This is a genomic window from Pseudoalteromonas sp. SCSIO 43101, from assembly GCF_023650775.1.
Taxonomy (GTDB): Bacteria; Pseudomonadota; Gammaproteobacteria; order Enterobacterales; family Alteromonadaceae; genus Pseudoalteromonas; species Pseudoalteromonas apostichopi.
Map to the genome: position 1 here is coordinate 1,175,494 of NZ_CP072673.1, position 57,671 is coordinate 1,233,164.

48 protein-coding genes and 1 tRNA gene (2 of these 49 only partly in view) are annotated in these 57,671 nt (G+C 41.7%); 31 read left to right on the top strand and 18 right to left on the bottom strand.

Annotation, left to right across the window (positions count from 1 at the left end):
- The 3 genes from J8Z25_RS05560 to J8Z25_RS05570 all read right to left on the bottom strand — a co-directional run.
- Window positions 1–647, bottom strand: partial view of a DEAD/DEAH box helicase gene (locus J8Z25_RS05560; RefSeq protein WP_130051987.1) — the 5' end (the start) only. The gene continues 1,174 nt to the left of window position 1, outside the view; 647 of the gene's 1,821 nt are visible here — the first part of the coding sequence; it begins with the start codon at window positions 645–647; its stop codon lies beyond the left edge, outside the window.
- A 147-nt stretch (window positions 648–794) separates the two neighbouring features.
- Window positions 795–1,058: a GrxA family glutaredoxin gene (locus J8Z25_RS05565; protein WP_054553185.1), complete on the bottom strand. Its 264-nt coding sequence runs from the start codon at window positions 1,056–1,058 to the stop codon at window positions 795–797.
- 116 nt (window positions 1,059–1,174) lie between these two features.
- Window positions 1,175–1,633, bottom strand: coding sequence for a TlpA family protein disulfide reductase (locus J8Z25_RS05570; protein WP_250661808.1), 459 nt, complete (start codon window positions 1,631–1,633; stop codon window positions 1,175–1,177).
- A 329-nt stretch (window positions 1,634–1,962) separates the two neighbouring features.
- Here J8Z25_RS05570 and J8Z25_RS05575 point away from each other — a divergent pair, with 329 nt between their 5' ends.
- The gene (locus tag J8Z25_RS05575; RefSeq protein ID WP_130051985.1) at window positions 1,963–2,409 is read left to right on the top strand and encodes an Hsp20 family protein; all 447 of its coding nucleotides are present in this window, start codon (window positions 1,963–1,965) and stop codon (window positions 2,407–2,409) included.
- Window positions 2,410–2,472: 63 nt separating this feature from the next.
- Here J8Z25_RS05575 and J8Z25_RS05580 read toward each other — a convergent pair whose 3' ends face one another.
- Window positions 2,473–4,023 (bottom strand): cryptochrome/photolyase family protein, encoded by a 1,551-nt coding sequence (locus tag J8Z25_RS05580; protein ID WP_250661809.1) that lies wholly within the window; start codon window positions 4,021–4,023, stop codon window positions 2,473–2,475.
- Window positions 4,024–4,154: 131 nt separating this feature from the next.
- Between J8Z25_RS05580 and J8Z25_RS05585 the strand changes: the two genes are divergently transcribed.
- The 23 genes from J8Z25_RS05585 (at window position 4,155) to purF (ending at window position 29,363) form a co-directional block, all read left to right on the top strand.
- Complete coding sequence (locus J8Z25_RS05585; RefSeq protein WP_250661810.1) at window positions 4,155–4,928, top strand: DUF4124 domain-containing protein; 774 nt, start codon at window positions 4,155–4,157, stop codon at window positions 4,926–4,928.
- Between the two features lie 698 nt (window positions 4,929–5,626).
- Window positions 5,627–5,703 (top strand) — tRNA-Met (locus J8Z25_RS05590).
- A 289-nt stretch (window positions 5,704–5,992) separates the two neighbouring features.
- Window positions 5,993–6,448, top strand: a complete 456-nt coding sequence (rimP, locus tag J8Z25_RS05595; RefSeq protein WP_054553177.1) for a ribosome maturation factor RimP — start codon at window positions 5,993–5,995, stop codon at window positions 6,446–6,448.
- Between the two features lie 38 nt (window positions 6,449–6,486).
- Window positions 6,487–7,986 (top strand): transcription termination factor NusA, encoded by a 1,500-nt coding sequence (gene nusA, locus J8Z25_RS05600; protein WP_130051981.1) that lies wholly within the window; start codon window positions 6,487–6,489, stop codon window positions 7,984–7,986.
- A gap of 25 nt (window positions 7,987–8,011) precedes the next feature.
- Window positions 8,012–10,669 (top strand): translation initiation factor IF-2, encoded by a 2,658-nt coding sequence (infB, locus tag J8Z25_RS05605; protein WP_130051980.1) that lies wholly within the window; start codon window positions 8,012–8,014, stop codon window positions 10,667–10,669.
- 110 nt (window positions 10,670–10,779) lie between these two features.
- Entirely contained in the window at window positions 10,780–11,184 is a 405-nt protein-coding gene (rbfA, locus tag J8Z25_RS05610; protein ID WP_130051979.1) for a 30S ribosome-binding factor RbfA, read from the top strand.
- Window positions 11,184–12,128, top strand: coding sequence for a tRNA pseudouridine(55) synthase TruB (truB, locus tag J8Z25_RS05615; RefSeq protein ID WP_130051978.1), 945 nt, complete (start codon window positions 11,184–11,186; stop codon window positions 12,126–12,128). Before rbfA ends, truB begins: the two co-directional genes overlap by 1 nt.
- Before the next feature lie 110 nt (window positions 12,129–12,238).
- A complete protein-coding gene (gene rpsO, locus J8Z25_RS05620) occupies window positions 12,239–12,508 on the top strand; it encodes a 30S ribosomal protein S15 (protein WP_130051977.1) in 270 nt (89 codons plus the stop codon).
- Between the two features lie 243 nt (window positions 12,509–12,751).
- Window positions 12,752–14,881: a polyribonucleotide nucleotidyltransferase gene (gene pnp / locus J8Z25_RS05625; RefSeq protein ID WP_130051976.1), complete on the top strand. Its 2,130-nt coding sequence runs from the start codon at window positions 12,752–12,754 to the stop codon at window positions 14,879–14,881.
- 128 nt (window positions 14,882–15,009) lie between these two features.
- On the top strand, window positions 15,010–15,888 hold the full coding sequence (gene nlpI, locus J8Z25_RS05630) for a lipoprotein NlpI (RefSeq protein ID WP_130051975.1): 879 nt from the start codon (window positions 15,010–15,012) through the stop codon (window positions 15,886–15,888).
- Window positions 15,889–15,901: 13 nt separating this feature from the next.
- Entirely contained in the window at window positions 15,902–17,074 is a 1,173-nt protein-coding gene (locus J8Z25_RS05635) for a hypothetical protein (protein WP_130051974.1), read from the top strand.
- 211 nt (window positions 17,075–17,285) lie between these two features.
- Window positions 17,286–20,078 (top strand): monovalent cation/H+ antiporter subunit A, encoded by a 2,793-nt coding sequence (locus J8Z25_RS05640; protein WP_250661811.1) that lies wholly within the window; start codon window positions 17,286–17,288, stop codon window positions 20,076–20,078.
- The gene (locus tag J8Z25_RS05645; protein ID WP_054553167.1) at window positions 20,078–20,422 is read left to right on the top strand and encodes a Na+/H+ antiporter subunit C; all 345 of its coding nucleotides are present in this window, start codon (window positions 20,078–20,080) and stop codon (window positions 20,420–20,422) included. The genes J8Z25_RS05640 and J8Z25_RS05645 overlap by 1 nt, the downstream gene beginning before the upstream one ends.
- Entirely contained in the window at window positions 20,419–21,936 is a 1,518-nt protein-coding gene (locus tag J8Z25_RS05650) for a monovalent cation/H+ antiporter subunit D (protein ID WP_130051972.1), read from the top strand. The genes J8Z25_RS05645 and J8Z25_RS05650 overlap by 4 nt, the downstream gene beginning before the upstream one ends.
- Window positions 21,936–22,472: a Na+/H+ antiporter subunit E gene (locus J8Z25_RS05655; protein ID WP_130051971.1), complete on the top strand. Its 537-nt coding sequence runs from the start codon at window positions 21,936–21,938 to the stop codon at window positions 22,470–22,472. Before J8Z25_RS05650 ends, J8Z25_RS05655 begins: the two co-directional genes overlap by 1 nt.
- Entirely contained in the window at window positions 22,466–22,735 is a 270-nt protein-coding gene (locus tag J8Z25_RS05660; RefSeq protein WP_130051970.1) for a K+/H+ antiporter subunit F, read from the top strand. The genes J8Z25_RS05655 and J8Z25_RS05660 overlap by 7 nt, the downstream gene beginning before the upstream one ends.
- An 8-nt stretch (window positions 22,736–22,743) precedes the next feature.
- A complete protein-coding gene (locus J8Z25_RS05665; RefSeq protein ID WP_130051969.1) occupies window positions 22,744–23,076 on the top strand; it encodes a Na+/H+ antiporter subunit G in 333 nt (110 codons plus the stop codon).
- 139 nt (window positions 23,077–23,215) lie between these two features.
- Window positions 23,216–24,010 carry a tRNA pseudouridine(38-40) synthase TruA gene (gene truA / locus J8Z25_RS05670; RefSeq protein ID WP_130051968.1) on the top strand — a complete coding sequence of 265 codons (795 nt, stop codon included), beginning with the start codon at window positions 23,216–23,218 and terminating at the stop codon, window positions 24,008–24,010.
- Window positions 24,011–24,168: 158 nt separating this feature from the next.
- Window positions 24,169–25,044 (top strand): acetyl-CoA carboxylase, carboxyltransferase subunit beta, encoded by an 876-nt coding sequence (gene accD / locus J8Z25_RS05675; RefSeq protein ID WP_130051967.1) that lies wholly within the window; start codon window positions 24,169–24,171, stop codon window positions 25,042–25,044.
- Window positions 25,045–25,069: 25 nt separating this feature from the next.
- The gene (gene folC / locus J8Z25_RS05680; protein ID WP_130051966.1) at window positions 25,070–26,335 is read left to right on the top strand and encodes a bifunctional tetrahydrofolate synthase/dihydrofolate synthase; all 1,266 of its coding nucleotides are present in this window, start codon (window positions 25,070–25,072) and stop codon (window positions 26,333–26,335) included.
- Window positions 26,336–26,346: 11 nt separating this feature from the next.
- Window positions 26,347–27,000 carry an SPOR domain-containing protein gene (locus J8Z25_RS05685; protein WP_130051965.1) on the top strand — a complete coding sequence of 218 codons (654 nt, stop codon included), beginning with the start codon at window positions 26,347–26,349 and terminating at the stop codon, window positions 26,998–27,000.
- 323 nt (window positions 27,001–27,323) lie between these two features.
- Entirely contained in the window at window positions 27,324–27,818 is a 495-nt protein-coding gene (locus J8Z25_RS05690; RefSeq protein ID WP_130051964.1) for a CvpA family protein, read from the top strand.
- An 18-nt stretch (window positions 27,819–27,836) separates the two neighbouring features.
- Window positions 27,837–29,363 (top strand): amidophosphoribosyltransferase, encoded by a 1,527-nt coding sequence (gene purF / locus J8Z25_RS05695; protein ID WP_130051963.1) that lies wholly within the window; start codon window positions 27,837–27,839, stop codon window positions 29,361–29,363.
- A gap of 53 nt (window positions 29,364–29,416) precedes the next feature.
- Here purF and J8Z25_RS05700 read toward each other — a convergent pair whose 3' ends face one another.
- A complete protein-coding gene (locus J8Z25_RS05700) occupies window positions 29,417–29,968 on the bottom strand; it encodes an HdeD family acid-resistance protein (RefSeq protein ID WP_130051962.1) in 552 nt (183 codons plus the stop codon).
- 156 nt (window positions 29,969–30,124) lie between these two features.
- Here J8Z25_RS05700 and J8Z25_RS05705 point away from each other — a divergent pair, with 156 nt between their 5' ends.
- From J8Z25_RS05705 to yegD, 6 genes are all read left to right on the top strand, one after another.
- Window positions 30,125–31,819: a mechanosensitive ion channel family protein gene (locus J8Z25_RS05705; RefSeq protein WP_240701322.1), complete on the top strand. Its 1,695-nt coding sequence runs from the start codon at window positions 30,125–30,127 to the stop codon at window positions 31,817–31,819.
- Between the two features lie 368 nt (window positions 31,820–32,187).
- Window positions 32,188–34,449 carry a TonB-dependent receptor gene (locus J8Z25_RS05710; RefSeq protein ID WP_250661812.1) on the top strand — a complete coding sequence of 754 codons (2,262 nt, stop codon included), beginning with the start codon at window positions 32,188–32,190 and terminating at the stop codon, window positions 34,447–34,449.
- A 110-nt stretch (window positions 34,450–34,559) separates the two neighbouring features.
- Window positions 34,560–34,859: a hypothetical protein gene (locus J8Z25_RS05715; RefSeq protein WP_054561952.1), complete on the top strand. Its 300-nt coding sequence runs from the start codon at window positions 34,560–34,562 to the stop codon at window positions 34,857–34,859.
- A 65-nt stretch (window positions 34,860–34,924) separates the two neighbouring features.
- Entirely contained in the window at window positions 34,925–35,581 is a 657-nt protein-coding gene (locus tag J8Z25_RS05720) for an HAD family hydrolase (RefSeq protein WP_130051960.1), read from the top strand.
- Between the two features lie 77 nt (window positions 35,582–35,658).
- Complete coding sequence (locus J8Z25_RS05725) at window positions 35,659–36,498, top strand: DNA ligase (protein WP_250662018.1); 840 nt, start codon at window positions 35,659–35,661, stop codon at window positions 36,496–36,498.
- A 67-nt stretch (window positions 36,499–36,565) separates the two neighbouring features.
- Window positions 36,566–37,933: a molecular chaperone gene (gene yegD, locus J8Z25_RS05730; RefSeq protein ID WP_130051959.1), complete on the top strand. Its 1,368-nt coding sequence runs from the start codon at window positions 36,566–36,568 to the stop codon at window positions 37,931–37,933.
- Between the two features lie 30 nt (window positions 37,934–37,963).
- Here the strand turns inward: yegD and J8Z25_RS05735 are convergent, their stop codons facing one another.
- The 4 genes from J8Z25_RS05735 to J8Z25_RS05750 all read right to left on the bottom strand — a co-directional run bounded on the left by J8Z25_RS05735 (window position 37,964) and on the right by J8Z25_RS05750 (window position 42,402).
- Entirely contained in the window at window positions 37,964–38,428 is a 465-nt protein-coding gene (locus J8Z25_RS05735) for a methylglyoxal synthase (protein WP_130051958.1), read from the bottom strand.
- 8 nt (window positions 38,429–38,436) lie between these two features.
- The gene (locus J8Z25_RS05740; RefSeq protein ID WP_130051957.1) at window positions 38,437–39,069 is read right to left on the bottom strand and encodes a LysE family translocator; all 633 of its coding nucleotides are present in this window, start codon (window positions 39,067–39,069) and stop codon (window positions 38,437–38,439) included.
- Window positions 39,070–39,167: 98 nt separating this feature from the next.
- Window positions 39,168–41,006 carry a S8 family serine peptidase gene (locus tag J8Z25_RS05745; protein ID WP_130051956.1) on the bottom strand — a complete coding sequence of 613 codons (1,839 nt, stop codon included), beginning with the start codon at window positions 41,004–41,006 and terminating at the stop codon, window positions 39,168–39,170.
- A 223-nt stretch (window positions 41,007–41,229) separates the two neighbouring features.
- On the bottom strand, window positions 41,230–42,402 hold the full coding sequence (locus J8Z25_RS05750) for a multidrug effflux MFS transporter (protein ID WP_167658455.1): 1,173 nt from the start codon (window positions 42,400–42,402) through the stop codon (window positions 41,230–41,232).
- Window positions 42,403–42,567: 165 nt separating this feature from the next.
- Between J8Z25_RS05750 and J8Z25_RS05755 the strand changes: the two genes are divergently transcribed.
- Window positions 42,568–43,044 carry a hotdog fold domain-containing protein gene (locus J8Z25_RS05755; protein WP_239977304.1) on the top strand — a complete coding sequence of 159 codons (477 nt, stop codon included), beginning with the start codon at window positions 42,568–42,570 and terminating at the stop codon, window positions 43,042–43,044.
- Here J8Z25_RS05755 and J8Z25_RS05760 read toward each other — a convergent pair.
- From J8Z25_RS05760 to bcsB, 9 genes are all read right to left on the bottom strand, one after another.
- Window positions 43,041–43,523 carry a bactofilin family protein gene (locus J8Z25_RS05760; RefSeq protein WP_178926749.1) on the bottom strand — a complete coding sequence of 161 codons (483 nt, stop codon included), beginning with the start codon at window positions 43,521–43,523 and terminating at the stop codon, window positions 43,041–43,043. The genes J8Z25_RS05755 and J8Z25_RS05760 overlap by 4 nt on opposite strands.
- The gene (locus tag J8Z25_RS05765) at window positions 43,513–44,664 is read right to left on the bottom strand and encodes a M23 family metallopeptidase (RefSeq protein ID WP_250661813.1); all 1,152 of its coding nucleotides are present in this window, start codon (window positions 44,662–44,664) and stop codon (window positions 43,513–43,515) included. Before J8Z25_RS05765 ends, J8Z25_RS05760 begins: the two co-directional genes overlap by 11 nt.
- A 152-nt stretch (window positions 44,665–44,816) precedes the next feature.
- Window positions 44,817–46,130: a fumarylacetoacetase gene (fahA, locus tag J8Z25_RS05770; RefSeq protein ID WP_250661814.1), complete on the bottom strand. Its 1,314-nt coding sequence runs from the start codon at window positions 46,128–46,130 to the stop codon at window positions 44,817–44,819.
- Between the two features lie 155 nt (window positions 46,131–46,285).
- Complete coding sequence (gene hppD / locus J8Z25_RS05775) at window positions 46,286–47,332, bottom strand: 4-hydroxyphenylpyruvate dioxygenase (protein ID WP_130051950.1); 1,047 nt, start codon at window positions 47,330–47,332, stop codon at window positions 46,286–46,288.
- 315 nt (window positions 47,333–47,647) lie between these two features.
- On the bottom strand, window positions 47,648–50,371 hold the full coding sequence (locus J8Z25_RS05780; protein WP_250661815.1) for a metallophosphoesterase: 2,724 nt from the start codon (window positions 50,369–50,371) through the stop codon (window positions 47,648–47,650).
- Between the two features lie 116 nt (window positions 50,372–50,487).
- The gene (locus tag J8Z25_RS05785) at window positions 50,488–51,918 is read right to left on the bottom strand and encodes a peptide MFS transporter (RefSeq protein ID WP_130051948.1); all 1,431 of its coding nucleotides are present in this window, start codon (window positions 51,916–51,918) and stop codon (window positions 50,488–50,490) included.
- A gap of 244 nt (window positions 51,919–52,162) precedes the next feature.
- Window positions 52,163–55,975 carry a cellulose synthase subunit BcsC-related outer membrane protein gene (locus tag J8Z25_RS05790; protein WP_250661816.1) on the bottom strand — a complete coding sequence of 1,271 codons (3,813 nt, stop codon included), beginning with the start codon at window positions 55,973–55,975 and terminating at the stop codon, window positions 52,163–52,165.
- The gene (gene bcsZ, locus J8Z25_RS05795) at window positions 55,966–57,081 is read right to left on the bottom strand and encodes a cellulose synthase complex periplasmic endoglucanase BcsZ (protein ID WP_250661817.1); all 1,116 of its coding nucleotides are present in this window, start codon (window positions 57,079–57,081) and stop codon (window positions 55,966–55,968) included. Before bcsZ ends, J8Z25_RS05790 begins: the two co-directional genes overlap by 10 nt.
- Window positions 57,081–57,671, bottom strand: partial view of a cellulose biosynthesis cyclic di-GMP-binding regulatory protein BcsB gene (bcsB, locus tag J8Z25_RS05800; protein WP_250661818.1) — the final stretch only. Its footprint extends 1,659 nt past the window's final position; the window shows 591 of its 2,250 coding nt (coding positions 1,660–2,250); the start codon falls outside the window, past its right edge — the gene reads right to left on this strand; it ends in the stop codon at window positions 57,081–57,083. The genes bcsZ and bcsB overlap by 1 nt, the downstream gene beginning before the upstream one ends.

Genomic DNA, 57,671 nt, shown 5'->3' on the forward strand with positions numbered 1-57,671 from the left:
ACAGTTGAGTTACGAGCAGAGATATGAACTTGCTCAGGCTCATTCATGTACTTGCTGCTGATATTTTGAATTTGCTTAGGCATGGTCGCAGAGAAAAGACATGTTTGCTTTTCACGTGGCGTTTTCTCCATGATGCTTTCTACATCATCAATGAAGCCCATGCGTAACATTTCGTCTGCTTCATCAAGAACAAGGGCTTGTAAGCTCTCAAACTTGATTGTGCCACGGTTAATGTGGTCAATTAAGCGACCTGGCGTTGCAACAATGATTTGCGCGCCACGACGAAGTGCACTTAGTTGGATGCTGTAGCTTTGGCCACCATAAAGGGCTAAAACTTCAACACCACGAGTATGCTTAGCATATTGTTCGAATGCCTCAGCTACTTGGATCGCAAGTTCACGCGTAGGCGTTAAAACAAGGATCTGTGGCTGCTTCACAGACGGGTCAATATTATTTAGTAACGGCAGTGCAAATGCTGCTGTTTTACCTGTACCCGTTTGCGCTAGTCCCAGTACGTCCTTTCTTTCTAGCAATAACGGTATACATTGAGCTTGGATTTCAGATGGAGTCTTGTAACCCAACTCTTCAACTGCTTTAAGGATTGCAGGAGAAAGATTTAGAGATTCAAACGTGACTGGTTCTGACATTAATACGCCTCAACGAATTTAAAGAGGCGCGCATTGTATAGGAAATACGAGGCAATTGCTTGTATAAATTACAACTAATTTGTATGTGGTTGATGTTGGTCATAATTTAATCAGTTTGAGTTTGCCAAAATCAACCACGTTTACAATTTATTGATATAACCCTAAATTTTCTTTAGCGTATGCTTCGAATTCAGTGAAGCCACCAATGTGAGCTTGGTCAATAAAAATCTGTGGTACAGTTGGGCAAGGTTTGCCAGCAGACTGCTCTAGATCTGCTTTGCTGATGCCTTCTTTGATTATGTCGATATAACGATATTTAAAATCGTCACGCTCATTTGCAAGTTTTTCAGCAACATCTTTTGCACGAACACAGTATGGGCAGCCTTCACGGCCAAAAATTACAGTTAACATATCGCTCTCCTCGATGTGAATGTGTTTATCTAGTTGTTATCTTAACGAATAAAATGAATAAAAACAGCGCATAAAATCGATTGTACTATTCTGTTTTTCTCATCATAGTAATTTAGCTAATCAAGTGTCCGCATCCTAAGACCAAGTTCTGTTGAGTAACCCATAGAGCGAGCAGTAATAGCCAACTGTTCATCAATAACATAATAAGTTGGATAGGCACTTATTTTATAATCTTGACCCGTACTTTTACTGCCAAGTAACACAGGCATGGTCAGTTCCAGTGAATCGGTAAACTGTTTAACTTCAGCAATGTTTTGGTAATCGAGGGCAATTGCTATGGCATTTAACTTACCTTGCTGATGGGACTTTTCTAAATTTGGCATGCTGTAGCGACAAATTGAGCACCAAGGCGCAAAGAAATACACCACTGTTTGCTTTCCTTGTAATTGTGCGATGGTCATCCGCTCTGTCGGGTCATTTAGCGTGGCTAAATTAAAATAGGGGGCAGGAGTTTTATCAGTTGAGAGTAAATTACGTTGCTGAAATGCGGTCACGGCATACACAACGACAGCCATTAACACGACATTTTTTAGCACACTGATAAATTTTTTTAAAAAAGTTGGATTTTTTTTCATTGTTATTTTGTACGTGTTTAGCCCTTTAAAATCAACTTATTCAGACCCGTTTGCGATGGTATAAATTTCATTTAATTTAAAAAAGTTGTAATTTTTTTTGCTAAAAATCTTGAAAAGATTTTGCCCGCCCATAGATAGTTTAGTGAGGACGCCTGATGGGTCCCAAACAAACTAAAGTAATTGAAATATATAATATTAATTTAACTTTGTTAGCGCTGGTTCTATAGAAGAGCACTAACAAAATATCGCTTAAATATGAGGATATAATTATGCGTACAGTAGACTTATCACCACTTTATCGTTCATTCATCGGTTTCGATCACTTAGCATCATTAATGGATGCGGCAGCGCGTACAGACAAGCAGCCAAGTTTTCCTCCATATAACATCGAAGCACTCGATAAAGACAAATATCGTATCACTATGGCTGTAGCAGGTTTTAGTGACAGTGAATTGACCATTGAGTCAGAAAATAACACTTTAAAAGTCAGCGGTACGAAAGCTGATAAAGAAGATAATGCTGAACGTAAGTTCATACATCAAGGCATTGCGGAGCGTAACTTTGAGCGTAAGTTCCAATTAGGTGACCACGTTAAAGTACTTGGCGCAGACCTTGAAAATGGCTTACTAAGTATCGATTTAGAGCGTGAGATTCCAGAAGCATTAAAACCACGCAAAATTGAAATTGGTAATGGTAAATTACTCGAAAACAAGTAATTACCAACAGCATTGTTTCCCCTAGTTAGTTTTGCCGCCTCACTTGAGGCGGCTTTTTTGTTGTTACAGTTTATCTAAATTATCCAAACACCAGTTGGCACGATCAAGTGTGGCTTGCTGAACTGATTCATCTTGCTTATACCAGTTATTATAAATCATACCAATCCGTGGGTTTTGTGATAGTTGCTGTTTATGCTCTAACATAAAATGCCAATATAAACTGTTAAACGGACATGCATCATCAGTCGCTTTTTCTTTAATGTTGTAGTGACAGTGTTTGCAATAATCACTCATTTTGTTGATGTAATTACCACTGGCAGCGTAAGGCTTAGTGGCAATTAAGCCACCATCAGCAAATTGACTCATGCCACGAGTGTTTGGCATTTCAACCCATTCTATGGCATCGATATAAATGCCTAGATACCATTCATCTACTTCGCTTGGCTCAATAGCGGTTAATAAGCAAAAGTTACCGGTTATCATTAAACGTTGTATGTGGTGTGCATAAGCCGTTTGCAGGCTTTGTGAAATAGCATGGTGCATACAATTCATGTTCGTTTTGCCGTGCCAAAAGTAATCGGGTAGGGTACGCTTGGCATTTAAGGCATTTTTGCTTGCGTAATCAGGCATATTTTGCCAATAAATCCCACGTACATATTCACGCCAGCCGAGAATTTGCCGAATAAAGCCTTCCACTTGCGCAATATCAATATGTTGCTTTTCAAAGCTCGTTAACACTTGTTCGATGACCTGCATTGGGTGCAACATTTTAGTATTGAGGGCAAACGATAAACGGCTGTGATACAAAGACCATTGATACTTTGACTGGCATGTCATGGCATCTTGAAATTGACCAAAATTAACAAGCAAATGTCCACAGAAAAAATCGAGCAATTGTTTTGCTTCAGAACGAGTGGTTGGCCAAATGAGAGTATTGCTACACTCGCCAAAGGTGTTTACTTTGTGCTTTTCTATCCGTTTGAGGGTTTGGCTAATATCATGACCAAAACACAAAGGTTCTGGGATTTCTTTAAGATCACTCGGTTTTAACTTATTTCTGTTTTGCTGATCAAAATTCCATTTCCCACCACGAGGTTGGTTATTATCGTCCATTAATATATTAAATCGCTTACGCATAGCACGATAAAAAAACTCCATTTTAACTGGCTTATCTTGCTTAAAATACTGGTCAATATCATCGAAAGGTAGTAGAAAATGCTCCGAGTCAACGGCATTAACATTAAATTCGCTCTGCTTTGAAAATTCTACAAGTTGCTTTTTGAGGCGGTATTCGTCTGGATATTGATACTCAATATTTTGGCATCGATAGTGCTTTGCTAAGCGGGTGAGTAGATCAGGTAATGTAGCATCATTTTTTGTGTCATCAAGTGTTAGATGTAGGCAGTTTAAATTTGCTTTTGTAAGTGCATTAGCAAAGTTTTCCATTGCAGCAAAGAAAGCGGCCACTTTTTGTAGGTGATGTTTTACATAGTCGGTTTCTTGTTTTAATTCGGCGATGACATACAGTGTGTCTGGTTGTGATTTGTCTTTAAACCAACTGTGGCTTGCATTAAGTTGGTCGCCAAAAATAAATCTTAAGGTGGTGTATTGCACTTTTAATTACCTTTGCAGCAAGTAATCTAAGGTGTTACGAAACAAACACTAAGATAGATCGATTAATATAGTCTATAAAAAAGGTATATTAATGGCATAATTAATGAGTAAAAAACTAGGGATGGTACGACATGAAAATTAACTTACATTTACTATTTATAAGCCTACTAGTTTGCCCTTTGGCGCACAGCACTGTTTATCACTGTGAGAAAAATGGTGTTGCTGAGTTTAGCCAACAACCTTGTGGCAAAGATGCAAAGTTGATTACTATTAAAGAGCAAAGCCCACACCTTTCGTATACTTCAAATAATGATGCACAAACATCAACAGATAAAGATTCCGCGGAAGTCGAACGTTATATCCGCTTAAAGCAAATTGATGCGAAAATTGCAGAACATAACAATAAAATTGATACATTTAAGCTCAAAATGAACAGGGAAATTGCGGCCTTATCTGAGCAATCTGATTCTCAGCTGCGTAACTTGATGGGTGCTAAGAAACAGGCAGCCATTGCCAAACAGATGAGCGCCGCATCTGAGCGTTACGGCCTACTTATTAACGGCGAGCAGCGTAGTATTGATAGGCTCATGGCTGAAAAGTACACTTTAACATCATATGCTAACAAGGTTGCCAATAATGAGGTCGCTAGTTTTATTCGCTCAAAACAGATTATGCGTAAAATTTCAGAGCACGAGAATAAAATAGATACTTATCAAGCTGAGCTTAACATGCAAATGTCAGAGCTTGAGCAACAACTAAGTAGCCGCCCTCGCAATTTAGCTGATGCAAATAGCGACAATGCATTAGCAGACAAAATGACAGCTCTAACTAGTCGCTTTAATACTCTTATCGCTATTGAGCAAAAACAAATCGACAGACTCAACAGCGAGTTAACGAAGCTATGAACTTAATCGTGCGGGACAATACGCGCTAAAAGACACCACATTTGAATAAGAAAACAAGTAACTTTTGACAATATTTGCAAACACTCTCGTAGCTTGCAGCCAAGCGCGATGCAATTGAGAGTCAATTGGGTGAATGTATGATTTGCGGGTTTCGATAAAGGCTCTGCAAAGCGAATCGATATCGTTAAAGGATACTTTTAAAAAGCTTAGGTTATTTGCTAAGTAATGGATAAATGGTGTGACTTGATGTAAGTCATCAAGATGACTGATTATCTTATTCAAAGCACAATACAAGATATAACTGCGCTTAGTTATGCTTTCATGATCTGGCACCACCATAGTTAACTTATATGAACTAAGATTGCGATGATAGGCGCTTGTATACTGATGAAAATCAGGTTTTAGCAATTCAATGTCTTGTAGTAACAGTCTTTTTTGAAATGAAGATAGACTCATAGTACATCGCTTAATAGCCGAGGCTATAGGTTGTTCTTATTATTTGATTAAATATAGACAAGAATTTCCAGTTTTGGAAAATTTATGACAAGGTTGTCATAAATTTTTTAGGCAAAAAATAGTCTAACTAATTCATGCTGGAAGGTTGCTAATTGAGCGCTACATGCTTATAATGGCCGCCATTGAATTGAGGTGTTTTGCACTCGATTAGATGATATTAAGTTACTTTTAATATCTATTGGCGCGGGATGGAGCAGCCTGGTAGCTCGTCGGGCTCATAACCCGAAGGTCGTCGGTTCAAATCCGGCTCCCGCAACCAAATACATGCTAAGGCATTGTAAGTGTACTTAGTATGCACAGTAATTTTTACTGTATGAAGTCGCGCATTCTGGTAATGCGCGTTTTGCGTTTAGGCTATCTAGTTTAATTTGGTCAGGTAATTGACTCGCAACCAAGCTTGGCCCTAGGCCACACAGTTTTATGCTTTAGGTGTGACGCCCCGCTTGGTTCGGGGCGTTGTTGTATCTGCTTGGCGGTGATTTTAAATCATTATTAAACTCAGTATTTCAGGGCTATATGCCCTTTTTTTGTTTGTATGGAGGATTTTCGTGACAAAACTTGAGCAAGATTTAGTAGCCATGCTCTCACCGGCCGTTGAAATGTTAGGCTTTGAGTTACATGGTCTTGAGTTTGTGCAAGCTGGTCGCCACTCTACATTACGTGTTTATATCGATCACGATGCAGGGATTACGGTTGACAATTGTGCCGACGTTAGTCGTCAAGTTAGCGCAATTTTAGATGTCGAAGACCCAATTACAAATGAATATGATTTGGAAGTTTCGTCTCCTGGTGTTGATCGTCCATTATTCAAACAAGATCACTACGAGAAGGCGCAAGGAGAAGAAGTACGCGTGCGTACTAAGCTTCCGCAAGATGGTCGTCGTAACTTTAAAGGCGATTTAGTATCAGTTAGCAGTGATATGATCACACTTTCAGCAGATGGCACTGAGCATATGATTATGATCAGTAACATTGAACGTGCGAACATCATCGCAAAGTTTTAATTCGAGTGCGAAGGAATAGGGCAAGCGAGGCATAACCCATGGCAAAAGAAATATTATTGGTTGCTGAAGCCGTCTCCAATGAGAAAGCGGTTCCAAAAGAAAAGATTTTTGAAGCGTTAGAGTTCGCATTAGCGACTGCAACAAAGAAAAAACACGATGGCGAAATTGACGTTCGCGTATCAATTGATCGTAAAACTGGTGATTACGACACGTTCCGTCGCTGGAAAATCGCTGAAGTTCTTGAAGATGGTTCTTTAGAACATCCATACAGCGAAATCACGCTTGAAGCAGCACAAGTTGAAGACGAAAACTTACAACTAGGTGATTACGTCGAAGAACAAATTGAGTCAATCAAGTTCGACCGTATTACGACACAAATGGCAAAGCAAGTTATCGTACAAAAAGTACGTGAAGCTGAGCGTGCTTTAGTTGTTGAAGAATATAAAGATCAACAAGGCGAATTGGTAACTGGTGTTGTTAAAAAAGCAACACGTGATGCAATCGTACTTGACCTTGGTAACAATGCTGAAGCGGTTATCTACCGTGATGATATGTTACCACGTGAGAACTTCCGTCCAGGTGACCGTATCCGTGGTTTACTTTACGAAGTTAAGCCGGAAGCTCGTGGCGCGCAATTATTTGTAACGCGTTCTAAACCTGAAATGCTAATGGAGTTATTCCGCATTGAGGTACCTGAAATTGGCGAAGAGATGATTGAATTACGTGCTGCAGCACGTGATCCAGGTTCTCGTGCAAAAATCGCAGTAAAATCTAACGATAAACGTATCGACCCAGTGGGTGCGTGTGTTGGTATGCGTGGTGCTCGAGTACAAGCTGTTTCAACTGAGCTTGGTGGTGAGCGTGTTGATATCGTTCTTTACGATGATAACCCAGCACAATTCGTTATCAATGCAATGGCGCCAGCAGAAGTTGCGTCAATCGTAATGGACGAAGATACTCATTCAATGGATATTGCTGTTGAAGCAGATAATCTAGCACAAGCAATTGGTCGTAACGGTCAAAACGTTCGTCTTGCTAGCCAGTTAACTGGTTGGGAATTAAACGTAATGACAGTTGATGACATGCGTGCGAAGAACGAAGCTGAATCAGACAAGCTAATTAACTTATTCACTGAATACCTAGATATCGATGATGAGTTTGCAACATTACTTATCAACGAAGGTTTCTCAACACTTGAAGAAGTTGCTTACGTTCCTGCATCGGAATTCCTAGAAATCGACGGTTTAGATGAAGAAACAGTTGATATCTTACGTTCACGTGCAAAAGACGCATTAACAACTAAAGCGCTTAAAACGGAAGAAAGTTTAGAAGGTGCTGAACCTGCAGAAGACCTACTAGCACTTGAGGGCTTAGAGCGTCATCTTGCATTTGTTATGGCAAGCAAAGGTGTAGTAACACTTGAAGACTTAGCTGAGCAAGGTATTGATGAGTTAGTAGACATCACTGAGCTATCAGAAGAAGAAGCTGGTAAGCTAATTATGGCTGCGCGTAACATTTGTTGGTTCGCAGACGAGTAATTTATTAACGGAGGTATTACACACTATGGCAGAAGTAAATGTTGAAAAACTAGCCGGAGATATTGGTACAACTGTTGATAAGTTATTACAGCAGCTTGAGCAAGCCGGTATATCTAAAAAAGCAGGTGATATGGTAACGGAGGCTGAAAAGTCAACATTACTTGATCACTTAAGCAAGCAGCACGGCGGTACAGGGTCTGAAGGCCCTGCTCGCATGACTTTGCAACGTAAAAGCAAGAGCACTCTAAGTGTGACTGGCTCAACAGGTAAAGCAAAGTCTGTGCAAGTTGAAGTACGTAAAACACGTACTTACGTCAAGAAAAGCGCCATTGAGCAACAGCAAGAAGAAGAGCGTTTAGCTGCAGAAGAAGCTGCACGTAAAGCAGCAGAGCTTAAAGCCCAGCAAGAAGCTGAAGAGCTAAAAGCGAAACAAGAGGCAGAACGCAAAGCGAAAGAAGAAGCTGAGCGTAAAGCCAAAGAAGAGGCTAAACGTAAAGCTGAAGCTGAGCGTAAAGCGAAACAGAAGCAGATGACCCCAGAGCAAAGTGCTAAGTCTGAACAAGATCGCGCCGAAGCTGAGCGTCTGCAAAAAGAAGCAGAAGAGGCCGCATTGAGAAAAGCTGAAGAAGAAGCGAAACGTCAAGCAGAAGAGGCAAGAAAGCTAGCTGAAGAAAATGAAGCTCGCTGGAAAAAGGAAGAAGAAGAGCGTAAGAAGCGTGAAGAAAGCGCTGATCACCACCTTACGACTTCAACTTACGCACGTGAAGCAGAAGATGAATCTGACGCACGTGAAGAGCATAGCGCTCGTCGTAAGAAAAAGAAAAAAGGACCTCAAAAAGATAAACAGGCTGCCGGTCCTAAAGGTAAGAAAGGCAAGCTAAAAGCACCAACGTCTTTACAACATGGTTTCCAAAAACCAACCGCTGACGTGAAAAATGAAGTTCGTATCAGTGAAACAATCACTGTTGCTGAGCTTGCATCACGTATGGCAGTTAAAGGTGCTGAAGTTGTTAAAACAATGATGAAGATGGGTGACATGGTTACCATTAACCAAGTGATTGACCAAGAAACAGCACAGCTTGTTGCTGAAGAAATGGGTCACAAGGTTATCATTGTTAAAGAAAATGAATTAGAAGAGAAAGTACTAAACGACCGTAGCGAAGAAGGTAAAGCCATTCCTCGTGCACCGGTTGTGACAGTAATGGGTCACGTTGACCACGGTAAAACGTCAACACTTGATTACATTCGTTCAGCAAAAGTTGCTTCTGGTGAAGCCGGTGGTATTACTCAGCACATTGGTGCATATCACGTTGAAACAAATGGTCATATGATCACATTCTTAGATACGCCAGGTCACGCCGCGTTTACATCAATGCGTGCTCGTGGTGCTAAAGCTACGGATATTGTAATTCTTGTTGTTGCAGCCGATGATGGTGTAATGCCACAGACTAAAGAAGCGGTTCAGCACGCCCGTGCTGCAGGCGTTCCTTTAATCATCGCAGTAAACAAGATGGATAAAGAAGGCATCGACCCAGATCGCGTTAAGAACGAGCTAGCACAATTAGATGTTATCCCAGAAGAGTGGGGTGGTGAAACACAGTTTGTGCATATCTCTGCGAAAACAGGTTTAGGTATTGATGACCTACTTGAAGCAGTATTAATGCAAGCTGAGCTACTTGAGCTAACTGCGCCAGCTGAAGGTATGGCTGCAGGTGTTGTAATTGAATCGCGTCTTGATAAAGGCCGTGGTCCAGTTGCTTCAATCCTAGTTCAGTCTGGTACGCTTAACCAAGGTGATATCGTACTTTGTGGTCTTGAATATGGCCGTGTACGTGCGATGAAAGATGAGAACGGACAAGACATTAAGTCTGCTGGTCCATCTATTCCAGTAGAGATTTTAGGTCTATCTGGTATCCCTGCTGCTGGTGATGAAGCAACAGTAGTTAAAGATGAGCGTAAAGCGCGTGAAGTAGCACTTTACCGTCAAGGTAAATTCCGTGAAGTGAAGCTTGCTCGTCAACAAAAAGCGAAGCTTGAAAACATGTTTACGAACATGGCTGAAGGTGATGTATCAGAAGTTAACATCGTTCTTAAAGCTGACGTACAAGGTTCAATCGAAGCAATCGCTGATTCATTAACTAAGCTTTCTACTGATGAAGTTAAAGTGAAGATTGTAGGTTCAGGTGTAGGTGGTATCACTGAAACTGATGCAACTCTTGCAGCAGCGTCTAACGCGATTGTTGTTGGCTTTAACGTACGTGCTGATGCATCAGCTCGTAAAGTGATTGAGTCAGAAAACCTAGACTTACGTTACTACAGCGTAATCTACAGCCTGATTGAAGAAGTTAAACAAGCGATGTCAGGTATGCTTGCTCCAGAATTCAAGCAAGAGATCATTGGTCTTGCTGAAGTTCGTGACGTGTTCAAGTCACCTAAGATTGGTGCAATCGCAGGTTGTATGGTTACTGAAGGTATCGTTAAGCGTAGCGCACCTATCCGTGTACTTCGTGATAACGTGGTTATCTACGAAGGTGAACTTGAGTCACTACGTCGCTTTAAAGACGACGTTCAAGAAGTTCGTAACGGTATGGAGTGTGGTATCGGCGTTAAGAACTACAACGATGTTAAAGTTGGCGACCAAATCGAGGTATTCGAGACGGTTGAAGTACAACGTTCACTTTAATTTCGTTTAAGTTATTGCTTTAAATGGGGGCCTAGCCCCCATTTGTGCATTCGTAATTAAATTAACTTATTCTTTAACATCAATAAGTTATTATTTTAGAGTGAAATGAAATGAGAGAATTTTCTCGCACTGATCGTGTTGCTCAGCAAATTCAAAAAGAGATTGCTGTTATTCTTCAACGCGAAATCAAAGATCCACGCCTAGGCATGGTAACAGTGTCTGCGGTTGAGGTATCTCGCGACTTATCTTACGCAAAAGTATTTATCACGGTATTCAACACGGATGATGAAGATAAAGCTAAGCAAAGCGCTAAAATCTTAAATGAAGCAACGGGTTATATTCGTTCTTTATTAGGTAAACGCATTCGTGCGCGCATCATGCCAGAGTTACGTTTTGTAATCGATAACTCACTAATGGAAGGTATGCGTATTTCAAACTTGGTTGATTCTGTTATTCGTGAAGACAATGCTAAGCATGTAGACGAAGACGACGGCGAAGAAGGCACTAAAGGCTAATGGCTAGACGCAGTAAAGGTCGTGCTATTGACGGCATCTTATTACTTAATAAGCCGCAAGGTATTTCATCAAACAAAGCATTGCAGCAAGCAAAGGGAATATACTTTGCTCAAAAAGCAGGCCACACCGGTGCGCTTGATCCGCTCGCGACGGGTATGCTGCCTATTTGTTTTGGTGAAGCGACTAAGTTTACCCAGTTTTTGCTCGATACAGACAAAACCTATGTTGTTCGTGCCAAACTTGGTGAGCGAACTACAACGTCTGATTCAGATGGTGAAGTGGTTGAAACGCGTGAAGTATCGGTAACACCTGAGCAATTAGCTGAGCAAATTGCCAGTTTCTTAGGTGAGTCGGATCAATACCCTTCGATGTACTCTGCGCTTAAATACCAAGGTCAGCCTTTGTATAAATATGCCCGCGAAGGCATTGAAGTGCCGCGTAAGTGTCGAAAAATTAATGTATTTAGTTTAACGCTTGATGAGTTTGATGAAGCTAATAACGAAGTACAAATGACGGCACATGTATCTAAAGGCACTTATATTCGTACTATTGTTGACGACTTAGGTGAAAAGCTTGGCTGTGGTGCTCATGTTATCATGTTACACCGCAGTGCAGTTGGCCATTATCCAAGTGAGAAAATGGTCACTCTTGAGCAACTTGAAGAAAAGCTACAGCAAGCAAAAGCAGACGATGTTGCGCCTTCAAGCTACCTCGATGAGCTACTATTGCCAATGGATACTGCTTTGGTTGACTTACCTGTGATTGAGATTACCCAAGAGCAGGGCGTGGCATTTAGTCATGGTCAAACAGTAGTGATTGGTAGGCCTGTACCAGATGGGGTAGTAAAGGTAATGGCTGATGGGGTGTTCATTGGTACCGGTGAGCGCCATAAAGATGGTCACTTAAAATCAAAGCGTGGCTTATCAAATCAGCTGCCTGAGTAAAGATTACCTTGTAGTTATAAGCAAAGCTGGGTAGAATACGCCCCGCTCAATCGTTTTGGCTGAATTAGTGATCGGCTAAAACACAATTTAAATTAATTTTTGGAGTTACTATGTCACTAAGCAATCAAGAAAAAGTTGAGATCATCGGTAAATTTGCACGCGCTGAAGGCGACACTGGTTCACCTGAAGTACAAGTTGCACTTCTAACTTTCGATATCAACAAGCTTCAAGGTCACTTTGCTAGCCACAAGCACGACTTCCACTCACGTCGTGGTCTTCTTCGCAAAGTAAGCCAACGCCGTAAACTGCTTGACTACCTTAAAGGTAAAGACATTGCACGTTACACTGCGTTAATCCAAGAGCTTGGCCTACGTCGCTAAGAACTAGATTACGAGAAAAGGGGCTATTTAGCCCCTTTTTTTGTGCGCGCATGAAAGGTATACTAGCGCACATCTTAGTAGGTGAATCTACTAAGTAATTGAAAAAACATCATTGCCAATTGTAGTACTTAATCGTGTTTTCATAAGCACAATTAAGTACTGTAATTGGTACTTTGATGGACTATTTTTTACCAATTCGGAGCACTGCTCTGAGTTGCTTTTACATTTAAAGGATATTTTTAAGTGCAAGCAATTATTAAAGAATTTCAACTAGGTCAACACACTGTGACTCTAGAAACTGGTGCTATCGCTCGTCAAGCTGACGGCGCAGTACTAGCAAGCATTGGCGATACTTCAGTATTAGTTACTGTTGTAGGCAAGCGCGATGCACAACCAGGTCAAGACTTCTTTCCACTAACAGTTAACTACCAAGAGCGTATGTACGCTGCGGGTCGTATCCCTGGTGGTTTCCTTAAGCGTGAAGGTCGTCCTAACGATGGCGAAACGCTTATCGCTCGTTTAATCGACCGTCCAATCCGTCCACTTTTCCCAGACGGTTTCGTAAACGAAGTACAAGTAATTGCGACAGTTGTTTCTGTTAATCCAGAAATCCAACCTGACATGGTTGCTATGATTGGTACTTCAGCAGCTCTTGCTATCTCTGGTATCCCATTCAATGGTCCTATCGGTGCATCACGCGTTGGTTTCATCAACGGCGAATATGTACTTAACCCAACACTAGCTGAGCTTGAAGAGAGCCAATTAGACCTAGTTGTTGCAGGTACTGATAACGCAGTACTTATGGTTGAATCAGAAGCTGAAACACTATCTGAAGAAGTAATGTTAGGTGCGGTTGTTTATGGTCATGAGCAATCTCAAGCTATCATCAACGCAATCAACGAATTCAAAGCTGAAGCAGGTAAACCAGCTTGGGATTGGACTGCACCAGAGAAAAACGTAACACTTGCTGAGAAAATCTCTGCAATCGCTGCTGAAAAAGTAGGTGAAGCATACCGCATCACTGACAAAGTAGCGCGTAAAGAAGCACTAGGTGTAGCGAAAGAGGAAGTTGTTGCTACTTTAACTGCAGAGCTTGCTGAAGGCGAAGAGCTAGATACACAAGAAGTTGGTAAACTATTTGGTTCTTTAGAAAAAGAAATCGTTCGTGGCCGTATCATCGCAGGTGAGAAGCGTATCGATGGTCGTGAACCAGATATGATCCGTGCACTAGACGTAATGACAGGGGTTTTACCTCGTACTCACGGTTCTGCAATCTTTACTCGTGGTGAGACGCAAGCACTTGTTACTGCAACACTTGGTACAGAGCGTGATTCACAGTTAATCGATGATTTAACTGGTACTAACAAAAACCACTTTATGCTGCACTATAACTTCCCTCCGTTCTGCGTAGGTGAAACTGGTTTTGTTGGCTCACCTAAGCGTCGTGAGATCGGTCACGGTAACTTAGCTAAGCGTGGTATTGCAGCTGTATTACCAACGTTAACTGACTTCCCATACTCAATCCGTGTTGTTTCAGAAATCACTGAATCAAATGGTTCATCGTCTATGGCATCAGTATGTGGTACGTCATTAGCTCTTATGAATGCTGGTGTACCAATTAAAGCATCTGTTGCTGGTATTGCGATGGGTCTAGTTAAAGAAGGCGAAGATTTCGTTGTTCTTTCTGACATCTTAGGTGATGAAGATCACTTAGGTGACATGGACTTTAAAGTAGCGGGTACTTCTAATGGTATCACTGCATTACAAATGGATATCAAGATCGAAGGTATCACTAAAGAAATCATGCAAATCGCTCTTAAACAGGCGAAAGCAGCACGTTTACACATCTTAGGTGTTATGGACGAAGCGATTTCAGCACCTTCTGAAGAGTTATCTCAGTTCGCGCCACGCATTTACACAATGCAAATCCCTGCGAAGAAAATTGCTGAAGTTATCGGTAAAGGTGGCGCAACTATCCGTCAACTTACAGAAGAAACTGGTACTACGATTGAAATCGAAGATGACGGTACAATCAAGATCGCAGCAACTGATGGCATCAGCGCTAACGATGCTATTAAGCGTATCGAGCAATTAACTGCTGAGCTAGAAGTAGGTACTATCTACACTGGTAAAGTTGTTCGTATCGTTGATTTTGGTGCGTTCGTTAATATTCTTCCAGGTAAAGATGGTCTAGTGCACATTTCACAAATCAGCACTGAGCGTGTTAACAACGTGACTGACCACCTGAGCGAAGGCCAAGAAGTTAAAGTTAAAGTTCTTGAAGTAGATCGCCAAGGTCGTGTACGTCTAAGCATCAAAGAAGCTATGGAATCAGCTGCTGAAGAAAAAGCAGAAGAGTCTAAAGACGCTTAATGATGATTGAATAACCAGTTATTTGCTGGATATAAGAAAAAGGGGCTGTTTAGCCCCTTTTTTTATGCTTTAATGAAACCTATCCGCTTCGATTTTGTCTACAGAGAATTCAGGTATTAAGGAATTTAATGATTTTTAAACACTTAGCATTGACCGCTGTGGCTATTTTTTCTTTAAGTGCATGCCAAACCACCACACAATCTGAGTCAGTCCCTATTGTTAATGTGCCTTTTACCGCACCATTGGCGCCTGATTTTCGTAATGAAATTACGATTGCTCGTTACTCTGAGTTGTTAAACCGCGCAGATTTAAGTGCTGAGCAACAGGCTAAGCTTTATTACGATCGCGGCGTGTTATTTGACAGCTTAGGTATGTCGACGTTAGCGCGAATAGACTTTAACCGTGCGATTAAGCTCAAACCAGATTTGGCTGAGGTATATAACTTTTTAGGTATTCACCACACACTGATGCAGCAGTATGAACAAGCCTACGAATTTTTTGATTCTGCACTTGAGCTTAATGAGCAGCATGAGTACGCCTATTTAAATCGTGGGATTGCACTTTACTATGGTGAGCGCCCATTACTTGCACAAGATGATTTACAACAGTTTTTAAATCGTTCACCCAGCGATCCTTATCGTGTGTTATGGCTTTATTTAGCGCAATCAGAAGCTGATAAAAAGCAAGCCTTAATTGATTTAAAAGCTAACTCACAAGGTGTAGATGAGTCACAATGGGGTTACCAACTCTTGGCACTATACTTAGGTGACATTAGTGAGTTTGAATTTTTATCTGGCATTATTGAAGGCGTTACTTCAGAGCAAGAGTATGCACATCGCTTATGTGAAGCTTATTTCTATCTAGCTAAAATGCATCAAGCAGCTGGTGATAACTACCTTGCTGCTGACTATTTTAGGCTTGCCCTTGCCACCAATGTACATGAATTTGTTGAATACAAATATGCCCGTTTAGAGCTTGAGTTAATGGCTGGTGAAAACGCAAGCTAAGGTTTCTTTAATTGTGATTCTATTACTGAGCTTGGGTCTTGTTTCAAGCTCAGTGTCTCGTTTTATTCCCGCTTATTTTTATTACGCTAATACCAGCCCTTCACAAGTGACAGCTATCTATCATTTAGCGCCGAGTGCTATTAATTTGCAGCATTTAGTGTTGAGTAACTCGCAACTTCGCCAGCTGGCAAAGCTCGATGATAGCAATGCCGTGTATCAGCTTGCGCTTAGGTTTTTGCAGCAACAAGACTACACTGCAGCAAAATTATGGTGGCAGCCTTACTTTGCTGAATTTACTTTATTGCAGCAGCAAGCCTTAGCGGATCAGCTAGTCCAAACGCAACAGTGGCACGATATTAGCAGTTTAGGCCAAGCTGGCAAGTTACCCGAGGGGAATGCTAAGCAAGCTTGGCTATTGCAACAACAAATGCCGGTAGCTCAAATTGCCCCTGCTTATGCGAAGCAACAGCAATTTGCTTTATCAACAGCGACTTTACAAGCAAGCAGCCAGTGCAAATTTAATGTTTTAATGATGACAGATCACTACAAAGGGATTCAGGCTTTAAACCAGTATAAGCAGCAATACAGCAAAGCTCCTGAGCCCGCCAAAGACAGCTTTTGCTTCACTGAGGTTGTTTATGTAGCCGATAAATTTAAGTGTGATGCAAGTGGTGGGGCGCTTAGTTGTAATTGGCAAAATGCTGCAGAGCAAAAATGGCCTGAAGGTTTTGACTTTATTGTGATGATGTCGAATCAAGGGGCAGCAAATGTTCAAGGCGGTATTATGCATATTAACTCATCGCAACCTTATGCGGTGTTTTTACATGAATTAATGCACTTTAGTGGTTTTGAAGATGAATATGCTTTAGCAGAGAAAAAACAGCAGTGGCTGTGCAAGCAGCAAGGGTTAGTCGCTCCAAATTTATTTATCGCAAATGGCGTTCTTCCACCAAAAAGCTGGCAAAAAAGTGTCGCTTGCGACAATGAAAAGGCCTATAAACCTAGCCCTAATTGGTCGATTATGCAGTACCAAACTATGGGGTTATCTGAGCAATACAGAGCGCTTTGGCAAAAACAAATTAACCAGCCCTTAACAAAGCCGGTTCGGTTTTCTGAATATTTTGCCTTTTTAGGCTTAAAGCCAGTGTTTACAACAGCTTCCAAAGAGCAGAATTTTTCTGACTAATCGACTATTTATTGCTATTTTAGTATGCAAAGCGGTTAAATATTGTGCAAATAGGAGTGTCTCCTATAGACAAAATAGCACCTGATCAGTATAACTATACGCATTGTAAGCTTTTTTTGAAGCCAACTTTTAACCATCCAAATGAACAGTACGCAACTAATTAAAACTAGAGCGGTATTGATATTCTTATGACACTAAAAGGCTCCTAATTATGACTTTGCTCTGGATACCCCTGTTATCCTTAATCGGCAGTGTTATTTCATCCTGCACTTCAAAACTAACACGTAACCAAAGCACTGCTTTGACCATGTTAGCGCCTTTGATTGCCCTTGGAATTGTATTTTCGTATACCCCTGCAGTCTTTTCTGGTGAAATAATTCGCTACACTGCTGAGTGGATCCCGCTTTTAAACATGCAAGTTTCGTTTCGACTTGATGGTTTAACGTTACTCTTTCTGTATATGATCTTGGGTATAGGTACCCTAGTGATTTTTTATGCGCGTTATTACTTGAGTAATAGCGACTCAATGCCAAAGCTATACTGCTATTTAATGCTATTTATGACCGCAATGGTTGGCATCGTGATGTCAAACAATGTGATTCAGCTTTGGTTTTTTTGGGAGCTCACCAGTATTAGCTCTTTTTTATTGATCAGTTATTGGTGGCATAAATCAGAAGCTCGAAAAGGCGCGCGCATGGCGCTTGCTATTACCGGTGCCGGTGGTCTTGCATTACTAGCTGGTTTATTACTTATTGGTGATATTGTTGGTAGTTATAATCTTGACGTTATTTTAGCAAGCAAAGCGCTTATTCAATCTCATGAACTCTATGAAGTTGCGCTGGTATTAGTGCTATTAGGTGCTTTTACCAAATCTGCGCAATTTCCATTTCATTTCTGGTTACCACATGCGATGGCGGCACCGACACCAGTCAGTGCCTACTTACACTCTGCAACCATGGTTAAAGCGGGTATCTTTTTATTAGCGCGTTTTTATCCAGCGCTATCAGGCACAGATACTTGGTTTATCTTAGTGGCGATGACGGGTCTGGCGACTTTATTGGTCGGCGCTTATATCGCGTTGTTTAAGCATGATTTAAAAGGCTTGTTGGCTTATTCAACAATCAGCCATTTAGGTTTAATTACATTACTCTTAGGTTTAGACACTGAGCTTGCTACAGTGGCTGCTATTTTCCACATTATTAATCACGCTACGTTTAAAGCGTCGTTATTTATGGCAACGGGTATCATTGATCATGAAACTGGCACCCGTGATATGCGTAAACTTAATGGTATGTGGCGATTTATGCCGTATACCGCCACACTTGCTATGGTGGCAGCTGCAGCCATGGCGGGCGTGCCACTGTTAAATGGTTTCTTGTCGAAAGAAATGTTCTTTGCCGAAACACTACATCAACAAGTGCTTGGCTCTATGTCGTGGTTAATTCCAGTGTTAGCAACGATTGCTGGTGCACTATCTGTGGCGTATTCAGCGCGCTTTATTCATGACGTGTTTTTCAATGGCGACCCAATTGATTTGCCAAAACAGCCCCATGAGCCACCACGCTATATGCGTGTGCCAATCGAAATTTTGGTTGTGCTGTGTTTACTCGTTGGTATGTTCCCGCACTTTGCAGTAAGCGATATTTTAGCTTCTGCATCTTTCGCAGTGCTTGGTGATGTAGCCCCGGATTATAAGCTATCAGTATGGCATGGCTTTAACTTACCTCTGTTAATGAGCTTTATTGCAACAAGCGTTGGTGTGATGATTTATGTGCAGCGTAAGCACCTGTTCCACTTCCAAGCGTCATTACCAACTTTGAATGCTAAAAAAGGCTTTGAGCGTGGCTTATATAGCTTGATTAAGTGGTCACAAGAAAAGATTAAACGTATCGAAAATGGCTCCTTACAGCGTTATGCCTTTGTGATGATTGCGGTGGTGCTCATGTGTGCGGGTTGGCCTTTATTTGAAATGCGCCAGTTAGCAGGAGCAAGCGAGTTAACTCCAATCGATTTCCATAATGCAATAGGTGCAGGCTTACTAATAATTGGTGCGTTGGCAACGGTTATTTGGCACCGCTCACGAATGATATCTTTGATTATGATTTCAATTGTAGGCCTGATGGTATCTGTTGCTTTCACTCGATTCTCTGCGCCAGATTTAGCACTGACTCAGTTAACGGTTGAAGTTGTCACCGTGATGCTACTGATGCTTGCACTGTTCTTTTTACCGCAGCGTACTCCGAAAGAATCGAGCTCACTGCGTATTCTGCGTGACTTGGGTATCTCATCGGCAATTGGTGTGGTTGTGGCAAGTATTTGTTATGCGCTTCTGACAAGACCACTTGAGTCAATTTCTGACTTCTTTGTTGCCAATGCAAAAACTGGCGGTGGTGGTACTAACGTTGTAAACGTTATCCTCGTTGACTTTAGGGGGTTTGATACCCTAGGTGAAATTACCGTATTGGGTATTGCTGCATTAGGTATTTATAAACTGCTTATTAACTTGCCGCTGTTTATGCCAGCAAGTGATAGCGAAGGGCGCCCATGGGCAAGAGAGCGTTACCCAATTCTACTCTCGAGTATTTCACAAAGCTTGTTACCACTTGCATTACTTGTGTCTGCGTATATTTTCTTACGTGGTCATAACTTACCAGGTGGTGGCTTTATTGCAGGACTCGTTACCGCGATTGCATTTATTTTGCAATATATGGCCAATGGTTCGCATTGGATTGCAGACAGATTTGACGTGAATTATCGTAAGATTATTGCGTCAGGTATTGCTATTGCATTGTTCACAGGTATTGGAAGTTGGTTCTTCGAACGTCCATTCCTAACAACCTGGTTTGATTATTTTGACATTCCGTTAGTCGGCAAAACAGAACTTGCTAGTGCTATCGTATTTGATTTAGGTGTGTATTTAACTGTTGTAGGTGCAACGCTGATGATTTTAGCAAGTTTAGGTAAATTAACTGCTGATACACCCAAGCAAGAGGTAAATATTTAATGGAAGTATTGTACGCATCGTGCGTCGGCGTGCTGGTTGCATGCGGAATTTACTTAATATTGCGGGCTCGTACTTTCCCTGTGGTACTCGGCCTGACTATGTTGTCGTATGCAGTTAACCTGTTTTTATTCTCTTCAGGTCGCTTAACAATTAACAAAGCGGCTGTACTTGGTACAGGCAGTGAGTATGCCGACCCACTCCCTCAAGCGCTGGTTTTAACAGCAATTGTAATTGGCTTTGCGATGACCGCTTTTGTGGTTATTTTAGCGATTCGTGGTCGTGCAGATTTGGGTAATGACCATGTTGATGGTCACCTTGTTAAATCATCGAAGGAGCAAAAATGATTCAGCATTTAGCTTCTTTACCGATTCTAATTCCGATGTTGGCAGGTGTTATTTTACTCATGCCGCCATGTGGTAAAAACTTACATATCCGTCGTGTTTCGTCGGTTATTTTGTCGATTGTCACATTATCAGTAAGTGCTTACTTATTATACCACGTTAATAGTACAGCACCGCTTGTTTACGCAATCGGTGACTGGTCTGCACCATTTGGTATTGTGCTGGTTGCCGATAGACTAGCAACACTACTGGTGTTACTTACCAGTTTCCTTGGTGCGGTTGTAGTGCTCTATAGCTGTGCAGGTGATGATAAAAAAGGGAGCTTTTTCCACCCATTAGTGCACTTTTTAGTGTTAGGTGTTAATGGTGCCTTTTTAACTGGCGATGTGTTTAACTTATTCGTATTCTTTGAAGTCTTGTTAATTGCCTCATACTCATTATTGATGCACGCAGGTAACAAACACAGTACACGTGCTGCACTGCAATATGTGATTTTAAACTTAATTGGTTCAAGTGTGTTCTTGATTGCGCTAGGTGTACTTTATGGTGTACTAGGCACATTGAATATTGCTGATTTAGCGCAAAAAGTCCCGCAATTGACGGGTGACGATGTTTACCTCGCTAAAATTGGTGGTTTGTTATTAATTGTGGTATTTGCTTTAAAAGGCGCGTTATTACCATTGCATTTATGGTTACCGAATACCTACGCAAGTGCAATGCCATTGGTGGCTGCATTATTTGCGATTATGACCAAGGTAGGTGTTTATGCCATGCTACGTGTGTATACCGTAATATTTGGTGATAATGCTGGCGAGCTTGCTCACATGGCACAACCTTGGTTATGGGGCTTAGCACTAGCGACCATAGTTATGGGTGGTATTGGTGTATTAGCGAGTCAAGACCTTAGAAAGCTTGTTGCGAATCTGGTTGTTGTATCTGTAGGTACTTTAGTGGCATTGGTTGCGATTCAAAATGTCTCTGCAACAGCTGCATTACTTTACTACTTAGTGCATTCAACTATTATTTGCGCAGCACTATTTTTAATTGCAGATTTAATTGCTCAACAACGCGGTAAAGTTGCCGACCGATTAGTAGCAGGTCGTGCCGTTGCACAGCCATACTTGCTTGGTGCTTGTTTCATAGTTGCTGCTCTTGCCGTTGTTGGTATGCCGCCGTTATCTGGCTTTGTAGGTAAAGTATGGATTTTAAAGAGCACGCTAGATAGTGAAAAAGCCATGTTGTTTTGGCCAATTTACCTTGTATCTAGTTTGGCGTTATTAGTGGCGGTTTCACGCGCTGGTACAAGCTTATTCTGGGATCATACTCATAAAGACAGTGAAGCAATTGAAGGCACCAAAGCACATCCTCTTAAAGTGATTTCAGTAGTTGCGCTACTTGCATGTTCACCTTTAATGGTTGTATTTGCAGGACCTATTTCAGACTATATGCTAGCAACATCAGAGCAGTTGTTTGATATCAACACTAGCATCAACACTGTATTACAAGGAGGCCATTGATGCGTTTAGAAGCTCGCTTTCGTTGGTTGCCAACACCATTTCGCAGTGTTTTATTATTTATTGTATGGCTGTTGTTAAATAACAGTGTGTCGCCTGGACACCTGTTTTTAGCTGCATTTTTCGCAATTACCATTCCGTGGATTACTTTCCCATTTCGTGATCCTCAGCCGCTAATTGTAAGGCCGGGTCTTGCGTTTAGGCACTTATTGTTGGTGCTTTATGATATTGTGACTGCCAATTTACAAGTGGCACTGTTGATTCTCGGGCCCACTAAAAAATTGCGCCCAGGTTTTATAAAAGTGCCTTTGGATTTAAGCCACGAAATGCCAATTACTATTTTGGCAAGTACAGTGTCGTTAACGCCGGGTACTGTGAGCGCAGAGGTTTACCCTATTCCTGAGTCCCTCGAAGAGGGGGCAGAGATTGAGCAGCGCTATTTATTAATCCATGTGCTCGATTTAGCTGATGAACAAGCGTTAATTAAAACGATTAAGCAGCGCTATGAAGCACCGCTTAAGGAGATTTTTCGATGCTAGATACCGTTTTTTTAATAGTTTACGCCATGATAGCTATATCTTTATTATTAAACGTGTGGCGGTTAATTGTAGGGCCGTCGGTACCTGATCGTATTTTGGCTTTAGACACTATGTTTATTAACACCATCGCTTTAATTATTCTGTATGGCATGAGCATGGGAACAGATTTATATTTTGAAGCCGCATTATTAATCGCTATGCTTGGCTTTGTTAGCACGGTAGCTGTATGTAAGTATTTGCTACGTGGCGATATTATTGAATAGGGTAGCAAATGATGAGTGAATGGATTGTATCAATCTTACTATTAATTGGTGGTTGCTTTATTCTAATAGGCTCAATAGGCCTTGTGAAAATGCCTGATTTTTTTATGCGTTTACACGGTCCAACTAAAGCAACAACCCTAGGAATGGCATCGTTATTGATTGCTGCGATGGTGTATTTTAGCTATACCAATGAAGGGATGAGCGTAAAAGAAATTCTCATTTCAATTTTCTTACTGATCACCGCGCCTATTAGCGGCTATATGCTGATTAAGTCAGCAATCCATCATAAGCTTCGTGCTAAAGATGGCACTAAGGGCCTCGATAACATCGAAGAAGATTAATACCAGCTCGCAATAATACTTAAGGAATTGGTGTGATATCTGAGTAACAGAACAATGTGATCTACTCGAGTGGCTTTTATTGAGCTCGTAGATCGCATAAAATGCCCCGTCATTTAGTACAGTAGGTAAATAGAGCATTATGCGAGTAGCACTTGGAGTAGAATACAACGGCGCGCGTTACAGTGGTTGGCAACGTCAATCACACGTCAATAGCGTACAACAAGAAGTAGAAACGGCGTTGTCGCGTATTTGTAATCATCCAGTCGAAATTGTTTGTGCAGGCCGCACCGATGCGGGTGTACATGGCACCGGGCAAGTGATCCATTTTGATACTCACGCTGAGCGTGAAATGGTCGCGTTCACTATGGGTATGAATACTTTACTGCCAAAAGATATTGCTATTCGCTTTGCCCAGCCTGTAAGCGAAGACTTTCACGCTCGTTTTAGTGCTACAGCTCGTCGCTACCGCTATGTGATTTATAATTACACCTATCGCGGCGCTATCATGAGTGAAGGGGTGACACACTTTCATCACCCATTAGACGAAACTAAAATGCAAGAAGCCTGTCAGTATTTAATAGGCGAGCATGACTTTACTTCGTTTAGAGCACTACATTGCCAAGCAAATACAGCAAATCGTACTATTCACCACCTGTCGGTAAAACGCCAAGGTGATTATGTGATTATTGATATTAAAGCCAATGCGTTTTTACATCACATGGTACGAAACATCACAGGGTGTTTGATGGACATTGGTCTTCATAAGCATGAACCCGTGTGGTTAAAAGAATTACTCGATTTAAAAGAGCGCGCGAAGGCAAGTGCGACAGCGAAAGCTGCAGGCCTTTACTTAGTTGACGTGGATTACCCAGAACATTTTGGCATTCCTAAAACACCATTAGGGCCTTTGTTTTTACCTGATTCAGACAGTTAGACTTTAGTAGACTACTACTAAGACCAGTTTTTTATATCGTCTGCGGGTAATTCATGTTTTAATTGAAAAAATCTGTCTGTTTATTTGTTATCAGAAACACAAGTGAGTGTTTCCAATTAAACAGACTGCGACACAGAACAGCATTAAGAGAGTTGCAAATGAGTTGGTTAGAAAAAATCTTACCTAAAACGACTAAATCGTCAGGTCGTAAAGAAATCCCTGAAGGGGTTTGGGCTAAGTGTACAGACTGTGATTCAATTTTATATAAAGCAGAATTAGAAAAAGCACTCAACGTGTGTCCTAAGTGTGATCACCACATGCGTTTAAGTGGCCGTAAACGTCTTGAAAACTTTTTAGACGATGCTGATCGTCAAGAACTTGGTGCAGAGCACGAACCAAAAGACGTATTAAAGTTTAAAGATTCTAAAAAATACTCTGACCGTATTACCCAAGCACAAAAAGCAAGCGGCGAAAAAGACGCACTTGTGGCAATGAAAGGCCGTTTAAAAGGCATTCCTGTTGCTGCTGTTGCTTTTGAGTTCTCGTTTATGGGTGGTTCAATGGCGTCAGTAGTAGGTGCTCGTTTTGTTGAAGCTGTAGACCAATGTTTAGAGCACGACATGCCACTTATTTGTTTCTCTGCATCAGGCGGTGCACGTATGCAAGAAGCACTTATGTCATTAATGCAAATGGCTAAAACAAGTGCTGCGCTTGCGAAAATGAGCGAAAAAGGCTTACCGTTTATTTCAGTATTAACTGATCCGACAATGGGTGGTGTATCTGCATCACTGGCAATGCTTGGTGATGTAAACGTTGCTGAACCTAAAGCGCTTATCGGTTTTGCGGGTCCTCGCGTAATCGAGCAAACAGTACGTGAAACGCTTCCTGAAGGTTTCCAACGCAGTGAATTCTTGCTAGAGCACGGTGCAATCGACATGATTGTTGACCGTCGTGAAATGCGTGACACCCTTGCACGTATCTTAGCGAAATTTATGAACTTGCCTTCTACTGAACAAGAGCATAGAGTAGCGTAAATTTCAGCTTAACTGATTAAACGCTATGACAGAAATCCTTCCTAGCCAATCATCAAGCCTTGATGATTGGCTTTGTTATTTAGAAAATGTCCATCCTGCCAATATCGAAATGGGGTTAGAGCGCGTAGAACGCGTGGCAAACCAAGTAGGTTTACTTGATACATCAAGCAAAATAATCCTTATTGCAGGCACTAACGGTAAAGGGACCACTGCCCGTTGCCTAGAAAGCTTATTACTTGCACAGGGTTTTAGTGTGGGTACTTATGCTTCGCCGCATCTTATTCGTTACAACGAGCGCGTACGTATTAATGGCCAAGAGCTTGATGATCAATTCCATGTTGATGCTTTTGATATGCTAGAAAAAGGCCGTGCTGACACGCAACTAACTTATTTTGAGTACGGTACCTTAGGTGCACTGGCTATTTTTAAACGTCACGCCGTTGATTATGTACTGTTAGAAGTCGGCCTTGGTGGTCGTTACGATGCCACTAATATCGTTAAACCACATGCTTGTGTGATCACCACCATAGATTTAGACCATAAAGAATACCTAGGTGATACCCGTGAACTTGTTGGTTACGATAAAGCTGGCATTTTCCGCACCAATACGCCTGCTATTGTTGGCGATTTAGCCATTCCACACACAGTAACTGATTATGGCAACGAAATTAACGCTGATATGGTGCTTTCAGGTCGTGACTTCATATTCACAGAAGACAGTGAAGGCTTTAAATGGCAGTACCAAGATAAAGACTGGCGCTTAGCTAAGCCTGCGATCCCTTGTCAAAATGCAGCAACCGCGTTGACCTTACTAGCAAAACTTGACCTACTGCCAAGCGAGCAACAAGTACGTGACTGCTTAGCTAACCTTATTGTCGAAGGTCGCTTTCAGCAGTTAAGTGAGCAACCGCTTATTTTTACCGATGTTGCGCATAATCCTGAATCTGCTCGATATTTGGCACGCAAATTAAGCGTGTATAAAGATCAAGGGTTTAAAATTCATGCATTAGTCGCTATGCTTGCAGATAAAGATAAGGTGGCTGCTATGTCGGCCATGGCGAATGTTGTTGATCAGTGGTCGTTAGCAAGCTTAGATTGTTTCCGTGGAGACAAGGTTGAGAATCTTGCTAAAGCATTAGCCGAAACCGCATCAACAGCGCCAAGCACGCACTATGCGAGTGTTGAAACTGCGCTAGATACGTTATTACCAAATGTCGATGAAAACACGTTAGTGATTGTGTTTGGTTCATTTATAACTGTGGCTGCAGCGATCAATTACTTTAAAAAATAGAGAGGAAATCGGTGAACGCAGGGTTTATTAATCGCTTAGTAGGAACCACGATTGTGGTTGTGGCGGCTATTGTCTTCATCCCAAACATTTTGGATGGTGAAAAGGTTCATTATAAAGAAGGCTTTAAAGCAATTCCTGAACGTCCTGAGTTCACTACCATTGACTTGCAAGAAGCGATTGATAATAAAGTATCTTCAGCGGAGCAACCTTCGCAAATTTCGGTTGAAGATATTCAAGCAAACGATACTGAACTTGTTACTAATGAAACCCAGCAAATTGATGATGCGCCGAAAATGGTTGAAGCCTCAACAGATGAGCCTGTCATTACCAAAGCTGAGCCAAAAGTTGTAGTGCAAGAACCAGCAAAGCCAATCGCTAAAACCCCAGAGCCAACTCGTAAGCCAGAAGAGAACCTCACACAAATGGCTTATGTCATTCAGCTGGGGAGTTTTTCCCACGCACCTAATGTGAAATCACTACAGGAAAAATTAAAAGCGAATGGTTTCAAAACCTTCACTCGGCCAGTCAAAACCCCGAACGGCACACTTACAAAAGTCTTTGTAGGCCCTTCACTTAGCAAGAAAGAGTTAGAGAGTAAGCTTACTGAGTTAAAGCAGTTAACCAAGTTAAATGGCAAAGTTACTCAGTTTGAAATTACAAAATGATCTGGCATTTTGAGCATAGCTCAAATACCCAAACCACCTGTGGATCCATGATTCAGCGCTATCACAGGGTTTTCAATACAAGGCGTGGCGATGCAGGAATGTAGGTACCTTTCAAATTGCTACAACGCAGTAGTGGAAGCCCTGTGAAGCGCCCGAAGGGCATGGCTAAAACGCATTTATTCTGCGTTATTGATTTTGACAAGGGGACACCATTCCCTACAATCAATGCCTTGCCTAAATGCGTTTTATCTCATGCTGAATTCTTGCATCCACAGGTGGTTTGGGTATAGAATGCGCCCCAAATTAACGACTAGTTGGTTCTTATGATCTGGGTTGATTACGCCGTACTTGGTATTATTGCACTATCCACTATCATCGGCTTAATACGTGGCTTTGTAAAAGAAGCAATGTCATTAGCTGTATGGGCTGGCGCATTTATCATCTCTAGCTTGTTTTACCAATATTTAGCATCCTTCCTAACAAGTATTTCAGAACCCCTTTTAAGAAATGCAGCCGCAATAGCCATATTATTCTTTGCGACACTCCTGTTGGGTGGGTTACTAAACTATATTTTAGGTGAACTTGTACAACGTACTGGTTTATCTGGCACAGACCGTGTGTTCGGCATAGTGTTTGGTGCTCTTCGTGGCGTGTTGGTCGTAAGCGCGTTACTCTTCTTTCTTGATGCTTTTACCGGTGCACCTAATACGCATTGGTGGGGCAACTCTATTTTGATTCCAGAATTTGGCTTTGTTGTTGAGTGGTTCTTCTCGTACCTCGAAAACAACTCGAGCTTTTTAAATTCTGTAAACCGTTAATCGGCGAGGATAAATTTAATGTGTGGTATCGTTGGCATAGTCGGAACTTCTCCTGTTAATCAGGCGTTATATGACGGCTTAACTGTTTTGCAACACCGCGGTCAAGATGCAGCTGGCATCATTACCATTGAAAACAACACGTTTAGCTTACGTAAAGCCAATGGCCTAGTAAAAGACGTATTTCATACCCGTCATATGAAACGTCTGCAAGGTACAATTGGTATTGGCCATGTTCGCTACCCGACAGCTGGTTCTTCTAGCTCGTCAGAAGCGCAACCTTTCTATGTTAACTCGCCATTTGGTATCGCACTTGCGCACAATGGTAACTTAACAAACGCAGAAGCATTAAAGCAGCAACTATTTTCAGAAGCTCGCCGTCATGTTAATACAACGTCTGACTCTGAAATTTTACTTAACATCATGGCGCATGAGTTAAGTAAATCAAACAAGCTGAAACTTGATGCGGAAGATATCTTCACTGCGGTAACTGAAGTTAATAATAAAGTAACAGGTGGCTATGCAACGATTGCGATGATCATTGGTCATGGTATTGTTGCATTTCGTGACCCTAACGGCATTCGCCCACTGGTTTTTGGTAAGCGCGAAACAGCAAACGGTACTGAGTACATGTTTGCATCAGAAAGCGTTGCTTTAAAAACCGACGGCTTTGAGTTTGTTCGTGATGTTGCACCAGGTGAAGCAATTTACGTAACTGAAGATGGTCAGCTGTTCTCACAATCGTGTGCTGAAAAAGCAACTTACGCACCGTGTATCTTTGAGTTCGTTTACTTTGCGCGCCCAGATTCAACGATTGACCGTATGTCTGTTTATGCAACACGTGTAAACATGGGGACTAAGTTAGGTGAAAAAATTGCACGTGAATGGGCTGATAAAGACATCGACGTTGTCATTCCTATCCCTGAAACATCATGTGATGTAGCGCTTGAGATTGCGTCTGCTCTTAACCTGCCATACCGCCAAGGTTTCGTTAAAAATCGCTACATTGGTCGTACGTTCATCATGCCAGGCCAAGAAATGCGTAAGAAGTCAGTTCGTCAAAAACTGAATGCCATTGACCGCGAGTTCAAGGGTAAAAACGTATTACTTGTTGATGATTCAATTGTGCGTGGTACAACGTCAGCACAAATCGTTGAGATGGCTCGTGAGTCAGGTGCGAAGAACGTTTACTTCGCTTCAGCTGCGCCAGAGATTCGTTTCCCGAACGTTTATGGTATCGACATGCCATCGGCAGCTGAGCTAATTGCTCATGGCCGTGAAGTTGAAGATATCAACGCAAGCATTGGTGCAGATGGTCTTATCTATCAATCGCTAGATGACTTAATCTCGGCAGTAAGCCAAGAAAATCCAGAAATCACCCGTTTTGAAACATCAGTATTTGATGGTCAATACATCACTGGTGATATCGACCAAGACTACCTGAACCACATTGACCGTTTACGTAATGATTCAGCGAAATCAACGCGTGAAAATGCGATGTCTGCGAGTTTAGAGTTACACAATCAAGAAGAAAACAGCGCTGATTAATCAGTCCTGATTTGATTGATATAAAAAAGGAGCTAAACAGCTCCTTTTTTGTTTTATATTTGAGAGTGTTGCATTTTTTTCAGCTTAAGTGCTAATAGTACCATCATTATGCCAAACACGATGGCGTAGCTGGCAACGAGCCAAAGCAGGGTGATTATGCCCGCGCCAGGGTTAAATATCAGATATCCACCAAAGATAATCGAAATAATACCGCTGCCAATTAACAGCCACTCATTAGTGATTTCTTTGCGTAGTTTACTGGCAATAACAATCTCAATCACACCAATAGCAATAGCCCATGCGGCAATAAAGTACAGCATTAAGATAGCCGTTACGTTGGGAGCAAACAGGGTCACAAGTGCAGCTGCAATTGAAATTAGACCACCAACTAATAGCATCCACCAAAGTGGGTTTTCATTTTTTGAAGCAATAGCTAACCAAGTTCTAATGGCACCATCGACAAAAAAGTAAGCGGCGAAAATAAACATCAAAATCGCTAATGAGGCTTCTGGGGCAAACCAACCACAAATACCAAAAATGATAGCGATGACACCGTGGATCATTAATGATGACCAATGGGGGATTAGTGAACTTGAAATCTGCATTATCGTTTTCCTTTGCTTTAGTCTCTATATAACTAACATCTCAGCGCTTACTTGCAAAGATTTTTAATTATTTTTTGTACAGTTACACAAACCGTGCTCTAATTTAATTAGCTGATTATTTCAGCGATTTAATGTTTATAAGACTAGGAACAAAGTGTGAGCCGTTGTAATACAAAGTTTTCATTACAATTTAGTAAGTTATTAGTGTGTTTTTTACTGTTGTTCAATGCGCCATTATGGGCAACAACCACACCTGAAGTTACCGTTAAGTCCTTAATAGATAAAGACAACAAGGAAGAGCAAAGTGAACAAAAAGCAGCTAAGCAAGAGCCTGAAGTCAGTTCTCCTGCAGCCAGCGAAGAAAAAGAAACGGCTTTAGAGGATGATTTACCTTTCGACACATATGGTCGAATGACACCAAGAAGTTCAATGCAGGGTTACTTGAAAGCGGCCAGAGCTCGTGACTTTGAACGGGCTGCTCAGTATCTTGATTTTCGAAATTTACCTAAGGATGTGTCTATTATAGGGCAGCTTCAACTAGCTGAGAACTTATCTGTAGTACTTGATCGTACACTCTGGGTCGACATTGATAACTTAAGTAATAAACCCGAAGGAAAACAAAAAGAAAGTGTGCCAAGTTATCGTGATTTAGTGGGGGAAATCTCAACCTCACAAGGTACTGTGCAAATCTTATTACAGTTGATTCCAGACCCAGAAAGTGGCAATCGCATCTGGAAAATATCGAATGCGACGGTAAGCCAAATTCCCTTATTGACGAAAGAGTATGGCTATAGCCATGTCGGCGAGTGGTTATATAAAAACTTGCCAGATGTTGAGTTTTTAGGTGTGCTACTTTGGCAATGGGTATATTTTGTTTTTAGTTTTTTGCTTTTCCTTGCAATAGCAATCATCTTGACGCGTATTATTACTTTTATACTTGCCCATTTAAAAGTGCCAGTCGAAAAAGATGTGATAGCGTTCATCAATGGGCCAGTTTGCTTATTGCTGGCTGTATTAATGTCGCGTTCTTTGAGTGATCAGTCGAATGTAACGATTGCTGTACTCGCTTTATTTCATGGTGCAACAGTACTTTTGATTGCATGGGGTTGGATATGCCTTCGTACAGTTGACATAGTGAAGCATAGACTTGGTCAGCGCTTCATTAAGCAAGATAGGCCCCAAGTGGTTTTTTTACTTCGCCCAATTAGTAACGTTGTAAAAACCTCAATTGTAATTATCTTGCTATTTATGTGGTTTGAAAACTTAGGATTCAATGCCACAACGCTATTAGCTGGTTTAGGGATCGGTGGTTTAGCCATCGCGCTGGCTGCGCAAAAAACGGTGGAAAATATTATAGCGGCCATCACACTTTATATTTCAGCACCAGTTAAAATTGGCAGTTTATGTAAATTTGGTAGCCAGCTAGGCACAATTGAAGAAATAGGACTGAGAGCAACTCGAATTCGCACTCTTGACCGCTCTGTAATATATGTGGCGAATGCAAAGTTCGTTGATATGCAGCTTGAGAATGTTTCTGAAAGAGAGCGTATTTCTTATAGGCCGAAATTGATGCTCAGTGCGAATACCAAGCAACAAAATCTAATCTCGTTTATGCAAGCGGTAAGAGAGCTTTTAGAACAACATAAACATATCGCCTTTGAGCCTTGCAGGGTTCGTTTTAAAGCTTTCTCGCCTTGGGCTTTACAAGTGGATGTACTAAGCTACGTAGAGACTGTCGACTTTGCATTTTATATGGAAGTAATAGAAGAATTAAACTTAGCAATTTTAGGCTTATTAAATGAGCATGAGTGCGAATTAGCTAATCCAGAATTCGCACGTGTAACTGATTAGTTGCTAAAAAAGGGGTAAATGAAAGTGGCTCTCATTTGTGCATGATGTCTACACATTGTCGTGATTAGATGGACAGGACATATGTCCGCTTTAATCAAAAATAATTGCATAAAATCTTCTAAATGCGGCGATGTTGCCGCTAATTGTTGTAAAATAATTGTATATTTATAATTTTTAATGCAGTAAAAGTGTCATAAAGTGTTATAATCGTCAGCGTTCGTTCAGCCTCTTTACTTCGTTTTGCACTCTCGATTAAGAGGTCCGCGCAGCTTATTACAAGGCGCGAAAAATTGGCCGAGCCCGTCAAATGAATTGACGCAACATCATCACCGTTGAATAAGAGTGCATAAAAAAGGTTAAAACCCGACATGAAAGCAATGAAAAGATCTACGTTAGCAACACTTATCAATGCAACGTTGTTCTCTGCCGTAGCAGGTACTTCATTTTCAACTCTTGCTGCAGACGAAGCCTCAGCAGCAAAAAACAATCAATTAGAAGTTATTCAAATCACCGCTCGTAAACGTGTAGAAAACGCACAGGAAGTACCTGTAGCTGTATCTGCTTTACAAGGTGACAGCTTAGATGCATACAGCTCAGCTGGTATGGATATTCGTTTCATGAACGCGAAGATCCCAAGCTTATCAATTGAATCTTCGTTTGGTCGTTCATTCCCACGCTTTTATGTTCGTGGTCTAGGTAATACTGACTTTGACCTAAATGCTTCACAACCTGTTTCTTTAGTGGTAGATGAAGTAGTTCAAGAGAACGCTATCTTAAAAGGTTTCCCTGTATTTGACGTAGCACGCGTAGAAGTTCTTCGTGGCCCACAAGGTACTTTATTCGGCCGTAATACACCGGCTGGTCTTGTTAAATTTGATACAGTTAAACCATCACAAGAATTTGAAGGCTATGGCTCAGTATCTTACGGTAGCCGTGGCGCAGTTGATTTTGAAGGTGCTGTTGGCGGTGGCTTAACAGATCGTTTATCAACACGTGTTTCTGTTCTTTGGCAAGAAAAAGATGATTATATTGATAATCGTGCACCAGGTTTTGAACAAGATGACGTATTAGGTGGTTACACTGAGAAAGCGGCACGTGTTCAATTCTTATATGAAGGCGACGACTTCACTGGTCTTTTCAATTACCATGTACGTGATATGGATGGTACGCCAATCGCATTCCGTGGTAATGCTATCAAAGCTGGTACTAACGATTTAGTAGATAATTTTGAGCACGACGTGGTTTACCACGATGCTGCTTCTCGTGCGACTCAGCAAGTTGAATCTCAAGGTGCAAGCTTAAAGCTTGAGTGGGATATCAACGATTTAACACTTACGTCAATCTCTGCATGGGAAAGTGCTGAAATCTATTCTCGCGCTGATATCGACGGCGGTTACGGTGCTAGCTACTTACCAGATATGGGTCCTGGTTTTATTCCATTCTATTCTGAAAGTGCTGACGGTATTCCAGATCAAGACCAGTACACGCAAGAACTTCGTTTATCTAGCAACTATGCTGGCGACGTAAATTTCCAAGTAGGTGTATTCTACTTTGATGAAGCGCTAACGATCGAAAACTTCAGCTACGACACTTATGGTTCAACGCCAGGTGAGTTAAACGGCTATGTTATCCAGCAACAAGATACCAAAGCATGGGCGGTATTCGGCTCATTAGATTACACAATCACTGATGATCTAAAAATCACTGCGGGTCTTCGTTACTCAGATGACGAGAAAGAATTCTCTGCGAACCGTACTTTAAGCCCTGCTGGTGGCGGTGCGCTTTTCCTTTCAGAAAACCCAAGTGACGATCACGTTAGCTGGGATCTATCTGCTAACTATAAGATCAACGACGACGTAAACTGGTACGCACGTGTTGCGAACAGCTTCCGTGCACCAAGTATTCAGGGTCGTATCTTATTCGGTGATGAAGTAACTGTTGCTGAGTCTGAAACTGTGACGTCTTTCGAGACAGGTATCAAATCAGACGTTCTTGACGGCCAAGGTCGTGTAAATGCCACAGTGTTCTATTACACAATGGATGACCAACAATTAACAGCTGTAGGTGGTGGTGCAAACTTCAACCGTTTAGTTAATGCTGATAAGACAACTGGTTACGGTTTTGAGTTAGACACTGAGTGGGTATTAACTGACAACCTAAACGCAACATTTAACTTAAGCTACAACAATACTGAGCTTGACGATAAAGACTTAGCCGTTGACGTGTGTGCTCAGTGTACTGTTACAAATTCTTTAAACAGCGCAGGTCAAGCTATTCTTGATGGTAATAGTTTACCGCACGCACCTGAGTGGATCTCTAACCTAACATTACGTTATAGCCGCGAAGTAGCTGACGGTGAATTCTTCACATACGCTGACGTGTCTTACCGTAGCGAAATCAATTACTTCTTATACGAGTCAGTTGAATTTGAAGGTAAGCCATTAACTGAAGTTGGTTTACGTGCCGGTTACGCTTGGGCTGAAGGCGACAACGAATATGAAGTATCAGCATTCGTTCGTAACATGTTCGACGAGCAACAATCAATCGGCGCTATCGATTTCAATAACAACACAGCAATGGTGAACGAAGAGCGTTACATCGGTGCTGAGTTCAAAGTAAGCTTCTTCTAAGCTGAAAGAATAAGTCCTATCAAAACCCGCTGTATAGCGGGTTTTTTCGTTTATAATCGTGTTTGTAACTGCTAAAGTGGCAGCATTAAATTTTGAGAAAGAGAAGAAGTATGGCTGGATTTTGGAACTACCGTGTAATTTTTTGTGAAGCAACAAAAGATGAAGCGGCACAATATCAAATACATGAAGTTGAATATAACTTAAATGGCAAAGTGACTAACTGGTCAGAAACCGGTGCAGCGCCATTTGGTAATACAGTCGAAGAACTTGAAGCAGACGCTGATCGTTTAAAAACAGCGTTTTCTAAGCCAGTATTAAAAGTGGTAAGAAAACAACGCGGTTACGAGCTGGTTGATGTAGAAACAGGCGAAGAAGCGTTTGCTGAGCCACCTGCGGGTTTAACTGAGTAACAAATTATATTTATCGAAGGTGCCAAATGGCACCTTTTATTTTTTAGACTGTAAAAGGAATGAGGATGACTTTAAAAGCAGTATTGTTTGATATGGATGGCACACTTGTCGACTCTGAAAGTGTGCATTTTAATATTTGGAATGATTTACTAGCCCCTTTTGGCGTGCAGTATGATGAGGCCACGTTTTGTCAGCGCTTTTCTGGTAGACCAACTCTTGAAGCTGCAAAGGAAGTTGTTGAAAATTATGGGCTTAGTATCACTCCGCAGCAGCTAACCGATGATAAATATGCTGCATTTGGGCGCTTTGTTAGTACTAATTTACCCGCCTATATGCCTCATGCAAAAGCAGTGCTTGAGCAAGTAAAAGCCAGTGGTTTAAAAATGGCATTAGTAACAGGCAGTGCAAAAGATGAAGCCTATCCTATTTTAAAAGGCTATGGTATTTTTGATTGGTTTGATTGTGTGGTTACCAAAGATGATGTTAACAATCCTAAACCATCTGGTGACCCATACCAATTGGCACTTGATACGTTAAATATAACCGCTAATGAAGCCGTTGCAGTCGAAGATACCTTTACCGGTGTCACCGCCGCAAGTAATGCCGCTGTTGCTGTGTATGCGGTGCCGAATCATTTCACTTTAGAACATGACTTTAGTAAAGCGGCGGGGGTGTTTGCTGATTTGGGCGAATTTTTCAAATGGCTACAAACTAACCTATAATTAAACGGCTATTACTAAGCAGCATTTATTAAGTCGTGAAAGCTACTTAAAACTTACAAATTTGCAAGGAAGCAATGATGGTTATGATCACTCGTGCGCTGATGTGCGCAATCACTTTATTATTAAGCCTCTCGGTCGAAGCTCAACAAGCCCCTTCAGTACTTTTAGCAAACGTCTATGAAGCTGACAGGGTCAATGTAAGCGAGTATTTAGTTAGTGAAAAATATGATGGCATTCGAGCTATTTGGACAGGGAGTCAATTAGTAACCCGAAACGGTAACCCAATTTATGCCCCTGACTGGTTTACTGAGCCACTTCCTAGGGTTTGGCTTGATGGAGAACTTTGGACTAAGCGCCAAGATTTTGCCACTTTGAGAGGTATCGTTCGAAAAGCCATTCCTATTGATACTGAATGGCAAACAGTAAGCTATATGATATTTGATATGCCTGATGCGACAAAACCATTTAGTCAGCGCTTTGAGGACTACTCGCGGTTAGTAAATCAGCTGCAAAGTGAACATATTAAAGCAGTGGAGCAAACGCACTTTAACGATAACAAGCAACTTAGTTTGTTTATGGATGAGCTAATAGCGCAAGGTGCTGAGGGCGTGATGCTGCATCTAGCGGCTGCTAAGCATAGTGCGGGACGCAGTGATGCATTGTTAAAGTTAAAACCCTATTTTGACGCTGAAGCGGTTGTAATCGGTTATGTTGCAGGAAAAGGTAAGTATAAAAATATGCTTGGCGCACTCAAGGTGCGCAACAGTGATGGTACTGAATTTAAAATTGGCTCGGGGTTTTCTGATCAGCAAAGAAAGTCACCGCCAGCCATAGGTAGTACCATTACCTATAAATATCATGGTTTTACTAAAAATGGTTTGCCACGATTTGCAAGCTTTTTACATGAAACACCTTAGCGTCATTCAAAAATGGCTGCGACTATGGTAAATTTCGCGGCCTTTTTATTGATGTATAGGTGCTAGAATGTTTGCAGGCTTTGATTACGGTAGCTCAAATTGTGCAATCGGTGTAATGGATAACGAGCAACAAGTGTCATTAGTGCCGCTTGAACAAGGTAAGCAGTATTTACCCTCAACACTTTATACTCATCACAGTGCTTTAGTTGTCGATTTTGTGGCAAAGCACCTCACTGGTAGCCCATTTGAGCATGACTTTAAAACTGAGCGCAATGCGCTTTTAAATACCATTCCTCGCATTAAATCAGATTTAGATATTCAAGCTGGTGATGAGACCTTATTCATCGGTCGTGAAGCAATTAGCGAGTATGTGCAATTTCCTGAAGAAGGTTACTTTGTAAAATCACCTAAATCATTCTTTGGTGCTGTGGGCTTAAAGCAAGGTCAAATAAACTTCTTTGAAGACATTGCTACGGCGATGATCTTAAAAATTAAGCAGCGTGCAGAGCAGTCACTGCAAGAGTCATTAACAGAAACGGTAATCGGACGACCGGTAAACTTTCAATCAGTTGGTGGTGAAGAATCTAATCAGCAAGCACTGGGAATTTTAGAACGAGCAGCAAAGCGCGCAGGCTTTAAAGAGGTGTCGTTTTTATATGAGCCGCTAGCGGCAGGGATTGATTATGAAACTTCATTACAGCAAGACCAAAAAGTATTGGTTGTAGATATTGGCGGGGGTACCAGTGATTGTTCATTCGTACAAATGGGGCCGAGCTTCCGTGAAAAGCAGTGTCGTGATAATGATTTTTTAGCCCACAGTGGCAAGCGTGTGGGTGGAAATGATTTAGATATTGCCCTGAGCTTTCATGGTTTAATGCCATTATTAGGTTTAGGTACTGAGTTTAAATCGGGTCTTCCGCTGCCGAACCAACCGTTTTGGCAAGCGTGTAAAATCAATGATGTAAACCTGCAAAGCCAGTTTTATAGCGATGCCCATCATCGTGAGTTATTGACTCAAGTTCGTGAAGTTAAAGAGCCAGCGCTTTTTAAACGCTTAATTCAATTGCAGCAAAATAAGCAGGGTCATCAATTAGTGCAGCAAGGCGAAGCGGCAAAAATTGCACTCTCGTCAGCGAACGAATTTACCACAGACTTGCGTTTCTTAGATTCAGATTTAATGCAATGCTTAACGCTAAAAGACTTAGCTTTAGCTGTTGATGACTCAATAAGCCAGATAGTGAGCTTAGCTAAACAAGCGATTCAAGAGGCAGGCACAACACCGGATGTAATTTACTTAACGGGTGGTAGTGCGCAATCACCGCTGATCAAGGCTGCGTTAAAATCACATTTAGGTGATATTAATATGCTGAACGGGGATCACTTTGGTAGTGTTACTGCAGGTTTAACTAAGTGGGCGCACAAGCTTTATAGCTAATCGCCCCACTTAGGTATACAACTTTAATAATTAAAGAGTCACTTGGCGCGTTGCGAGGTATTTTTCGTAATCTGGCAACGTGCGGCAAAGCTCTGTCTCCATCATAGGGGAGCTTAATAGCATATCGGCACTAACTTCATTACAGGCAACAGGAATATTCCAAACCGCAGCTAAACGAAGTAATGCTTTTACATCAGGGTCGTGGGGCTGCGATGCAAGTGGATCCCAGAAAAAAACTAACACATGCACCTCATGTTCAGCAATTTTAGCACCTAATTGTTGATCGCCACCCATAGGACCACTTAATAGCTTTATCACTTCAAGCCCTGTTGTGCGCTCGATTAAATGACCCGTTGTTCCTGTACCGTATAGCGTGTGCTTACTTAAAATATCCAGGTGCTTTTCACACCATGCCTGAAGGGCTGCTTTTTTGCCATCATGGGCTACGAGGGCAATATTCTTTTTGGCGGGTAAAGCTTGTTGTTTTTGTTCCATAAGTGCTCTTATATCAATAGGTTAATTGCTAACGCAATAAAAACTAGTCCCGTGATCCGATCAATCCAAATTTGGGCTTGTGGATGTTCACGAAAATAACTGGCTATCTTATCGCCGAAATAAATATACGTGCAGTCGATTGGAAAAGCAAAAAGCGGGTAGAGTAATCCAAAGAAAGCGAGTTGAAATGTCGTTGAAGACAAGCTCGGATCGACGAACTGAGGAATAAAAGCAATAAAGAATAAGGCAACTTTCGGATTGAGTACCTCGGTCATCATGGCTTGAAACATCACATTTTGTTTTTTACTGGTGCTAACATGAGGCTTTTCGCTGCAGTCTGGTTCAGGCCCTGTGAAGGTATCCTTTAAGGTCATTATACCTAGGTAGCAAAGGTAGGCCGCGCCTAAATACTGAACTGTGGTATATGCTACCGTGGATGCTTTTAAAATTGCCGTTAAACCTACTACTGCCAAAATAGTATGCACCACACCACCTAAGGCAAAACCAAAGGCACTTTGCATTCCGGCTTTACGGCCATTTGCAAAGGTTTGCGCCATTAAAAATGCATTAGAAGGGCCGGGAGCTACGGCAATTAAAAAACTGGCGCCTAAAAACGACAGTAACGATTCTGGATTGATCATTGGCACAAAGTTAAAAAGCTAGGTATTTGATCTTAACAAGCTTTTAGAAAAAGAAAAAGCGGGCAATCAATGCCCGCTGATTTGGGTTGGGGAAAGTATTAGAACGTCACTGAGCTATTGTTTGAACAAACAGTTGTGCTTTGTGCTTCACATACTTGGTAAGTGTAAGTACCACCGCCTTTCGATGTGATAGTGTCAGTATAGCTGTTAGTGTTTGCCACTGAGCCTACCTTGCTACCATTACGGTATACATCAACTGTGCTTGTTGCTGCGCCATTCCAGCTTAAATCAACATACGCAGTGCCTTTTGATTTATAACCTGACGTAGAAAGGCTAATATCATCGCTACCAGGAGTTGTGCCGCCGCCATTATTGCCACCTGCACAGCCATTTGCCATTAGGTATGCATCTGCATCAGCTGCTTTAACAATACCGTGACCGAAGTAAACATCGTGACCAGAAGCGCCTTGGTCTTGTGCTGTCGCTTTTAAGGCATCACGAATTTCTGTCCCAGTACACTCAGGATGGTTTGACCAAACTAGTGCTGCAATACCAGATACAGCAGGCGTCGCCATTGATGTACCGCTCATGAAACCATAATCACTGGTACCAATTGCGATATCAATTGTTGTACTTGAAAGAAGTGCTGAACGGTCTTCAAGTGCTGCACCTACAGCAGGAATTGTTGTATCGTTAGTATCGCCTAATGTAGCGTATAACATGCCTGCTTCGTTATTAATGATAACAGCGCCGATACCACCTGAGTTTTCACAGTTATTCACTTTGTCATAGAACGAGATATTTCCGCGGTCAATCATACAGATTTTGCCAGCTGCGCCAGAATCTACACTTTCAGCAGTACCCATGTAATAAGCCGTGCCTGATGCATTTCCTGAGTTCTCCATTGATGAAGTTGCAAAGCCCGCACCATCTGCTGCTAAGCTAGCCGAAGTGGCCATACCTGCAGGGTAAGTAGAAAGAGTATCAACACCACCTGCTGTTACTTCAACACAGATAGTTTCATCTGTAGTAGCGCGTTTACCACGACCAGACGTACAGCTAGGGAATTGCGAGAAATCTGCAATTTGGTTGTTCGCATCATTTGCACCTACCATCATTACTGATGGATAGCCTGCAGGGTATGAACGTACGTTATTACCATCATTACCTGCCGCAGCAACGACTAAGCCGCCTGCACTTGTGAAGTTAGCAAACGCATTAGACTCGGTGCTATTTGAACCACCACCACCTAGGCTCATGCTAATAATATTTGCACCTGCTTGAGAGCATAAGTCCGCTGCGTGTGCTAAATCTGAAGAGTAACCCCAGCCTTCAGCATTAAATACTTTGATGATGTGCATTGCAACGCCAGGTGCCATACCAACCACACCTACATTATTATCTGCTGCGCCAATTGTTCCGGCGACGTGAGTACCATGAGGACCACCATTATCGAACCAGTTACCAGTACCACTGTCGTTGTCACCAGTAATATTACCCCAAATGAAATCAGGATTCGAAGCATCTAGACCTGAGTCAATTACACACACTTTCATGCCAGCATTTGCATCAAAAGTAACTTGGTCTGCTTGTGATTGGTAAACTGCGTAAGGGGTCAGCTGCTGCTGCATAGCATTACCCGCGTCATCGTTATAAAGCGCCATTGGCACACGTTTTTGGTCTTCTTCAATCAGTTTGATGTGAGGGTTGTTTAATAAGCCTTTCACGCTCGCTAGGTCATGACCTGAGAATTGCGCTGCAATGAAGCCATTACCATCAACTTTAATATCACCACCGAGCTTTTTAGCGAGTGCTTTGACTACGCCTTTTTTATTGTTGTCTACTTGGATGATGTAACGGTCATTTGCTGCGTTTGCAGTTCCTGCTGCACATAGTCCACTGATGATCAGTGCTAATGCTAATTTATTCTTTTTCATAATTCGTATCCCAAACATGTCATTTAGTTAACCAATTGTTAACGTGGGTAAGCAATAGTTTAATCTTCGGTTGGGTACAAGAAAAATAATCCGCAAAAACGGAACAAATTATTCTAGAAAGGTGATTTTTATAACTGTGAGATATAAAAGGATGGCTAAATGGGCAAATGAAGTATAACGATTCTCATTTACCCATATTAGCTAAAAGTATGGTAAAACTTTTTTATGACAAGCGCTTATGTTTAAGTAATAAGTAAGTAAAAGGAGTGAGCATCAAAAAATGTACGCCAATTAATACAGGTGTCGTTAAATTTAAAAATTGCGTTATAAACACTAATAAACTTGCGCCACTCATTTGCATCAAGCCGATAAGTGCAGAAGCTGTGCCTGCTTGTTTAGGAAACATACTCAATGCACGACCTGCCGATGAGCCAAGTGTTAAGGCATAACCAAAAGCTGCCAAGAACATAGGAAACATTAAAGCTAAAACTGAATTTTGCTGACTAAAAGCCAGCATTATGCAGCCTGACAATACTAACAACATAAGTCCTGCTTTTAAGGCTCGTTTGGGCTGGCGCTTTATATATATGGGCATGACGAAGCTTGCAAAAATGCTCAGGGCGGCATTACAGGTAAACCAAAAAGTAAAGTCGGTGACACTGCCACCAAGCTCTGTGATTATCCAACCCGGAGCAAGGGTTACAAAGACTAAAATAGCGGACATAGTCACTAAACAAATTAAGCTATGAAATAGAAAGAGTGGTGTGGAGATAATAGGTATAAAGCGCCTTAAGTCGAGAATATGACCACTGTAAACACTGTCTTTAGGGCGGGTTTCTTTATAGAGAAACAAAACTATAAATAGGCCAACAAGTGCAAAACTGACCATGAATAAAAAGTTCATGCGCCAACCAAATTGTACGGTTAACCAAGCACCAAGAATAGGCGCAAGGGCAGGAATAAAGCAGACAATGCCATTTAAGTAAGTAATGATTTGTCCGCTACGCTCACTACCAAATTTGTCTCTAACTATTGCAAAAGCGACGACAAAAGTTGCGCATGCTCCTAAGCCTTGTAATGCTCTTGCTATCATTAAGGTGGTAAAGTCTGGCGCCAAATATGCCCAGAATGCAGCTAGCCCATAAATCGTAACACCGCTAATCGCAACAGGTTTACGGCCAAATTTATCTGCAAGTGGTCCCGCAATAAGCTGCCCAAGACCGACTGTAAGCAAAAAAATAGCCACGGTTTGCTGAAGTTGCTTTTCTGACGCATTCAATTGTTCAGCGATAGTAGGAAATGCTGGAAGATAAATATCAATACCTAATGGGCAAAAAACAACCAGAAGGCCGAGGATAAATAATAAACTGAGGTTTTTGTGCTGGCGTGACTGCATTCGCTCTCCTTTAAAACGGTATTTTATGTGCCCCTAAAGGAAAAGAAAAGCATTCACTTAGCTAAATATGTAATCATCAAAACTGCTAACAAAAATTTTCCATTTCGCTATCTGGTCTGATGTGTTAATTTCCATCTCACATCAAAAAAATAATGGATAATCGTCTTGAGCTCACAATCATCATTATTAAAAATCTGGACTCAATGTCAGTCACTGCCAAAAGGTAATTGGTTGTTTAGTAAAGCTGTCTGTTTTAAAGCTCCTTATTTCGGCTCAATAAAGCCATTGATCACAGGTTTAACAGCAGGGCATTGCAGTGCAACCGTTAAAAACCGCCGAGCAATCCATAATCACATTGGTACTATCCATGCTATTGCCCAGTGTAATATAGCTGAGTTGTGCGCAGGTTTAATGGTCGATGCGACGGTGCCGGCAAAAACACACCGCTGGATCCCAAAAGGCATGACAGTGAATTATATAGCAAAAATTGACACAGACATGCGTGCAGTTGCAGATATAGAAGTACCGAGTGAGTGGTTAGAAAAGCAAGATTTGTTAGTACCGGTGAAGGTTTTTAACAGCCGCGATGAATTGGTGTTTACAGCAGATATCACAATGTATGTAACTGCTAAAAAACGTTAAGACTTATCAGCGGCTTGTTTGTTTACAAACGACAAGTCGTTGTCATCATCGGGGAGTAATGATGAACTGGTTTGTTCTTCAGGCTTAATAGGCGCCACATTATCTTCTTCATGACGATGTTTTAAGCTGCCTTCAATGATTGCTCCCGCTTCAATGCTAAGGGTGTCATGAAATACGTCACCATGGACTTCTGCGGTGCTTTCAATTACCACTTGATTGGCGATGAGTGTTCCGAAGATTTTACCTTTGACAGTTACACTATCAGCCTCAATCACGCCTTCAATCACACCAGTATGACCAATCACTAGGTGTTTAACATGTAAATCACCATCGACCCGACCATCAAGTTGGACTTCACCTTGGCAAGTAAGGCTACCAGTTAAACGGACGTCTTCAGAAATAATTGAAGGAGTATGGTTGGTTCTTTTTAAAGATGAGCCAGACGAGCTAGCTGCTGGTTGCTTTTTTCTACCGAACACGAGAAAGGGCCTTTGTTATTTTAACTGGATTGACATGTTTGCCATTCACTAAAACTTCGTAATGTAAGTGCGTACTGGTGCTACGGCCAGTACTTCCCATTAAGCCAATGACATCATCTTTTGTTACCGTTTGGCCTTTTTTTACTTTAATTTTATTTAGGTGGCCAAAGCGAGTGATGAAACCATTTTTGTGTTGTAGTTCGATAAAATTACCATAACCACCATTACGACCAGCACGAAGAACCGTACCATTAGCGGGCGCAAAAATTTCGGTTTTATGCCAACCAGCTAAATCAACCCCTTTATGAAATGCACGACGACCATTCAATGGGTCTTTACGAAGGCCAAAACTGCTTGAAATGTAGTAATCGGCAGCAGGGAGCGTTTGTGGCAATTCACTGAGTAAATTTTCTAAGTTATTTAACGCTAATAAGTTATCTGCAATCGCTAAAAATTCAGCAGGAATTTTTGATTCATCAAATAAATCGAGTGGACCACCTTGAGCTGTATCTGAACTTTCTAGTACCGAGGCATTGGCAAGGCTGCTATCAAGGCCTGCACCCTCTAATATGGCAACGATTTCTTGATGGCGAAGTTTTATTTGCTCATCCAATACCACAAAGCTGTTGTTATAAGCGGCATCAAGGCGCACTAAGCGTTCAGGAATACTTTCTAAGCGTTTAACTTGTTTTGGCTGCTGTTCACCTTCTAAAGGAGCATGAAATTCCTCAGAGTGTTCCTTAACAGGTAAAAGCAATGGCTCTGCATTAGTTGGTAGTGCAGGTTTGTTCATTGATTCTGGTAGCGACTCAATCATGCTTTGCAATAACGCTTGTTTTTGCTCAAGAATAGCCAACTGCTCTAATTGTTTTTCATAGGCAGCTTGTTGCTGGTAGCGTTGTTTTTGCCACTGTTGTTGTTTGCTGAGTTGGTTTTGTTCGATGCTGATGATTTGGTCGGCTTGTGACATGATCTGGAGCGTTGAAATACTTAACCAAGCAATAGCTGTTAAAATGACCAGAAGTGTTGTTAATTGTAACCAAGGCGCTAACACTAAGTGCTTTACTTCGCCATTTTGACGGATCAACAGCTGTCTAGCTGGAAAAATCGTGCGGTAAAAAGACTTAAGTTTAACTAACATGGCGTACAAAATTTAACTAATAACCGAGTTAAGATAGCAATCTGATTTAAAAAAGCCAGAAAAAAATTGTAACTCAAGAAAGAAATGGCAAATAAAAAAGGGCAAATAATGCCCTTAATACTTGTTTTGTAAATGAAAATAGCGAGTTATTTTCATTTGGCAGGTAGCACTGTACCCTCAACTGAACCAAAACCAATGCGTGCAAAACCGTCTTTTTCACACCAACCACGCATGATTACGTTGTCGCCATCTTCTAAGAAAGTACGTTGCTCGCCATTAGCAAGGGTGATTTTTTCTTTACCGCCGCGTGATAGCTCTAACAATGAACCTGCTTCTTCGTGCTCTGGGCCTGATTGAGTGCCAGAACCTAACATGTCGCCAGGTTGGAAGTTACAGCCATTTACAGTGTGGTGAGTCACCATTTGCGCCACAGTCCAGTAAGAGTGTTTGAAGCTAGATTTAGATACTTGTGTTGGCGCTTCGCCAGCTGCACGCATCTTTTCAGTTTCGATTTGTACATCCATTTTGATATCGAATGCACCAAACTCACGGTTATGAGAAGACTCTAAATAGTCCATTGGTTGCGGGTCATTTTCATCACGTGTCCAGTTTGTTCTAAATGGCGCCAGTGCTTCTGTAGTAACAATCCAAGGAGATACAGTCGATGCGAAGTTTTTCGCAAGGAACGGACCAAGTGGTTGGTATTCCCATGCTTGTAAGTCACGTGCAGACCAGTCATTGAATACACAGAAACCAAATACGTGGTTTTCAGCATTCTCAATGGCAATTGCATCGCCTAATTCATTACCTTTACCAAGGTAAATACCTAATTCAAGTTCATAGTCTAGGCGTTTACAAGGGCCGAATGACGGTACTTCAGCATCTGGTGCTTTAGTTTGACCGTTAGGACGGTGGAACGTTTGACCTGATACATCAATTGACGATGAACGGCCATGATAACCAATTGGTACCCATTTGTAGTTAGGTAAAAGTGGGTTATCAGGGCGGAATAGGCTGCCTACTGCTGTTGCGTGGTAAATAGAGGTATAGAAGTCAGTGTAATCACCAATGCGACAAGGCAGCGCAAATTCGATATCTGCTTGAGCAATAAGTGCTTCGCTTAATTGCGCTTGCTCACCGGCACCTTCACGTAATGCTTTTGATAACGCAAGACGAAGTGCTGACCAATATTGCTGACCAAGGCCCATAAATTCATTTAATGTAGCTTGGCTCGCTGCTTTAACGGCAACTTGTGCATCACCTGAGAATAAACCAAGGTCGTTTACTTTCGCTAAATCGATAACTTGATCACCAATTGCTACAGCGCCACGGAACGCTTCGTCTGAATTTTTACGACGTACTTCTGCAAAAGGAAGGTTTTGAATTGGGAAGTCACAGTTCGCTTCGTTAGCAGATGCAACCCAGCTTTTTAGATTAATATCGTGGGTTTCGTTAATTAGGCTCATACTCTTTCCTTATTTGTTCGCGCTGATGTGTTAGTTATCTATATGGAGGCAATCAACGCAATTTAAACAGTTAGTTTAAAACAGAATTTAAAACGACAAAAAGCAGCGTGTGAATATAGCCAAACCACACGCTGCTTTTTATTCATAATGATGATTTAGATTACACCACGACGCTCTTGATCTCGTTCGATTGATTCGAAAAGCGCTTGGAAGTTACCTTCACCGAAACCGCCGTCATCTACACGTTGGATCATCTCGATAAAGATTGGACCAAATAGGTTCTTCGAGAAGATTTGTAGTAGGTAACAATTTTCGCTTTGGCTATCTACTAGAATTTGATGCTTACGGATCTTCTCTTTGTCTTCTTTAACCCAAGGCACACGGTCAAAAATTGTATCGTAGTACTCAGGGATGATATCAAGCGTAGCAATCGTTGATTGGTCAAGCTTATCAAGTGAGCTTACTAGGTCATTAGTAAGGAATGCTAAATGTTGTACACCCGGACCATTGTACTCATTTAAGTACTCATCGATTTGGTTGTTGTTGTTATCTTTGCCTTCGTTGATTGGAATCGAGAAAGTACCGCATGGAGATTTAAGTGCGTAAGATAATAACGCTGTTTTTTGGCCTTTAATGTCGAAGTAACGTACTTCAGTAAAACCAAATACGTCTTTGTAGAAGTTAGCCCATGTTTCCATAGTGCCTTTATAAACGTTATTGGTTAAATGGTCGATACGGATGAAGCCTTTGTCTTCAACAATGTTTTGCTCACTTAAATCTTCGAAGTCTGACTCATAGATAGAACCTTTGTCACCAAATTGCTCGATGAAATAGATTAAGCTGTCGCCGATACCGTAGATAGCTGGGTAAGGTAAATCTTTGTGTGTTGAGTCTGTCGCAGGTTTTGCACCGCGCTCAACAGCAACATCGAATGCTTTTTGCGCATTTTCTACACGCCAACCCATAGAACAGATTGCTGGACCGTGGCTTTTAGCAAATTCAGCAGAGAAACCATCACGCTCATTATTTAGTAAGAAATGAATGTCATGTTGGTTGTAGTAAACAATGTCTTTACCTTTGAATTTTTTTAGCTTTGAAAAGCCAAAATCAGTAAACACTTTGTCCATGTAATCTGCATCAGGTGTTGCGTATTCAGTGAATTCAATGCCCATTAGGCCTAATGGATTATTTACTTCGCTCATTGTCATTACTCCCGCAATTATAAGCACTGCGCTAAAAAAGAATTATTGTTCTGTAATGAGCGGATGATTAACCAGAAATTCGATAAGGGGAAGATCCCAGCACTATTTAGCTAAAGCCTTCTTTGTAAATTAAATGGGACAATGATTTTAATTTCAGCAATTGCCCTAACAAAGGCAGTGAGTAAGCCACTAGGTTGACTAAAAGAGGTTAACCATCTTTATGGTTATCTATATGTATTTAATAGTAAATTTCAGCGTTTTTCAGGCAATAAAAAAGGCCTGAAACGGCCTTTTTTATTAAGGCGATTGTATAGTTTAGTTTACGGTTTGGCGCGCTTTGTTAAAAAACTTGCTGCGTTGTTGTAACCAAGGGTTATTCATAATTTGTGGTGCAGCTTGATAATGACGCTCAACTACTTGGTTTAAGGTACGGGTTGATTGCGTAAAATTAAGTTGTTGCTGGGCAGCACCCATATTGGCAATCTCGGCATCAGTCATCGCACGACCTGCAAATAACAAGGCGTTTAAGTAACCCGGCTTAGTTTCGTAGTCATTATCGGTTAAAAGTAAGGCCGCATTGTTTATTGCCCAGCGCTCATTGATTTCACCTTCATCTTTAATACCAATTAGCTCGCCATCAAGATAAATTTTTAGTGCACCATTGTTTGGAGCAGCATAAAACACAAAAGCAATACGGTGCCAGCTGTTTGCTGTAAGCTCGCCAAAGTAACCGCTATCACTGGTAGCAATACCGATGGCGTTATCTCGGCTGACGTAAAGGTCTGCGTCATCACTATTAGTGATATCGGTTTGTAGTAATGAGCGCCACTCATTGGTGCTTTGTTCTGGCCACATAATATCCATCACTAAGGTGTAATCAGCGATAAGGCCTTCTGTTTGATAATCACCATTAGCAGCACTATTAGCCGTTAAGGTTAAGCCTTGTGTTGGGCTATGACGAGCAAAGGACAACACGCCAGAGGCTCCACTTGGTAAATCAGTAATTTCAAGTTCAGTGGTGGTCGCAAATTGGCTATTCTCTGGCCCCCAGTTTTTGTCTTCAGGGTCATAAAAGCTGAGTGTTGCAGGGCCAAAGTCACTGCTAAACCCTTGCTCAGGATTATTAAAATTCCATACAGTGACTGCATCATCCGTTTTACACGCATTAAGCGTGTTATCGGTATCGAGATATAAACATTGGCTGGTGCGTGCTCGTGCGTAATTATCAAGCAGCCACCAACTTTCAGCGACCAATTGCGCTTCTAAGTTTGGCAGAGCTGGGAAGAATAATTCGCTATTAAGCGCTGGGCCTTTAAATAGAGCTACGTGGTAATTACTTACATCATTAATGTTATCAGGCACTAAAGAGACCCATTCAGGTCGGCTTTCGAGCATGTTTTTTAATTGGCTGCCAGTCACCGCGACTTGATAAATTGAATTAAAGCCCGGGGTATTCGATGGTTGGCGTTCAACCTTAAACGCGGCATGGAAGTCTTCTTGGGTTAACGTTCCTGGTAGCCAGCGATCTTGTACTTGGCTTGCATCAAGCAAGGCCGCATCAATAGCAGGGAACTGCTGCATGGCAGCTTTGGCAGTAATCGTCGTGAGTTCTTCTGCAGTGGGGTAATTTTCTGAAACGGCAATTTCGGTATTTGCATCTGGGGCATAGCGACCCATGATTTCATCAATGGCGGCTTTAGTGCTTTCATCTCGGGTCGTAATGCTGGTTGTTGCTACGGTATTGTAATCAACATCTGCAAGCGTGTTGTCATCAAGGTTAAAGGTTAAGGTAAGATCAGTTAGCCCTTGAGCAAAAAAGTTTGGCTGAATGACAATGCTGCCGTTATCTAAGGTTTGATAGCTTTCACCGCCATGGGTATGTCCACCAAGTACTAAATCAATTCCTGCAACATTTTGTGCAATACGGGTGTCAGTGCCTTCACCTAAGTGACTCACCATGACCATGTAATCAACATCTTGACGGTATTGGTTAACAATCTGCTCAGCCACTTCTTGCCACTGCCAATTCATTTTGAAATTAGCGATAAAATCAGGGATCGGTTCCTCTTCGATAGGATCATCAAGTTCATTCCAAGGCACTGAAGTCATACCAAAAAAGCCAATTCGAAGACAACCAACTTGGACAACTGAAAAATCGACACCGGCAAATGGCGTATCGCTGCTACCATCATATTCGGTATTACTTGAAAGCACGATGGCATTATCGTCATCGGCAAAGTCCAGCAGTTGCTCAGGTCCCCACGCATAGTCGTGGTTACCAATCACTCGTACGTCAAAGGCCATTGCTTTTATTGCTTCGACTGTGGCTAACCCTTGTGAGGTTTGTTCAGCTACAGTGCCTTTTTCATAATCGTCACCGCCATTGGTGAATAAGGTGTTAGGGTTTTCAAGTTTTGCATTGTCGTAGTAACTGCGAATACGGCTGAATAATTGCTCTTTAAAGCCAAAGCGCGCGTGTAAATCAGCAACATGAATAAAGCGTACAGTTTGGTTACTGGCTGTGTCATTACATTGCTCGCCAATGGTTTTACTAACCGAAGGAATGGTGCGAGAAATTAAAGCAAAGCTACCAAATTCTGTGATAGCACTGACTGCAAATCCATCATCGCTTTGTTCAGTAGTGAGAGTTTGCCATTGCTCATCGACTAACTGCACTATGCTAAAGGCAAGGTTGGTTTGTTCATTTGGTAACTTAATCGCTAAACTTAATGGCTCAGCAAATATCAGGTTATTGGGGCGAAAGGTATGAATGCTCGAGACAATACCTTGCTCTATATCTGTGCTTGAAGCGCTTGTCTCAGTGTAAGTAAATGTGGTGTCTGTTGTAACCGTGTTACTTATTGCATTAAGTGTGACATCGCCCTGTGCAAATTCAGCCGATAAACCATTTTCAACAGAAATAATTAAACCAGACTGATCAGGAGCTGCTGCGACTTCTTTTGTTGTTTTATCGCCACCACATGCTGTCAGTAATAAGCTAGTCAGAATAATGACCAGTAGTTGAGTGTTAGAGCGCACTTACTCAGTTCCTTTGCCATACCAAATTAGTATAAGAATATAGTATCAGTTTTAAGGGCGCAGAGGGAATAGGGGAGAGAGAAATTCCCCGCAGCGGGCGCTACGGGGAATAAATATTATTGCTTTTCAGCTGTCACTTCTAGCTCTTCAGCTAGGATGTGCTCAGTAGTTTGTGGCTCGTGTTGGCCTTCAGCACCGTGCATCCAAGCTACAAGTTTGTCGCTTAGTAAGTACATGATAACAGCAGAAAGAACCGCAGTTGCGCCTAAACCAATGAAGATACCCATCGCGTTGTCTAACGCTTCTTCACCTTCACCTAGGAATGAACCTACGAAACCTGCAATCTTGTTTGCAACCGCAGTACATAGGAACCAGATACCCATAAGCATTGAAGCTAAACGTAGTGGTGCAAGTTTACTCACCATAGATAAGCCAATTGGAGATAAACACAACTCACCTAGCGTGTGGAATAAGTAGAATAATACTAACCACATCATGCTGATTTGTAGGTGCTCACCTTGACCTTGTGTCATAAGCGCCAGGATCATAGTAATGAAACCAAGTGCTAAGAAAATAAGTGCAATAGCAAACTTAACTGGTGAATTTGGTTCACGTTTATCAAGCTTTAACCAAATAATGGCAACTAAAGGTGCAAATACAATGATGAAAATTGAGTTTAATGACTGGAACCAAGAAGCAGGCACTTCAAAACCAAGTAACATACGGTCAGTGTAATCGTTAGCGAAAAGGTTCATTAAACCACCCGCTTGTTCAAAGCCCATCCAGAAGATGATGCTGAATACACTCATAGTGAAGATAACTTTAATACGGTCAGTTTCAACTTTAGTTAATGGCTCTTTAGTATTTGATTCAGACTGCGCTTGAGAAAGCTTAGCTGAAGGTACAACACCGATGTTGCCTAAGTATTTGTTGCTTAATGCAAGCTGTAAAAGTACAGATAAAACCATACCTACACCAGCTACGATGAAACCCCATTGCCAGCCCATTGCTGCAGCAGCATAACCCGCAACTAGAGGACCTAATGCACCACCTAAGTTGATACCCATGTAAAAGATAGTAAATGCGCCATCACGACGTTGGTCACCTTCTTTATATAAATCGCCAACCATGGTTGAGATGTTTGGCTTGAATAAACCGTTACCAATACAAAGAAGGGTTAAACCAATATAGAATACGTTTTCTTCTTGGCCAGCTAAGTAGCTGTGCGGAATACCCATAGTGAAGTGGCCAGCAGCCATTAATAAACCACCAAGGATAATTGCTTTACGTTGCCCCAATACGTTATCGGCTAACCAACCACCAAACAGTGGTGTAATGTATACAGCCATTGTGAAGGTACCATAAAGGCTTAATGCGTCTGCATTTGACCAACCAAAACCACCTTCTTGAACAAGCGCTACTAAGTATAAAACTAAGATGGCGCGCATGCCGTAATAACCGAAACGTTCCCACATTTCTGTGCCGAACAACAGGAACAACCCTTTAGGATGCCCTAAAAAGTCACCTGCTTTTGGTAATGAACTCATATTTACTTCCTAACTCTAAGTTTTTATTTGAGGCCTTATTGTTTTTGCTTTGGTCGTTCTATGTATTTATTTAGTGAACGGGCGGCCATGTTTTTTGATGCAGCTAAGATAATGGTTTGTTGCTCAAGTTTTAAACTTGAAGGTAAGAGACACACCCTTATCCTAGCTACAAGTGCGCTACAGTATACATAGACCTTATGGTGAGGGGAAGATCTTGCGACACTTGCCCCTTGGGATGCGATGGTTAGTAGCTTGCATAAGGCACAACAGGTTTCCCAGGGAATGCCAGCTCGCTATACACCGGATTAAAGTAATAACGGAAGTACAGCTGAGCGTAATTCGGTTCGTAAAAATCGGCTCTATCTAGGTTGAAGTAACCACCAAAGAACCAATGAGGAGTGAATCGATACTCAAAACTTGCCCCTAAGTTATACGATAAGCCGCTGCTGGTATCGCCCTCAAAGTATGGCACAACACCTGTTACGGCTGTTTGAGCTTCTGCTTGGCCTTGCAAAATAGGGTCGTTCGGGAAAAATGCGATGTCGTCAGTGGTAGTGGTAGACCAAGATACCCCAGCACGAAGCCTATAAATAAAATTATGACCAACCCGTTTATCAAAAATAACAGGTAAAGAAGCACCCAAGTAGTTTTGCGGACTGTAATAGCCACCATGTCCCCAGGTTTCTTCACTTAAATTATACTTATATGACCAGTGTAATAAGTTAAGACCTAGGCTTAATTCGGCGTTTCTTTCGCGAATATAGCGATAGTAACTACCACCCATTAGGCTGTAGCTTTGGTTGTCTTTTACATTTTTACCTTGCAAGATTTGATAGTTGGTGCTGCCCCAAAAACCCCAGTCTAGGCCTAGGTCATGGGATAGGCTAAGTTGTAATTGCGTTGCTCTAACGCCACCCCATACTTGGTTGGTAAAGACATCTTCAAGTCCGGCGTAAGATAATACAGAGCTAGTTACTGGGCGTTTATTAAACGTGACGCCATAACCAAAGTCGCCTAAATCACCTTTGTAATTAACGCCCCACACGATATCTTCGACTAGAAAGCCAAGTGGAGTAGTACCAACATCAATGCGCCATTGCTCGTTTTGCCAAGCAAGGCCAATATCCATACCTTGTTGCTTTGGTTTTATACTTAAAAGTGGGCAATCAAAAATACAGAGGGCCCCTTGACCATAGCGACTACCAGCAAAGGTTTCATCAAAGCGGGTTTCTTGGCTTGATATTGTCATCGGGTCTAATTTCACAATCCCTGTGCCACCCCACAAAGGGAAACCTGCTTCAATAGGGCTTGCACCAGCGCCGAGGGTTGACTCATTTTGCGTACTGGTTTGGCTACTTAAGTTGATTGCGGCGGTAATATACGCTTGCTCATCTCGCTCGATGCCTTGCAATTGGCGCTTAGCATTATTGACATACCACGCTTCATTTTCATCAAGGGCATAAAGCTCATAGTTCTGCTCATCACTTAAGTTGCTCGTAGCAGCGTATGGGTCAACTGCCGCACGGTACCAGCTTTGAGCAAGCTTATTCTGGTGCTTAGCTTGTGCAACCGCAGCAGCTTGATAATAGAGCTCTTGGTTATTGTTGGATTTAGCCAGCAATTGCTCAGCTAGATTTATTGCGCTCTGAGTATCTTCAAATGGTTCAAGTGCAGCCATTAATTGCTGCTGACGATAGCTTTGCTCACTCGAAACTTGATTAATTTGCCCAGCAATGATGCGATCTGCTAGATCATCTCTTTGCTGCTGACGAGCAAGTGTTGCAATAGCCAAAGCGGTATCTGTTGACACTGTTTGACCTTTAGCGATGTGCTGCTCAAAGCGAGTAATAGCTTCGTTACTATTGCCTTGCTCGATATGAGCATTGATTAATGCTTCTGACAGTTCTGAGTTATCAGGGTATTGTGATGCAAGGGCAGACAGCTTGGTAACTCTTTGGTTACTATCGCTAAAGCGATTAATATAGTTTATTTGCAGTGCTAGCCATTGTGACTGCTCAGCATCGGTTGCGTTACTCGGCAGTTGATAGTCAGCAAACCAGATATCAGAGGCATTTTTATCGTCGCTTTCAATAAGCCAAGCTGCATAGGTCATATGCCAATAAGGACTCAAGCTTGGATCACGAATTAGGGCTTTTTTCAGCTGCCTAATCGCATATTGTTGCTCATTAATTTGCTGCCATTGGCTGGCAAGCTCTGCTTGCATTAAAGGCGTTAATGGTTGTGCTTCTAACTCGGTGAGCTTATAAATCACCGTGGCCTTATTAGTGGCTGTATTATTGGCAGAGAGTCTTTCAAGCTTGGTATTGATGCTCAATTGCTCTGTGAGTACATTGATTTGTTCAGTACGCGCGTTATTTGGAATGTAATCTAAGGTTGCCAATGCTCCTTGAAAATCATTCAACGAACGTAAAAATAAAGCATGGCTATAGCGTAGCTCTGCATCTAACGGAAATTGCCACAAGGTTTTTTTATAAAGAGCTTTGGCATGATCAACCAAACCTTGTTGTTGGTATAAATTTGCAAGGTCATAATAGAGCCAACTTTGACGAGGGCTTTGTTTGATTGCCAAAAGTAACACATCAACTGCTTCATCTAGCTTACCTTTGGCAGTAAGGTCATCAGCGCTGGCTCGCAATTGTTGTGTTTGTAATAGCGTGTAATCTTCAGTAATCAATGCCTGTTGTTGTTGATTTAAGCTGTTATAAAAACGATGACTACGAGCATAATTATCATCTGAGGCAGTTAATTCGAGCATGGCGCTCAAGGTAGCCTGTTGCAAGGGATCGTCTTTTAGCACTTGCTTATAGAAATTCATCGCGTTTTGGTATTGCCCAGCTTGCTTGGCAAGTTCTGCGCGGTAAAACAACACGGTATTCGGGTCTTCATTTAAGGTATCAGCTAAATCAAGTTTGAGACCTGCACGTTTCAATTCATTGCTATTGATGGCCGATTTAGCTTCATCTATGTATTGCCAAAAACGTGCGGTATTGGCCAAACCTATAAATACAGTAATACGATTTGTATCGATACTATATTGTTGGGCTTTTTTAAAGTACTGGTACGCTTTGGCATTTCTACCTTGTCTAAGATTTAATAACCCAAGACTATTGTATATTTCAGGGTCTTGAGGTCGGCCTTGTAGAGCTTTTTTAAATAGTTTTTCAGCTGTATTAAAATGGCGTTTTTCAAGCTCAGTGCTGCCTTTAAGCCATGTTTGGTAAGCTGGATCGGCTTGTTTCTTTTGCTCAGCTAAATGTGCTTTTTTAAAGTCACTAAATTGCAACTGACCTTTACTGCTTTTTGGGTAAGCAGCAAAGTAACGCTGATATTCGCGTTCAGTTTGTTTATTAAGCGGCATATCCTCAAGGGCTGCAAGCCACGCAAACTCAGCTTCAACACCATATTGGTTACTGTGAGCATAATGGATCAGTAATGCAATGGCTTCTTTATTTGTTGGGTTTTGCTTTAACAGATGTCTTGCATAGGCAAGCTCAAAACGGCCACTATTTGGGTAGCGTTTTAGTAAAGAACGATAACCGCGCAGTGCTTGCTGATATTGATTTGGATCTTGAGCAAGCCAGTTTATGTGCTCCAGCTCATATTCAATATTAGGGTAGGCGGATTTAAATAGCCGATTGTAGATTTTTACCGCGTCACTGTATTGTCCGGCCCTGGCACGAAGTCTGGCTTGTTGAACCGCTTCTTTGTCTTGATTATTTACGCGTGCGAGCATGATTAAGCTTGTTACGCACGGATGCGACAGATTACTAAGCTCTCCTAACCGAGCATTGGCTTTGTCATTTTCTTTTAGACTATATAAAACGCGCACCTCGGCGCATTGCACTTGAGTATTTTTAGGTGCAATGCTTTGCAGTTTTTCTAAGCTGTCGCTCATTAATTGATTATCGCGCTCGATTTCACCAAGTTGTATTTGGCTAATTAACCAATCAATTGATTGACTATTAAGGTCCTTGTTATTTGCTGCGGATGCACTGGAGCTCGCTAAAACTGCTGCAAGTAGCCACTTTATCGGCATTCATTGCTCCAGTTAGTTGTTAATGTTCCTTTTTTATCAATACTAAAACGCTTATTCAGGGCGCTATTAGCAAATAAATACAATACGCTGTCGTAATAGCGGCTGGTGGTAAAGCGTTTATCCATCATGATTTGCTGCTGTAGCGCAGTGACAGTTTGTGAAGCATTATCTTCTGCAAGCAGTGGTAGTAATGCCGCAATAAAGCCACTTGGGGCGTTGCCTGATGTTTTTCCCGTTAGCGCATTGGTTTCAAGTGGCACTTTGCCTGAAGAGACGATGCTATCAACAAAAGGTTTAAACTGCTGTGTAAGGGCATTTTTATAGGGGGCATCTTCTGCCATCATACTGGCCCAAAGGTAGACGCGGATAGCATTGTAACTACCTGTAGCAGGGGCGCTTTTATCATGATAAAAGCCTTTTTCCACGCTGTAATTAACCCAATCAGGGCTCACGCTTTTTGGTGCTGTATCTATTAATAACTGCGCAGAGTTATCGTTTAATGTTTGCCAAGGCGAGTGCGGGTATAGGTGCGCAAATTGCGCAAATATAAATAGCGGTGCATAGCTTGGATTTAATTTCCAGCTATTGTCTTTTTCAAAACCTGTTGGCCCAGGTAATAGAGTCAGACCGAGGTTTGGTATCTGCGCTGTTTCTTCACGAATGATGCGCTCAGCAAGTACTGAGCTGAGCACTGCATAGCGTCTTTCATTCCATAATATTGCGGCTTGTGAAAGGCTATAAGCAATCCATAAATCTGAATCAGACGCTGGATTTGAATCAAGGATTTGTCCTTGGTTTTGCTTTATTCCCCATTGCCATGCTGGTAAACGGGTGCTTAAATCACCTTCAGAAAGGTGCACTTCGGTCCATTCAAGTAATTTATCAAAGCTGGCTTTATCATTTGCAAGTAAAGCAAAGAATAGCGCATAAGATTGCCCCTCTGAAGTGGTGATGCTGTATTCACTGCCTAAATCAATCACTCGTCCTTCGGGTGTAATGAAGTGAGTTTTAAAGTTATTCCACTGCGGCCATGTACTACAACTTAACTGAGCCAATGCATTGGTAGAATAAATAAAAACGAATAATAAAGAAGCGATAGTTTTCATTATGCTTTATCTCCTTCAGATAAACGTTTTTTGGTTAGTAGTGCGAGCACTCGCCACAACATAAATGAAATAAGTAATAGTGTTAGTAGCGATAAAATCGCTAACAGTACTGGACGGTCTGAAAAGTGAAACCAAATGAGCGTATGAATAGGCACGTGACCGACAAAATACTGCTCATCGGTTTTAATCGTTTTGATGCCTTGGCTATTAATAATTGCTGAACTACCTGTAATTTGAACCGTTTTTTCTTCATTTAATAGGGCATCAGTTAGTAGTGCATAAGCACTTTCATTACTGGCAATCAAAGAAACTACTGAGCGGTCTGAATCGAACGGTGACTGGAATCCTGACATCACGGCTAAACGACCAATGCTACTTATGTTTACTTTAATTTTTTCAGCGCCTTTGGTGTCATATGCACCATTGTAGATAGCTTGATCGACAATGCGTTGGTTGTTGTTGAACAGCACACTTAACGCGCTGTCTTTGGCAAGCGATGTTAAGAAAGAATCAGGCTTACCAATGATAATAATGTCTTTATCTTTTAGCGCAAATTGGTTGCTTGGAAATTGAATGTCTAAACGGTGCGC

Bases quoted from the DNA above. Each gene is read 5' to 3' on its own strand.
- nlpI (WP_130051975.1), top strand. From the start codon at position 15,010: ATGATTTTTAAACACTTAGCATTGACCGCTGTGGCTATTTTTTCTTTA.
- J8Z25_RS05735 (WP_130051958.1), bottom strand. From the start codon at position 38,428: ATGGAACAAAAACAACAAGCTTTACCCGCCAAAAAGAATATTGCCCTC.
- J8Z25_RS05785 (WP_130051948.1), bottom strand. From the start codon at position 51,918: ATGAGTTCATTACCAAAAGCAGGTGACTTTTTAGGGCATCCTAAAGGG.
- rbfA (WP_130051979.1), top strand. From the start codon at position 10,780: ATGAGAGAATTTTCTCGCACTGATCGTGTTGCTCAGCAAATTCAAAAA.
- J8Z25_RS05645 (WP_054553167.1), top strand. From the start codon at position 20,078: ATGGAAGTATTGTACGCATCGTGCGTCGGCGTGCTGGTTGCATGCGGA.
- hppD (WP_130051950.1), bottom strand. From the start codon at position 47,332: ATGAGCGAAGTAAATAATCCATTAGGCCTAATGGGCATTGAATTCACT.
- J8Z25_RS05585 (WP_250661810.1), top strand. From the start codon at position 4,155: ATGAAAATTAACTTACATTTACTATTTATAAGCCTACTAGTTTGCCCT.
- folC (WP_130051966.1), top strand. From the start codon at position 25,070: ATGACAGAAATCCTTCCTAGCCAATCATCAAGCCTTGATGATTGGCTT.
- fahA (WP_250661814.1), bottom strand. From the start codon at position 46,130: ATGAGCCTAATTAACGAAACCCACGATATTAATCTAAAAAGCTGGGTT.
- J8Z25_RS05725 (WP_250662018.1), top strand. From the start codon at position 35,659: ATGGTTATGATCACTCGTGCGCTGATGTGCGCAATCACTTTATTATTA.
- nusA (WP_130051981.1), top strand. From the start codon at position 6,487: ATGGCAAAAGAAATATTATTGGTTGCTGAAGCCGTCTCCAATGAGAAA.
- rpsO (WP_130051977.1), top strand. From the start codon at position 12,239: ATGTCACTAAGCAATCAAGAAAAAGTTGAGATCATCGGTAAATTTGCA.
- J8Z25_RS05790 (WP_250661816.1), bottom strand. From the start codon at position 55,975: ATGCCGATAAAGTGGCTACTTGCAGCAGTTTTAGCGAGCTCCAGTGCA.
- bcsZ (WP_250661817.1), bottom strand. From the start codon at position 57,081: ATGAAAACTATCGCTTCTTTATTATTCGTTTTTATTTATTCTACCAAT.
- J8Z25_RS05650 (WP_130051972.1), top strand. From the start codon at position 20,419: ATGATTCAGCATTTAGCTTCTTTACCGATTCTAATTCCGATGTTGGCA.
- J8Z25_RS05660 (WP_130051970.1), top strand. From the start codon at position 22,466: ATGCTAGATACCGTTTTTTTAATAGTTTACGCCATGATAGCTATATCT.
- J8Z25_RS05750 (WP_167658455.1), bottom strand. From the start codon at position 42,402: ATGCAGTCACGCCAGCACAAAAACCTCAGTTTATTATTTATCCTCGGC.
- infB (WP_130051980.1), top strand. From the start codon at position 8,012: ATGGCAGAAGTAAATGTTGAAAAACTAGCCGGAGATATTGGTACAACT.
- accD (WP_130051967.1), top strand. From the start codon at position 24,169: ATGAGTTGGTTAGAAAAAATCTTACCTAAAACGACTAAATCGTCAGGT.
- J8Z25_RS05575 (WP_130051985.1), top strand. From the start codon at position 1,963: ATGCGTACAGTAGACTTATCACCACTTTATCGTTCATTCATCGGTTTC.
- J8Z25_RS05665 (WP_130051969.1), top strand. From the start codon at position 22,744: ATGATGAGTGAATGGATTGTATCAATCTTACTATTAATTGGTGGTTGC.
- J8Z25_RS05700 (WP_130051962.1), bottom strand. From the start codon at position 29,968: ATGCAGATTTCAAGTTCACTAATCCCCCATTGGTCATCATTAATGATC.
- J8Z25_RS05765 (WP_250661813.1), bottom strand. From the start codon at position 44,664: ATGTTAGTTAAACTTAAGTCTTTTTACCGCACGATTTTTCCAGCTAGA.
- J8Z25_RS05715 (WP_054561952.1), top strand. From the start codon at position 34,560: ATGGCTGGATTTTGGAACTACCGTGTAATTTTTTGTGAAGCAACAAAA.
- J8Z25_RS05740 (WP_130051957.1), bottom strand. From the start codon at position 39,069: ATGATCAATCCAGAATCGTTACTGTCGTTTTTAGGCGCCAGTTTTTTA.
- truB (WP_130051978.1), top strand. From the start codon at position 11,184: ATGGCTAGACGCAGTAAAGGTCGTGCTATTGACGGCATCTTATTACTT.
- J8Z25_RS05640 (WP_250661811.1), top strand. From the start codon at position 17,286: ATGACTTTGCTCTGGATACCCCTGTTATCCTTAATCGGCAGTGTTATT.
- J8Z25_RS05655 (WP_130051971.1), top strand. From the start codon at position 21,936: ATGCGTTTAGAAGCTCGCTTTCGTTGGTTGCCAACACCATTTCGCAGT.
- J8Z25_RS05745 (WP_130051956.1), bottom strand. From the start codon at position 41,006: ATGAAAAAGAATAAATTAGCATTAGCACTGATCATCAGTGGACTATGT.
- truA (WP_130051968.1), top strand. From the start codon at position 23,216: ATGCGAGTAGCACTTGGAGTAGAATACAACGGCGCGCGTTACAGTGGT.
- J8Z25_RS05710 (WP_250661812.1), top strand. From the start codon at position 32,188: ATGAAAGCAATGAAAAGATCTACGTTAGCAACACTTATCAATGCAACG.
- yegD (WP_130051959.1), top strand. From the start codon at position 36,566: ATGTTTGCAGGCTTTGATTACGGTAGCTCAAATTGTGCAATCGGTGTA.
- purF (WP_130051963.1), top strand. From the start codon at position 27,837: ATGTGTGGTATCGTTGGCATAGTCGGAACTTCTCCTGTTAATCAGGCG.
- J8Z25_RS05565 (WP_054553185.1), bottom strand. From the start codon at position 1,058: ATGTTAACTGTAATTTTTGGCCGTGAAGGCTGCCCATACTGTGTTCGT.
- J8Z25_RS05720 (WP_130051960.1), top strand. From the start codon at position 34,925: ATGACTTTAAAAGCAGTATTGTTTGATATGGATGGCACACTTGTCGAC.
- J8Z25_RS05570 (WP_250661808.1), bottom strand. From the start codon at position 1,633: ATGGCTGTCGTTGTGTATGCCGTGACCGCATTTCAGCAACGTAATTTA.
- J8Z25_RS05690 (WP_130051964.1), top strand. From the start codon at position 27,324: ATGATCTGGGTTGATTACGCCGTACTTGGTATTATTGCACTATCCACT.